The following is a 57,671-nucleotide window of genomic DNA, read 5'->3' as shown; positions in this document are numbered from 1 at the left end:
CCACTGCCCTATTTCGTGGCTCACCACCGGAATTCCGTCGTTTGGTACTTTATCCGACCAATCGAAACTGGTTTTGGGTGGTTCGGCATTAATAATGCTGTTGAGTTCTTCACCCCACCCCTGGATTCGTGGTTGCGGAATGTTGTGAAAATCATTCACTGGCAACTCGGGCCAGCCGGCCGCTCCGGTATAAACGCGGCGGTTGTCATTTTCTTTCCAATAGGTTACAAATTCTGTGAGGAACTCCCGGTAACCAGGACCGCCCGGTTCGTTTCCGTAGGCCAGCATCACAAACGACGGGTGGTTTCCGTAAGCTTTTACAATGCGTTTGCTTTCATCCCAAATGTACTGGTCGATGGGCAGGCCGCTGCCCAGTTGGGTGCTTTGGTTGGCCCACGACGAACATTCCACCTGCAGGTAAACGCCCATTTCGTCGGCAGCCACAAAAGCCGCTTTGGGTGGGCACCAGGAGTGGAATCTGACATGATTCAACCCGTGATTTTTAACAGCAGCATACACTTTTTTCCAGCTTTCCACATCGGTTGGCGGGTAACCGGTTTTCGGGAAAATGGCACATTCCAGTGTCCCGCGCAGAAAAACCGGCCTTCCGTTTATGGAAAAACGCGTTCCATCCACTTTAAAATCGCGGAATCCAAAATCGATAGTTTGCCGGTCGTGAATATTTTTCGTTATTATTTCTGCTGTCAGTTCATACACATTCGGGTTGAATTCGTCCCACAAGAGTGTCTCTTCACCCAAAGAAAAGTTCATACGAACAATGTTTTCGCCAGGTAAAAGTTTGAATTCGAAGGTTTCTTTATTTGCCTTTTTTGTTGAGTTTTTCAAGATAACTGATACCGGAATTTCAATTGTTTGCTGTTTGAAAACCGTATTTAAAACTGTGGCACGAATGGCTACCGATTTATTTTCAACATTGGGGAAAACTGCCAGGTTTTCAAAAAAAACTTCCCCTTTTGTCTGCAGGAAAATGTCGCCTGTTATTCCGTTCCAATTCGATTGGGTATGGTCTGAAATGCTGTGCGAGTTGTGTCCAACATCAATCTCTTTGGTACGATTGTCAACACAGATTGTAATGGTATTTTTACCCGGATTTAACATGCCCGAAATATTGTAAACATGTGGTGTGGCCAGACTGTTTTGCATTTCCAGGTACTTATTGTTTATCCAAATTGTTGACTCCCAGTGCACGCGTTCCAGGTTCAGAAATACTGGTTTTTCATTCCAGTCATTAGGCAAATCAATGGTTTTACGGTACCAGGCGGCGCCGGTATATTTTTTTTCGGGTTGAAGCCAGAAAGGAAACCGAATGTTTTCAGGGTTGTGGTAAGGGGCATAGTTGGGATCGTTGTACCACTCCGGATTTTGGATGCCACCCGTCCACTGGGTTTCCAGCGTAATGTCGTATCCTTTTCCGTTCTCCACCATTGAGCCGGGAAGTTGAACGGTTTCGGGCAGGTTTTTTTCGTACCACTTTTCAGCAATACCGCGGTTATCAGGATCCATCTGGAATTGCCATTCCCCCGAAAGGTCAATTTCGGCATATTGCTTTTGAGTGCAGGAATAAAAAGTTATAAGAAACAGAAAAGGCAGAATTTGAACGAATTGTTTCATCGGTTGTTGTTTTTTGTACTAAATTGGAACGAATTTACGAAATTTCTGAAGCCATGCTAAAATCTTTACTTCTCGTTTTTTCCTTTTTTATGGCTGCTCCCGGATTATTTCAATCGGAAAAAGATAATCAGGCAACAGATAATAATAAATCCATTTTGTATGAAAAAGTTTACCTCCACACCGACAGAGAGTTGTATTCTCCGGGTGACGATGTGTGGTTCAAATCTTACCTGGTAAGCGGAATCAGCCACCAGCTTATTCCCGGATATAAAAATATCTATGTTCAACTCGTTACTGAAGATGGTGTTGTTGCAGATCAAAAACTACTTTTATCGAATAACGGAATTTCAAATGGTGATTTTTTACTTCCGGAATCATTGCCCGACGGAACTTACGCCATTCGGGCCTACACAAAATACCTGCAGAATTTTGGCGAAGAGAGTTATTTTCATAAAAAGATAGTGGTTGTCGGACCTAAAAGTTCACTCGAACTGGAAGAAAATATGACTGAAAAAAAACCTTCCGAAATTGATGTGGCCTTTTTGCCGGAGGGTGGCAGTTTTGTATTGAATGCCATTAATCACATTGCGTTTAAAGCCATTGATGAAACCGGAAAGGGAATTGATGTAAATGGCAGGGTGGTGGATGAAACCGGAAATGAAGTGGTTTCATTTCAAACCAAATACAAGGGAATGGGAAAATTTATAATGATGCCTCAGGAAGGAAAGAGCTATTTTGCACTTTTGGATGGTTTCCCCGATTTTTATCATACTTTTGAACCAGCCAGACCCGATGGCATTGCTCTGAATTACAAGTCTGATGGAGCCTATCTTGTTTTTGCACTCACCCGGAATTTGAAAATTTACCACCCGCAGGAATTTTTGCTGGTGGCATCGCACAAGGGAACTGAACTTTTCAGTTCGCAGGTTATCATGAATGAATTTCAACAGGCTATGCGCCTTTACAAAGGATTGTTTCCACAGGGAATTTCCCAAATTACATTGTACAATCAAAATGCAGAGAAAATAGCAGAGAGGTTGGTTTTTATAAGGAATGCCTATGAAAAAAGGGTGGCGATTATTCCTGACAAAAAAGAATATAAGAACCGCGAGAAGGTGGAAATGAATTTGCTCGCGTTGTTGCCCGAAAACGACACCATTCTCTCCACGCTATCTGTTTCGGTGGTTAACGAAGATTATTTCAGCGCCACCGGGAACAACCAAACCATTGAAAGTTACCTGCTGCTCGACTCGGAGCTGAAAGGTTCCATTGAATCGCCGGCCTCATTTTTTGTGGATGAACCTGAAATTTCAGGCGACGACAAGCTCGACCTGGTGATGATGGTAAACGGCTGGCGAAGTTATTACTGGAACGAACTGGAACAATATGCCGGTGTGGAATTACCTGGCTGGGCAGACTACGGATTAACCCTCGAAGGAAATGTTACCCGGTTGTGGGGCGGTAAACCGGTGGATTTTGGGAAAGTGGCAATGGGACCTTTTTCACGCAATTTTCTTTTTGAGGAAACCACAACAAATGAACAGGGAAATTTCAGTTTCGATAAATTGTATTTGAAAGATTCCGCCCTAATTATGATTAATGCAGAAACCAAAAACAGGAGCAAACGAACAGAAATTAAGTTGGAGCAGCCTCTGGAATTTGATTCAGTGATTCATTCAGAACAAATAAAATCTGCTTGTCCCGATATTCAGATTCCGTTGAGGTTTTACCGCGATATTTATTACCGGCAAATTGCTGAACAAGAGTACATAAAAGATATGGGAAGCATTTTGCTCGATGAGGTGGAAATTGAAGGAAAACAGGGGCCTCAAAACATGGATCATTTCCGGCTTTACGGAGAACCTGATCATTCGTTTACCATTACAGCCGATGACTGGAATTACGCCGATATTACCGATTACCTGCAAACAAAAGCGCCGGGAGTGGTGGTTACCGGCGATGAAATACGCATCAGGGCAGGATACGGCAATCCGCTGCTGCTGGTTGACGGGCTGGAAGTTACATGGGAAAACATCAAATATATTCCGCTGGGCGATGTAGATAAAATTGAAATTTTGAAGAATTCGGCGTTGCTGGCTGTTTACGGATCGCAGGGTGGAAATGGTGTAATTTCTGTGCTCACAAAAATGGGGCGGCCTGATTTATATGCTGAATATGAGCGTTTTGTTCCGGGTCGGATTACCCCGCGTGTTAAAGGATTTCAGCAGCCCCGCAAGTTTTATTCACCCCAGTATTCCCTGAATAACATAAACGACCCAAAACCCGATTTCAGGCCTACTTTATACTGGAACCCTGATGTTGCGTTCGATGAAAGGGAGGCAAAAATTGAATTTTTCACTTCCGATAAACTTGCCCGGTACGTTGTGGTTGTGGAAGGAATCAGCAAGCGTGGGAAAATCATTTCCCGCTCAAATTTACTTTTGGTTACCGGAACCGGGACGCGCGGTTTGTAACCGCGCATTAGGTTTCCAGCCAAAATCATTTTCTTATTTCCAACCCCGGGTTCGTCGGTTTGAATCCAACGTTCCAGGACGCGCGGTTTGTAACCGCGCATTAATTTTGGGTATCTTAATTCCTGACAGTTGAACTCATCTTGTTTGTTGTATGCGCGGTTGAAAACCACGCGTCCTGATGAGTTCACGGTTCCTGCAAAGTGGTCCTTTGAACAAACCCTATCTCCCCAAAAATGCGCGGTTGAAAACCGCGCGTCCCAAAACGCTGCCATAAAATTATTATCTTGCAAACTAAACTTAGGCACCCATGAAAAAAGAGTTTTACAGACGGGCTTTGCCTCATTTTCAGCAACCCGGGCAAGCTTATTTTGTTACCTGGAGTTTAAAGGATACAGTTCCGAAGAAAGCATTGAAAGACTACAGTGAAAAACTTGAAAAACTGAGATTGCAAATTAAAAGTTATGAAGTAACAGGTGCAACGAATTCTCACAACGATATCCATCCACCAATAAATAAAAAAAGAGATTCAGTCCCGGACAGCCTTCGGGATAGACCGTCCGAACCACCTGAACTTTCAAAACTGAAGGAGCAATATTATTCCCTTCGGAAAAAATACATGAAGGCTTATGACGACCTTTTGCATGTCCAAAAAAAACCTTCGGTTGATTTAATCCAAAAAGAAAATCTGGAAAAAATGAAAGAAGCACTTCATTTTTGGGATGGCAAAAAAATTGAGAATTGTGCTTATGCCATTATGCCGAACCATGTGCATTGGGTGTTTGGTGTATTTGAAAAAGACGAGAATAACAACCCGGTTTGGTTGCAGGACATTTTGCATTCAGTAAAAAGATTTTCGGGAAACAGGATAAATAAATTGGAAAACCGCACTGGCCCGCTTTGGCAAAAAGAGAGTTTCGATACAACAATTCGCGACGAAAAACATTTGTACGCTGCGATTAAATATACACTGAATAATCCGGTTGCTGCAGGATTGGTAAAAGATTGGAAAGACTGGCCAGGCTGCTGGCTTCCCGACAAATGGATTGGCGATTTTTAATTGCCAATTGCCGGGACGCGCGGTTTGTAACCGCGCAATAAAGATCTGTCGGTTTGTTTGCAGAACCATAAAGAGTTAACAGACAATTTGGAAATGTGTAGTTAGAGAGAGCACGTCGCCGGAGGTTGGAGGTTGAAAACCACTTCATCTTAATAAATGCGCGGTTACAAATTGCACCTCCCTTTAAATGCGCGGTTACAAACCGCGCGTCCTGGAAACCCGTGCCACCCAAACCTCACCCGCTTTTAGTTTTACAGAAATTCCTTCGAGTAATTGTTTTCCTGTATATTTCCCTGAAAGTTGTTTTTGGCTGGAAACAAGCGCATACTCCTCCCCTTCCTCCACGGTGAACCATTCCGGAAACTGGTTAATGCGCGGGTAATCTATGGGCAGGTTGAGAATGGTTCTGTGGCGGGGCGCGTCAAAAATCAGCTTGCCTTCCCATTCGTTTTCAGTGGTTAAAACGAAATACGTTTCATCACCGGATTTTTCGGCACCTAAAATTACATCGCTGCGCCAGGGCTGAATGGTTGCGCCCTGCGTTTTCCAGAGGCTATACATAATGGCTGTTCGGGCAAAATTACCGTCGCCGTGCCAGCCTCCAACAATTCCGTCTTCCTGCTGCATTTCAAACATCACCTTCATTTCGCTGTCAATCCAGCTTTTCAGTTCAGGCACCGGTTCGCGGTTGTAAAGGTTAATGCCGCTTTCCAGCGCGTCGGCATACCCATCATGACTGGTTCCTTCCCAGGCATAATTGCGGTAGTTTTCGTTCAGTTTTTTAAAACCATTTAAAACCGCCTGCCGGTATTCCTCCTTTTGGTCAACCAACCAAACCGAATAGTAGGCATTGAAGGTGTATCCCCAGTTGTCCACTATTTTTTCATCCACAATTTCTCCGGTTTTTGCATTGATGGCATTGTAAAACAGGCCGTCTTCGTTGCGGCCAACTTCCAGAACACGGTCCAGCAATTTATACAATGCAGGTTTGTACTGTTCTTTTTTCTCCCGATTAACAAAATGAAGCGTTACATACAATTCGCTCAATCCGCCAATAATTTCACACCCGTGGTCGCGGATGCGCAGGTATTCAATCCGGCTCAAATCGCGGTCCCCCAGCAGGTAATAATCGCCAATTTCAACGGCCCAATCGAGGTATTTTTGATTACCGGTCATCCAATACACCCGCGAAAGTGTTTGCAGCATTTCGCCGTTAACTTCTTCCACGGAGGCCATTCGTTCCGGGTAAACGGATTCCAGACTTCCGATTTTTTTCATGTATTCCTGCAAATCGTCCAGCATTTCCATCATCCGGTCGTTCCAGGGCGATTGGCCAATGTATTCCATCAGCGGCACCAGCCCGTCTTTAATGTATTCTGAAGTACCAAAAATGATGTTTCCGGGCTGGGGTTCTTCTGTTAAAAAATCTTGCTTTGAAAATGACCAGGTGTCGGGAAGTGAATTCACCCGGGAGGTCAGTTCTTTTTCGGTTTTCAGCATATCAATCAATTCTCCTTCATATAAATTTTTATCGAGCAAATAAGCTGTTAAAACCATAAATGCATAATTGTCGGCAGCCGAATTGTGCGGTTCCCAAACATCGGTTTTACTGGTCAGATTGGTAGGAATTAGCCCTGTTTCACTGTCGGTTTTGGTGAGCCAGGCTTGTGTAAACCGCAGGCTTCGTTCAAAACCTTCGTTGGCCTGCCGGCCGTTTTCAAGGGCAACTGCAATGGTTTCCTGCGGAAATTCAGATTCGGGAGTACAAGCGCTGAAAAGTGCAAAAATCAGGATGTAAAAAGCTAAATGTTTCATCTCATTAAAATTGTTTATTCCATTTGTATTCGATGTAACTCTCGATGAATTTTAATTCTTCTTGTTTGTGAATTTGAAGAATAAAAATTCATGTTCGTTTCATAATTTGAAGTTGACAAGTTTCGGTTTAAAGATAATTACTGTATTTGAATTGTACTTAAATCCGAAACATTTTCAACAAATGCAAGTAATAAGTGTTAATTTGTCAGGGTTTTACAGCAGTTAAGATTTCATTTTCTTAAACAATTAAAATGAATGAAGGTAAATTTTCCGGGCATGCAGAGTATCGTACGGGGTTCATTTTTAAATAAATATTCTTTAAAAAGCCTGTTGCTTTTAATAATCAGTGTTTGGTTGCCGGTCACTGTTTCCGCATTCAATTTAGCTCAAAAGCCAGATTCAGGATTTTTGATTCACGAGGGAGTAACCTCCGCAAAAGTTTTCATTACAAAAAATAATACCTTAGATATTCATCAGGTTTCTGCTCCGGAATTCAGGCCTTCATTTACTGAAATTCCCCGCAGATACCTGACTTCGGGAAATGAAATATACTGGTTCTTAATCGATTTTGGCGATACAGATTTAGCTGTCTCAGATCTTTGGTTTGTTCGTTTTGGTTATTACGATGATATTACGCTCTATTTCCCGCAAAACGATACGCTGGCATTTCGTAAAGCAGGAGTCATGAATAAGGACAGGTCGGCAGGAGTAAAAGATATTACCTATATTCCGTTCAGGCCAGGAGAACTGATTGAAGACCGTTTTATTTTTGTAAAAGTCAGGCAAATTACCCGTAAAAACAGTTTGGTTGTTCCTACTTATCGCAACAGCGAAACCGTTGATTTTATTTCTGATTATGTCAGCCGCTTTTTTTTCAACACGCAAATGCCCTATTTCTTTTTCATTGGGGGAATGTTGCTGATGTTTTTCTATTTTATCGGGTTTTACTTTATGTATAACGACAGGCTTTATGTCTGGTATTCGCTTTATCTGTTTTCGCTTATTTTGTTTATTGGCACCCGCACGTACTATATCTGGCAGTTTCTGCAAAGCACATTTCCGGTTTTTGGTTATCTGTTTTACGAAACCATACAGGTTGGTATAAATATATCTTATTTGATATTTGCCCGCATTTTTATGAATGCCAAAATCGATTTTCCGAAACTTAACAAGGCAATTCATTATGCGCTTATTTTGCTGGTAACAGTTGTTTTGATTCAGATTACTGTTATAACTGTAAATCCTTTAAATAATTACGAAAGGCACATCATGAATTTCCAGCGCTATTTTATGATTGTTTTTAGTTTGGCAGCCTATGTTTATATTCTGAAAAAATACCGCAATAAACTTGTTTTATTCCTGGTGGGCGGGAGTTTTTTTTATTTAACCGGAGCTGTGCTTTCCATGGTTTTATGGAACATCAGATACATAATGATAGGAACTGCTGTTGAAGTGTTTATTTTTTCCATCGGGATGGGTTACCGGATAAAAATAGTAGAACAAACCAGGCAATCAATCGAAAATGAAATGAACAAGTTGAGATTGACTGCATTGCGGGCGCAAATGAATCCGCATTTTATTTTCAATTCACTCAATTCCATCCGGGCGTATATCATTTCCAGTGAAACCAAAAAAGCATCGGATTACCTGAATAAATTTGCCCGGCTTATCCGACTCATTTTACACTATTCTTCAAAAGATTTCATTTCGCTGAAAGAAGAACTGGAAGCACTTGCCCTGTATGTTGAACTGGAACAAATGCGTTTTCGTGAAGATTTTGGTTTCGCGCTGAAAGTTGCCTCTGATGTGGACAAAGATAACTGGCAGGTGCCTCCGCTTATCTTGCAACCCTATGTTGAAAATGCCATTGTACATGGCCTGGCGCCCAAAACCGGCGTGAAAGAACTTTTGGTTAAGGTTTCCAAAAGCAATTCAAATCTTTGTTTTGTTATTCGAGATAATGGAGTGGGGAGGAGTTATTCCAAAAACATCCGGTCTATTCAAAATCCGCAGCATAAATCGGTTGCCATGGAACTTACCCGTAAACGGATTGAATTAACTGCCGAAAAACAAACCGAAAATGAAAACATAAAAATTTTGGATTTAACGAAAGATGGGCATCCAACAGGTACTGAGGTAAAAATTAAGTTGCCTGTCCACACCGATGAAAAACCAAATTAATAGTTATTTTTAAAATCGAAACTTAAGTTAACTGAAATGCAAATGAAGCTGAAAGTAGCCATTATCGACGACGAAAAACATGCAATAGAAACGCTTTTGTTCGACTTAAAAGAATATCATTCCAACGATATAGAAATTGTATTTACAGCCACCAATCCGGTGGAAGGATTAAAAAAACTGCACACAGAAAAACCCGATCTTCTTTTTTTGGATGTCGATATGCCGGGTTTATCAGGCCTCGATTTGGTGGAGCTGATGCAAGACCTTCCAACGTGGGTGGTTTTTACCACGGCCCATCTTGAGTATGCCGTTAAAGCTGTGGAAACCCTGGCCAGCGGATACCTGCTGAAGCCGGTTCAATCAGATGATTTGAAACGTATTATTGAAAAAGTTAAAGCTGAAAAACAGAATAAAAAAACGAACCAAACGGTTTCAGGGAAAATACCGGTTCCCGATGCCGACGGTATTGAGCTGATTCCCTGGGATGAAATTATCTACTGCAAATCAGACAGCAACTACTGCGAGCTGAACCTGACCGGAGAACGCCGGATTGTAGCCAGCAAAACCCTTAAATATTTCGAATCAAATTTACCAGTAAGCCAGTTTTACCGCATACACAAATCATATCTGGTTAACCTTCATCACATAAAAAAATACCTGAAACACGATGGTGGCGAACTGGTCATGTCCAATGGCAAAGTTCTGCCGGTTTCGCGAAACAGCCGCGATGAAATACTGAAACGCATACTGTAATTTCTGCAAATCTGCTGTTTCAATTAGCTGAAAAGAACCAATACTCATCCAAATTCACCTTTCACACCCTGATTATTTCATTACACTCATTTATGGTTGTATGAAAATAAAAGCTTCAATACATTTAATAAGTTTTAAGATATTTAACTCTTGATGTATTTAATTTTTTTAGTAAATAATAATAATTACCTGAATGAAAAGATTCTCATTTTTAACGATTTTGGCTGTATTCGTCATAACTGCTCAGGCACAAAAATTCAGCGGTAAAGTAGTCAATCATGAAAAAGGCGAAATGGATGTGGTTCTCACCATGTTTGGTTTAGAAAAGCTGGTAAAAATTGGCACTCTTAGCGCCGACGGAACACTGGAAATCGATCTTTCTGATGATCCCACCGGGATTCTTACCAACGAAGAACGGGAGTTTTACATCGACAGGCTGGTGTATGGTTTCCAGTACGTTTGTGGCAACCCCGACGATTTTCCTGAAGGCGAACCCAAAATTGCCCGCGATGCCGGATTTATTGCCTTATGGGCCAACAATCAGTGGTCGGGTTCACTCTTCCCTGTTACCGATGAAAAACTAAAGTTGTGGATGGAAGACGACGGCTACAACGATGCTGTTGAAGCTTCGTTTTATAAAGTTTTGCTGGTAACCGAAGATGTGGAACTAAAGAAACAATGTAATAATTACGACTATTACAATGAAAAGGATGTGGAAGTGAATCTGGATTACGACATCAGGTTGAAAAAAGGTCTGAACCTGGTGGAATACCAGATACAGTCTGTATTTAAAACCAATCCCGATGTAAGGGCTTCATTCCCCGAAAAAGTGAAAATGACCAATCCGGTTGAAAATCCGCCCATCATCTGGATGGCAAGCTATTTCTGGTAATAAAAGATTCTAAAAAAAATTATTTAGATATGAAAGAATTAAAAATCACTTTACGAAAAATTGTAAAACCGGCATCTGTATTTTTTATATTTCTGCTGCTGGCCAGTGTTTTTAACGGGTGCAATAAAGATGAAACCCCGGAAGAAGAAACCGGTAATTACTTTATGAAAGCCAAAATTGACGGACAATGGATTGAAATGAAAGAACAAAAAACCCTGCAGGGGCTTGCCGGAAACAACGGAGTTCAGCATACGGCATATATCGAAGGTGAAAATGAAATCCAACAAGCCATAACAATTCAGTTTTTCGACCTTGAGCCAGTTGGGGCTGGTACTTATTCAGGCCTGGAGGTGGTGGAAGGTGGCAATTTCAAGGGTGTAAACATCGGGTACATCTTTGACCCTACTACCGTTTATGCTACGGCACTCGAAGGTCCGGTTTCTTCTGGTACTATTTCAGTACTCAATGAAAACGAAATTAAAGGAACGTTTTCAGGTATTATTCGAGAGCCGCTTACTGGTGAAACATTGACTGTTTCTGCTGGAGAATTTTATGTAAGAAAAATAAAATAAAACAACAAAATGGAAACAACTGAAAAAAGTGTAACAACAACCTCTGACGAAGGAAAAACCATCGCCATCATTGCATACATTACCCTCATTGGTTTTGTGGTGGCGCTTGTAATGAACAGCAGCAAAAAGCATCCCCTGGCCTCGTTCCACATACGGCAAATGCTGGGCCTTCTGCTCACCGGACTTGTGGTGGGAATGGTAGGAGTTATTCCCATATTGGGCTGGATTATTAACCTGGTAGCCGTATTCTTTTTTCTCTATATGTGGATAATGGGCCTCATCAGTGCCGTAAACGGCCGTGAAAAGGTACTGCCTTTCCTGGGCGAAAAATATGCGGAATGGTTCAAAAATCTATAAAAACAAGTTGCAATTTCTCTGGTAATGATTCTATTAAACCTGAAATGGTCATATAACCTGAAGTTTCCGAATTAGTAATCCAAAAAAATATTTATTATGAAAACAATATCTTTAAAAAAAACTGTAATTCTTCGACCCTACTCATTTGTTTTAACACTTGTTACTTTGCTGATAGTTCTTACAAGTTGCAGTAAATTAGATACTAACCCAAAAGGAAGTTTCATAAACTTTGCTTTAAGCGGTTCGCTTTTAAATGGAGATTTTGAAATAAAAAAAATGGACGGGATAAGTGATTACGATAAAGCTACCGGATATATTTTACCCGCCAGCGAAAGTGTTTCTGAAACAGCTCTTATTAATTACCAGGATCATGATCAGGGGTTATCCATAAATCTTGTTTTTCCTGCCGAAAAAAAACTTTTTGAAATGCAGTATAATGACAGTTATCACATTTCTGTAACCGATTTAAGCAGCAATACAATTTTAGTTTCAAAAACCGTATCGATGAATGTTTCAGAGTTTAAAAAAACCGGAACAGGCATATTGGCAAAAATGTCGGCCACCGGAAATTTTAACGGCATAATGGTTTTTGTTGATGCAGCCACCGGGCAGGAATATTCACATACCCTTTCCGGAAAGTTTGAATTTAACTAAACGCAATTATGAAAAGTTTAAAGGGAAAGTATATAAAATCAGATGCAAAAATAAACAGAGCCAATTTACAGAATTGGGTAAAATGGGTTGCCGCAATTTTCTTTTTATCCGGAATGATAATGACAACTTATGCCCAGGAAGCCATTCCTGCTGCCGGCGGCACTGCAACAGGGCAGGGCGGTTCGGCGAGTTTTACGGTGGGACAAGTGGTTTACACCGTTCTTTCCGGTGAAGGCAATCTGGTGATTCAGGGTGTGCAGCAACCTTACGAAATTTCGGTGGTAACATCTTCCGAAGACATTCCGCTCTCCGGAATTGATGTTCAAGCCTATCCTAATCCAACAACCGATTTTATAACGCTCAGGGTTGATTCTGCACTGAATCAGGATTTGCAGCCGCTTGCCTATGAATTGTTGAATATTGGCGGGCGGGTACTGGAAAAGAAAAATATTTCCGCAAACCATACAAACATTCAGATGAAACATCTTGCACCAGCCACCTACTTTTTAAAAGTTTATCATGTTGTAAAAGCCACATCTTTAAAGCAGTCCTCATCTGTTCAATCCAAAACATTCAAAATCATTAAAAAATAAACTGTTATGAAAAAGTTATATTCAATCCTGGCTTTATTGCTTTTAGCTATTACCGTTTGGGCGCAAAGTCCACAGAAAATGAGTTACCAGGCGGTGGTGCGCGATGAGGGCAATTCCCTTGTTATTAACCGGCCTGTTGGGGTAAAAATGAGTATTGTACAAGGTTCCGGTAATGGGAATACCGTTTATTCTGAACTGTTCAACCCAAATCCCGAAACCAATGCCAACGGGTTGCTGACTCTTGAAATTGGGGGCGGTATTCCGGTTTTGGGTACTTTTTCTGAAATCGACTGGTCAAAAGGGCCCTTTTTTATCCGTACTGAAATTGACCCGTCGGGGGGCAGCAATTACACGGTTAACGGTACCAGTCCGTTGCTGAGTGTGCCGTTTGCGTTGCATGCACATTCGGTGGAAAACGATAAGGTGGACGATGCCGACAACGACCCCAACAACGAAATTCAGCAACTGAGCCTTAACGGAACGTCACTTACCCTTTCCAGAGGGGGTGGCTCAGTAACACTGCCTTCATCGGGCGGGGGCGATAATTGGGGTACGCAATCCGTTGTATCTGACGCAACGCTTGATGGCACCGGTACAAATGCATCGCCGCTAAAACTGGCCGATAATGCTGTTACTGCTACAAAAATTGCCAACAGTGCAGTAACCGGAACAAAAATTGCGCAAGCAGGTGCTTCATCGGGGCAGGTGCTCAAATGGAATGGCACACAGTGGTCACCAGGAGAAGATGAAGCTGGCGAAGGAGGGCTTACTCTGCCGTTTACGGGAAGCGCAGAAAATTCTCCCATTGCTTTTTCTATTTCCGGAGCACTTACTGGAATTTTGGGTGAGTCACTTAATACATTCGACTCAGAATTAAATATCGGTATTCATGGTAAAGCAATAATGAATCAATGGAGCAGAGGTGTTTTTGGTGAAGGAAGTTATGCCGGTATATGGGGAGAATCAAATAATTATGGAGTATATGGCAGAGGAAGTACCGGTATATTTGGAGTTGCTAATAATTCCAATGGGTATTCCGGTTATTTTACCACCGGAAAATTTTATGTACAGGGAAAAGTTGGAATCGGAATCCTTACTCCCGTTACCTCCCTGCATGTGCGCCATGGGGTCCTTGCCACCAATGCACCGGAACCTGTTGAAGGTCTCCGGTTGCATAACAGCGGCGCGAACAACAATTCCTGGACATTATATACCGTAAATTCCAATGGAAATCTGCAGTTCTATGCAAATAATACCCTGCGCGGCACCTTTAGTGCAACCAGCGGCACCTACACCTCGTCGAGCAATCGCCGGCTCAAAACGGATATTACAACACTTGGCGAAGATATTTTGAAACGCGCGTTGCAACTGGAGCCGGTTAGCTACCGGTTTAAAAGTAATCCCCAGTCTGAACCAACCATTGGTTTTATTGCCGAAGATGTACAGCCACTGTTTCCTGAACTGGTGGAAATAACCGGAGAAAACGATGAAAACCTGGGTGTGAATTATGCCGCGTTTTCCGTGGTGGCCATAAAAGCCATTCAGCAACAACAAAAACAGATGGAAGAGTTGCAAAGCGAAAACGAACAGTTGAAAAAACGGCTGGATCGGCTGGAAAACCTGGTGGCTTCAACTGCACAGAAAGGAAACGATTAATTACAGGGAAGTAGCCGGAAGATAAAGGAAATTTTTTACGAAAAACAATCAAATCAAACAAAATCTACAAGGGTGGGGGAAAGAAAGCTGAATATTGCCATTATCGACGATGAACAACACGCCATCGAAACGCTGGTTTACGATTTACACGAGTCGTTTCATGAGAACATTCAGATTGTATTTACAGAAACCAATCCTTTTGAAGGAGCCCGGAAGGTGCGGTTGCTTAAACCGGATGTTTTGTTTCTCGATATGATGATGCCCGGAATGTCAGGACACCAATTGATTAACCTTATTAACGATTTGGAAACAAAGGTTGTATTTACTACGGCTTATCCGGAAATGATAAAACAAAGCAACCCGGCAGATGTACTGGCCTGTTTGCTCAAACCGGTTTCCACCTCCGATTTGGAAAAAATTTTTAGCAAGATATGGAATTCATTAAAAAATAAATAAGCTTCAGAAATTAATTGTAAGGTTTAAAATATTGAATTTTAAAATTTTATATTATGAATAGACTGATTTTTATACTTTCCTTTTTACCGTTGGCTTTTCCTTTTTCTCTGGCAGGAAATGATCAGCAGAAAACGAATTTTGCGCATGTTTCATTTTCTTTTTTTCAAAATGAGTCAACCCTGAATGCTGCGGATTTTGCAGGCAGACTGGATGAACTACTTACCCTCGAAATGGCAACAGAAATTAGTGGTTTCGATGCTTCAAAAGCAGAAAAAGAGCACGAAAACAAGACATCTGCGATTTTTGGCGGAGAAAAAAAGCCGCCCCGCGAGTGCAATTATTTGTGGAACAATGGCCGGACCCGCTCAGTAGCAATGGGTGGAAACACCCTAAATGCTCCTTACAAAGACAAGGTGGCTATTCATTCGCTGTCAAATACCACACTGGAAAGGTTTAAACGAAATTACGGTGCGCTTACCGATGAACAAAAACAGGGGGCCGCAAAAAAGCTGGAAGAGGAAGCTGGCAAAAACAATAATTCCTCAGCCAGCCAGAATATGACGCAAGTGGGAACCGGAATGGTGCAGAATCTTCAGGCTGAAGCAATATCCGGTGTGGGCGATGCCGCCACCTGGTACGAAAATTCCAGTGAATTGAAAGTGCTTTACAGAGGTTTAATCTTTTCTGTGGTGGTTGATATTTCGGACGATAAAGAGGTGAACCGCGAAAAAAGCATAGAACTGGCTAAAAGAATTATTCGGGATAAACTCACTCAAAACAGCAATTAAAACACGGAAAAATACCATTCACTCATTTACGATTGATTAAAATACTTAAATAGCTGATATTCGTTTAATAAAAAATGGAGAAAAATGAAAGAAAGCCAATTTAAAATTATTGCGACACTATTCCTGGGCATTTGGCTAACCGGGTTGCAGGCGCAAACCCTGCGCGTAAAACAAACGGAGGGTACTGAAACAGCCTACTCTCTGGCCGAAATTAGTAAATTGAGTTTTTCCGAAGGAAGCCTTCAGATTACGAATTACGAAAACAACAGCAGTTCCTACGAACTGAGCAATTTGCGTTACCTCACTGTTTCCGACATTCCGGTGGGAATAAATGAACAGGTAAAATTCAGGGAATTGAGCTTAAAAGTTTATCCGAATCCGTTAACCAATCTGCTCACTGTTCAACTGGATGACACCGGCAAAACCAAAAGCAGCATTGAAATTTTATCGGTTAACGGAAAGGTTTTGACAACTCATAATGTTACCGGAATGAAAACAGTGCGTCTGAACCTCAGCCAACTAAAAAAAGGTATATATATCTGCCGCTACAGGAACAGCGAAACAACAAAAACAGCAAAAATTGTTAAAAACTAAAAATTGAATAAAACATGAAGAGTTTACTGATTTCATTTGGCATTTTGCTGGCTGCTATAAGCCACACTTTTGCCCAGAACGACACCATGTATGTAATGAAAAACGGTGTGGTTATCAACAAACAATCGGTTAATCCGTCGGATATTGACAGTATTATTTTTTACGCTCCGCAGGTAACCGCGTTAACCGATGCCGATGGAAATGTTTACGGCACTGTTAATATAGGCACGCAGGTATGGATGAGTGAAAACCTGAAGACGACCAAGTTCAATGACGGTACCGACATACCATTGGTAACCGGTAATACAGAATGGGGAAGTTTAACTACGCCAGCATACTGCTGGTACGATAATGATGAAGAAACGTATAAAAACCTTTACGGTGGGTATTATACCTGGTTTGCAGTAAATACAGGTAAACTTTGTCCGGAAGGCTGGCATGTACCCACCAGGGATGAATGGGCCACTTTGATAGACTATTTGGGCGGTGCAAGTGTTGCGGGAGGAAAATTAAAGACAACGGGCACTGAATACTGGAACAGTCCGAATACCGATGCAACCAATGAATCCGGTTTTTCAGGTCTTCCGGGAAGTCAGCGGCCCAACATTTTCAGCACATTGGGCAACAATGGCCGCTGGTGGAGCAATTCAGAATCTACTACAAATTCATCACATGCTTATGTCCTTTACCATGATGAAGCTGTAATAAGAAGGAACAGCACAACCAAACGAAACGGTTTAAACGTTCGCTGTATAAAGGATTGATTTTATTTACAGTTTATTCATTTTTGAAATCAAACCACAAAATGATCGGATTCCCCTTATCACCGGCATGGCCACGAAAGTGGCCTTTGTTGCTTTTTGACCTTTTTTCACACAAATTCACTTATTGCGAACAACTTCATTGACCTTCTAACGGTCAAAAAAAATTTAAACATACATTAAATTAAAATTGAAAATCAGATTGTTTAATAAAAACTATTTCGTAATTTTCATTCATAAAAGAATTAAATGTATTTATTTCTTTTATGTAATATTATAATCAAATGTTTTTTTATTAACAAAAAAATTAGATGCCTTATGAAGCAGTTAAATTACACTTTGTTATCCTTGTTGCTCACCGGTACTCTGATGATTTTTCAATCGTGCCAGAAGGAAGAGCTGACTGAAATTCAGGAAGAAAATGCAACATGGGATGTGGAATTGAAAAAAGCGGATGCTACACGCACGTTTTACGGACCAACCGTAAAAGTTGGAAATGGCGTAGCCCGCGCCTATGTGAAAGAAAACCGGAATGGTGACCCGGTTGAAGTGGGCTTAAATTTATCAGTTAAAGCGCTGGAAAATTTACCAGACCACCATGCTGATTTTGTTCTGCCTTTTCATCCAAACAAAGGGAAAAGGTTTTACGACCATGTTTTTATTGGATGGGCACCCGAGGGTCATGAACCTCCTGGTGTTTACGATTTACCTCACTTCGATGTTCATTTCTACATTACATCTGTAGAAGATCGGGAGGCAATTGGTGGTCAGCCAGGTTATGATATGATGCCTGCACCGGAATATATTCCGCAGGATTACATTTTGCTGGAGGGAATTGTTCCGCAAATGGGTGCCCATTGGGCCGATGCCCTGGCTCCTGAATTGCCCTGGAACGGAGGCGCAACGTTTACTCATACTTTTATCTGGGGTTCCTATCACGGCGAATTCACTTTTATGGAACCCATGATAACACGGGATTTTCTATTGAGTTTAAGCGAACAGCCGTCAGTAACAGCCGAGGTAAAACATCCTGTAGCATGGCAGCGCGATGGCTGGTATCCTTCTCATTACCGGATGGAATGGACCAACCAACCGGGACAATACACTATAGCTCTGACCGGACTGGAATGGAAGGAAAGCCTGTAGTAAAAGGAAATCGCGACTGAGTTGAAAATAAAAAGTCTGTCGAAATTAATCTAAACTTCCGGCAGGCTTTTTATTCTCAAGATTTTTTTATTTTGCTTATATCCTCTTTTTTCGTGCATTATTCTCCGCTGAAATCGAACCACAGTTTTATCGGATACCCTTCATCTCCACTGTGGCCACGAAAGTGGCCTTTTCCGCTTTTTGGGCCCAACGCATCTGCCTGTTTAAATTTGGTGCCGATGGCCGGAATTTCATACAAAAATGACAGATCGCCTTCGGGGAATGGCGGATGAGTTCCGCCTGCTGTATGTTCCGGTTTTGCTGGCGAAAACAGATGAAAGAATAAGTTTGGTGTTTCAGAAATTACGGTAAAATCCGATTCGGTAGTTTCCAGAGTGGCCCAGTATAAATTACCGTGGTAACCTTTAAATTCGGGATAAACCAGGTTGTTAAAAGTTTCTCCGGTTACAGTGTTGTTGTACGCTTTCTCCCAAACGCCAAAATTGCTGCCTTTTATTCGGTTTTTCCAAACCCGGTAAGGCCCGCGGCCCATCCATTTTACGCCGGTACATTTCACTTCGGGGTAGTTGAATGAAATACCAATAAAATCAACATTGGCAATTCCCCTTCGCAGCGGACTTGCTTCCAGTTTCAATAAACTGTTTTTGTGTAAAGTCCAGGTCATTTTTTCAGGAAAATTGTCGGTTGAAATTTCAAAGACGAAATTTCCTTCTGCATCTTTATGCCAGTATGTACTGTTGATTTTCGATTCCGCTCCTTCCGGCACCGGACCGCCGTTTAACGACACTACTCCTTTTTTATTTTTTATTGTAAGAAGCGTTCCGTCAGCTTTTGAAAAAGAAATTTCAAGGCCATTTACCGATGCAGTTACTGCATTTGTGTTTTCCAGAACAGTGATTTCATTTTCCTCACCGGCAAGTATTCCTTTTATTTTTTCTGCCTTTTCCCATGTTTGTATCACCGGCCAGCTCCAGGTATATAGTTCGTTGCCGTGTGGGTCGGTTGCAGTAAAAAGAAAGATGTCGGCATCATTGAGCGATTCGCCCAAATCAATTTCCACCAACGATGTTTCACCGGGCTGTGCATCCGGTCCCGGAAAGGTTCCGCTTCCGGTAATTTCTTCGTCTTCCGGGTTGAGTTTAGTTTTAATCGCCTGCCAGCCGAAAGAACAATCTGCCAGACTTGTATAAATAAATTTGTTTTCCAGGAACAGTTTGCCGTTCCACTTGGGGTTAACGGTTACCGGTTTTACCTGCACCGGCGACCAAATTTCTTTCACGGTGTAAAAGCTGCCCTCCTTTTCACGATGCGGTCCCAAAATGCCGTCGGGTGCGTGGTTCCCGTCCGCATCGTAAACTGTGCCGGGTTTGTCGGTCCGAAGAACGGCTTCATCTGTAAAAACCCACAAAAAAGCTCCGGCATGCAAGGGTGAGGATTGGTGACTTCGCCAGAACTCTTCCAGGCCTGCACCATTTCCTCCATCGTATAAACCATGTAAAAACTCGGTGGGCATAAACGAGTCGTTTCCAAAAACAAAACGGCCAGTGGCATAATCGAACGCCGGATAGTGGTGTGTGTCGGCGCCGTTGCGCAACAGCCACGGGTAAATAACAGGCCTTTTCTGAATGTCATATACATGAAAATTCTTTTCATTGTAGAAATCCCAGCCTCCCTCGTTGCCATGATTCCAAATAACCACACTTGGGTGATTATGGTCTTTCAAAACGGTTTCCTTCACAAGTTTTGGCCCCACAATGGTATCGTATTCATCCTGCCAGCCGGTTACTTCATTCATAACAAAAAGCCCCAGCGAATCGCACAGTTCCAGGAAACGTTTATCAGGCACATAATGGGAGCTTCGAACCGCATTCATGTTCATTTCTTTCATAAGTTGAATGTCGGTAAGATGGTTTTCTTCACTAAGTGCACGGCCGGTTTCAGGCCAGAACGAGTGACGGTTCACCCCCTTAAAAACCACCTTCTCGCCGTTCACATAAAATCCATCGTGTTTGCGAAGCTCCACTGTCCGAAAACCAATTCGTTCGGTAACCTCGTGCAACAATTCATCATCTTTTTTCAGGCTGATCTTCATGTTGTACAGATTTGGCCACTCGGGATTCCATGGTTGTATGTTTTCAAATTCTCCGGATATCATTTTTTCGGTTGTCCCTTTGGGAATTTCATCCTGAACAATTCCGGCCATTTTATTTCCTCTTAAATCGAAAAGTTCAACAGATACGGAATAGTCCGATTTGGATTCATTCAGCACTACGAACATTTCGAATGACCCGTCGGCTTTGGCATTGATGGCTGAGCGTGAAAGATGAATTTCAGGAAAAACTTCCAGAAATACCGGTCGGAAAATGCCCCCGAAAATCCAGAAATCAGCCTGGCGTTCGGCTTTGTTTACCGATTCGTTGGAAGAATGTTTGGCTACATCCACCTCCAGCAAATTAGTTCGGCCATATCTCAGCAGTTTACTGATGTCATATTTAAACCTGTAAAATCCACCCTGATGTTTTTCGCCGGCCAGCTTTCCGTTGATTTTAACTTCGGTGTCAGTCATCGAACCGTCGAAAACAATGTTTACAGTTTTGCCCCTCCATTCGCGCGGAACCTCAAATTCGTACCTGTATAAACCGTGTTCTTTTCCCAGCTTTTTGTCTTCATTGCGCCAATCGTGGCCGTAGTTGTAGGTTCCAAAACCCTGCAATTCCCAGTTCGAAGGTACAGGAATGGTTGTCCACTCATCGCTGTTTCGGCCGTCGGTACAGTAAAATTCCCAGTCCACTGTGTTTTCAGCATCTGTTCCGGAAAGGTAAATGATCTGGGTGGGTTGGGAGAAGGCGCTGGTATTTAACAGGAAAAAGAGCGATAATAACAGTTGAAGAATTCGTTTCATTTTTAAGACTTTATATTTAAGATTGAAAAATTATTTCTGATGTTTTGGTCAAAAATAAAATTTTTAAAATAACCTTTTTTTGAGAAATTGATTTTAAATCTGTTGCTTTTTATAAATCCGGAATCAAAATCCGGATTTGCCAAAAAAATCAATATTGCCCGGTAAAATAATTTTTTATCCCGCCGGGACTTCCGCTGGTCTTACAATAATCTTTTTACTTTCTACTCAATTTTGCTTCCCCACCAATTATTTCCTGGGTCAAAGTCTTTGGAAAGAAACTCCAGCCGTTGCTTTTCAAGTTGGGGCAGACGTACCGTCCGAACCCGTTCCAGATGTTCTTTTTCCAGATTTTCGCTGTATTCCGGATCTTTTTCAGGAAAACGGGCGCCAACCTCATTCAAATAAGCAAAAAGTTGTTTGCTAAGTTGTTTGGCCAATTCAGAATTTTCAGCCGAAACATCGGTGGTTTCTTCCACATCGGTTTTCAGGTTGTACAGTTCTTCGCGACCATCTTCGTAATAATGAATGAGTTTCCAGTCGCCCAACCGGATGATGGACGATGGTTCGCCGCCCTGATTGCCGTAATGCGGGTAATGCCAGATGAGCGGACGTTCGGGAAAAGTTCCTCCGTTGAGAACCGGTACTAAACTCATTCCGTCATTGTGTTCATTCGGCTTCAGTTCGGCACCAGCCAGTTCCAGCAGGGTGGGGTAGAAGTCACTTCCTGTAACCGGTACTTCCGATTTTTTCCCGGCAATTTCCAGCCAGGGAACTTTGATGAAATAAGGTTCGCGAATGCCACCTTCAAACTGGTAACCTTTTCCTGCCCGTAATGGTTTGTTCGATGTGGCAAATGCATCGCCGGCAGCCACTCCGCCATTGTCCGAAGTAAAAATAACAATGGTATTTTCTGCCAGCCCCAGTTCGTCAAGAGCTTTCAAAACCACGCCCACGGCATCGTCCATGGTTTCTAACAGTCCGGCATAAACCGGATTGTCCTGTACCTGCCGGATGGGAAGAAAGTGGCCCATTTCAAATCCGGTTTCAGCAATGCCCATCTCCTCGGCTTTCGCTCTGTATTTGGCCCATTTTGCCTGCGTGGTTTGCAGGGGTGCATGAACGGCATAAAACGAAAGGAAAGCGAAAAAGGAAGTGTCTTTGTGTTCTTTTAAAAAATCGGCTGTTTCGTGTGCCAGCCGCATGGTGAGGCTTTCGCCGTCGGGACCGCTTTCGAGCCTCGGATTTTCCCATGGGGCATAAAAACCGCCCATGGGGCTTCCCTTGTCCCAGCCGCCTTTGTTGATATCGAAACCATGATCTTCAGGCCAGGAACCTTCACTACCCAAATGCCATTTTCCGGCGAAAAAAGTTTTGTAGCCGGCTTCTTTTAATGCTTCCGGCAGGGTTGTGTATTCATGCGGCAGGTTGTGCACATATTCGGGAGGAAGCAATTTATTGAACCTTCCGGCTTTTCGCCACTCTTCTCCCGTGCGGGCGCCAATCCAGTCGGTAATGCCGTGGCGGGCTGTAAATTTGCCACTCATAATACTTGCCCGTGAAGGACTGCAAACCTGGCAATTGGCATAGCCATCAGTAAAAATCATTCCCTCGTTGGCAATCCGATCAATGTGGGGCGTTTCATAGAATTCACTTCCCATCACGCTCATGTCGTGATAGCCAAAATCGTCAGCAAGAATGAACACGATGTTGGGCTTTGTGGGTTTCGAATCTTGTTTTTGACCATTTTGGCAGGAAGCCAGTAGGCAAGCAAAGGCCACCAGAATTAAAGTTGTTTTATTCATGACATTACTATTTTATCTGCGTAATCTGCGGGAGATAAATTTTGCCCACTGATTGCCGCGGATGGATTTTATTGGAGATATGTCCCCGATTCAAACGTAAATATTTCTGATTCAGTTCTGGCATTGTTCATTAGTTCCAGCATTTCTTTCACCAGTTCCGGATTTTCGTCCGCCACGTTGTTTTTTTCACCAATATCGGTTGAAAGATTATACAATTCTGTCGTTGTTTTTTCAGGATTAAATACATTGTACTGCAACAGTTTCCAGTCGCCTTTGCGCAGCGCCTTCCGTCCTCCGAGCTCATGAAATTCCCAGTACAAGTATTCATGTTTTTCTTGATTATCTTTTTTTCCCGAAAGGGTAGGAAGGAAGGAAATGCCATCCGTATTTTCAGGAACTGTAGCACCAGAAATTTCGGCCAAAGTTGGGAAAACATCCCAGAAAGCCGAAGGGTGGTCTGTTTCAGTTCCGGGAGCGATTTGACCTTCCCAGACGGCAATCATCGGCACACGGATACCGCCTTCGTATAAATCGCGTTTGTAACCTTTTAGCGGACCGTTGCTGTTAAAATAATCGGGGTCGGCACCGCCTTCCTTATGCGGCCCGTTGTCGGAAGTAAAAACAATTAGCGTATTTTCATAAACTCCCAGTTCCTTAAGTTTAGCCACAATTTCGCCAACCTGCATATCGAGGTAATCAATCATGGCTGCAAAAGCAGCATGCGATTCCGGTTGCGAACCGTAAGGACCATTTCTGAAATTTTCACCATCATCCACGCCTTCATAGTTTTTTTCAGGAAGAAATTTGCCCCGGTATTTTTCCATGTATTCCTCCGGTGCATACAATTCGGCATGAGGAATGATGGAAGGATAATACATAAAAAATGGTTTGTCATGATTATCTTCAAGAAACTTTAAAGCATATTCCTGAATGACTTCAGGGCCGTATTCTCCAGTTTGTTTACCTTCGTTTCCTTCCAGCATAATTTTTTCCTGGTTGTGCCACATGTGGTAAGGATAATAATGATGCCCGATACGCTGGCAATTGTACCCAAAAAATTCATCGAATCCCTGGTTGTTTGGATCGCCTTCGGAACCGGGATAACCAAGGCCCCATTTTCCAAAAGCGCCGGTTACATAACCTGCATCCTGCAGCGCTTCAGCCAATGTAAATGCTTTTGCTTCCAGCGGATGTTGTCCTTCGGGTTGAATCTCTTTATTGCCGCGGATAAATGTGTGTCCGGTGTGCTGGCCGGTCATTAACGACGAACGGGATGGCGCACAAACCGTTGAACCGGAATAGTGCTGGGTGAATTTCAATCCACTTTCAGCCAGTTTGTCGATGTTGGGCGTGGAAAAGAGTTCCTGGCCATAGCAGCTTAGATCGCCGTAGCCCAAATCGTCGGCCAGAATGTAAACGATGTTGGGTTTTGTTTCTACTTGCTGTTTTTCTTTTGGGCTGCTACACGCCCCAATAGCGAAAATGAATATCAGTTGAATGATGAATAGTTTTGTATTTTTCATTTTTTAGTAATTATATAGTTTGTTACAACGCTTTGCGCATCTGCGCCTTTGTGTGCTAAAATTATCAATGCTTCCCAAACGGAAAATCCTCCGACGATGTTCTTGCCGATTCTAAAAGTTGCAGCAATTTCGAGGTGATTTCAGGATTTTCTTCTGCAACATTGTTTTCTTCTCCCGGGTCACTTTCCAGATTATACAATTCTGTTGTGGTTTTTTCAGGCGTAAACACATCGTACCTCACCAGTTTCCATTCACCCTGACGTAGTGCAAGCCTGCCGTTTTTTTCATGGAACTCCCAGTACAAGTAATCATGTTTTTTTTGATTTCCTTCACCCAGCAAACTTGGCAGAAACGAAATTCCATCTATATTTTCCGGAGTTGGCGCATCAATTAAATCGGTAAACGTTGGCAACACATCCCAAAAAGCCGAAATATGATCTGACTTACTTCCGGGTTCAATTTTTCCAGGCCAGCGCACCAACATCGGAACGCGGATTCCACCTTCGTACAAATCGCGTTTGTAGCCTTTAAACGGTCCATTGCTATCGAAATAATCGGGGTCGGCACCGCCTTCCAGATGTGGGCCGTTATCAGAAGAAAATATAACAATGGTATTTTCGTCAAGCCCCAGCTCTTTTAGCTTCAACAAAATTCCTCCCACCTGATCATCCAAAAGATTAATCATGGCTGCAAAGGCCGCGTGCGATTCGGGTTGCGAGCCGTAGCCGCCGGTTTTGTATCTCGGTGCTCCTTCATCTGCGCCTTTGTATTCTTTTTCGGGAAGAAATTTTCCACGGTATTTTTCCAAATATTCTTCAGGCGCAAACAATTCGGCATGAGGAATTACCGACGGATAATACATAAAAAACGGTCTGTCCTTATTATTCTCTAAAAATTTCAGAGCCTGCTCGTGAATTGGGATTGGCGCATACGTTCCCTCGCCGTTTCCGGCATTATCGTCCAGCCAAACCGTATCCTGGTTGTGATTTAAAAACCGGGGATAATAATTGTGCGCCAGTGTTTGGTCGTTGTAGCCAAAAAACACATCAAATCCCTGGTTGTTCGGGTCGCCTTCCGAGCCCGGATACCCAAGGCCCCATTTGCCAAAGGCGCCGGTTGCGTAGCCGTTTTCCTGTAAAATTTCAGCCACGGTAAATGCACCGGCAGCCATGGGCCAGTTCCCTTTATCGCCATCGCGTTTATTACCGCGGATGGGCGTATGGCCGGTATGCTGCCCGGTAAGCAAAACCGAACGTGACGGCGAACAAACCGTTGAGCCGGCGTAATGTTGCGTAAAAGTAATCCCCTCTTTTGCCAACCGATCGATATTTGGCGTTTGGAAATGCGATTGCCCCTGACAACTTAAATCGCCGTAACCCAGGTCGTCGGCCAGAATGTAAACAATGTTTGGTTTTTGGGATAAATTTTCTTTTTTAGGTTGATTCTGACAAGACCATAAAACGATGAAAATGCCGGCAGCTAGAAGGATGATTGATTTTTTCATGAGAAGAAACACTTTTATAAATTTCAAATTAATGACGATAAAAACCTTAAAAATACAAATTGAATTATAATTCTTTACTTTGAATAGCAATAGTTTCAGATTTCAGTCCTTTCCCATTCACCTTCAACTCAATTTCGCCGGCTTCTTCGAGTGACTGAACCGTTATCACCAGTTTACTGCTAAACGCTTTCATCGTGGGAAGGTGGAACATTTCCAATGAAGTAGGGTCGCCGTTGCAAACTACTTTAAATTTCCCTGCGCCAAAAACGTCAAAATTGAGCTGATTGTCTGCATTCGGACAAAGATTTCCATCTTTATCAACAACTGAAACGGTAATATAACTCAGGTCTTTTCCATCGGATGCAATTACGCTGCGGTCGGCTTCCAGTTTCAGGCGATGTGGTTTTCCGGCGGTGTGCATTTCTTTTTCAGCCACCGGATTTCCATTGTCGTCAAACGCCACCACTTTAACTGTTCCCGGTTCGTATTTCACATCCATCCACATCAGCCGGTAGCGGTGTTGCAGGGTTTTGTCCTTTGTTTTGGTTTGAATGCCCTGGCTCTTGCCGTTCACAAACAGTTCGGCACTGTTGTAATTGGTATAAACAAAAACCGGTGTGGTTTTACCTTCACGGCCTTCCCAGTTCCAGTGGGGCAGAATGTGAAGCGTTTCATCTTTGGTATTCCAGCGACTGCGGTAGAGGTAATACCGGTCTTTGGGAAGTCCGGCTAAATCGCAAATGCCAAAATAGGAACTACGCGAAGGCCATGCTTCGTTGTACGGAGTGGGTTCGCCCAGGTAATCGAAACCGGTCCATACAAATTCGCCAATTACCCAGTCGTAATCGTCCTGCCACACAAAATCTTCATCCGGCACGTTCGACCAGCGGCAGGCCTCCAGGTCGTATGACGAACTTTGAAAATCATCATACGTTTTGTGTTTGTATTCTTCCACCGGGAATTTGTAAATGCCGCGTGAACTTACTGTTGAGGCTGTTTCTGAACCGAGAATAAATCCTTGCGGGAAAACCTCGTAAGCTTCGTTGTAAAGTGGCAGACGGTAGTTCAGACCCGGAATATCGAAAATTGCCCCGAACCCGTTTTTCATGGTATTGGCTACCTGGTCCATTCCCACGGTAACGGGGCGGGTTGGGTCTTCGCGGTGGAAAATGTCCTGCAGCCATTTGGCGCGCTTTACGCCTTCATTTCCCCACTGGTCAGGGACTTCATTTCCGGCACTCCACATTACAATGGAGGGATGATTCCGGGTGGCGCGAACCAGGTTCACCACATCTTTTTCGGCCCAGTCGTTAAACCAGCGGTTGTAACCGTTTTCCACTTTTGGCCGGGCCCACTCATCAAAACTTTCGGCCAGCATCAGGATTCCCATTTCATCGCAAAGTTCCACCTGTTCGATGGAGGGCATGTTGTGGGCCGAGCGAATGGAATTAATTCCCATGTCTTTTAGAATGGTGAGCTGCCGTTTAAGCGCTGCCCGGTTTATGGCGGCTCCCAGTGGTCCCAAATCGTGGTGCAGGCAAACCCCTTTGAATTTGGTGACTTCGCCGTTCAGCACCAGTCCTTTTCCACGTTCATATTCAATAGTCCGGATGCCAAAGCGAATGGTTTGTTCGTCTTTCAGCTCATTGTTTTGGTACAATTTCAGGGTGGCAAAATAAAGGTTGGGCTCCTCCAAATCCCAAATTTTAGGATGGGGAACACCGATGTTTTGTTCCATCCGGTTGCCGAATATTTTATCTGTTGATTCAGTGGCAACTACTTTTCCATCTGCATCTTTTATTTCGGTTACCAGCTTTACAAGTTGTCCGTTCACTTCTGTTTTAATGTTCACCTGTGCCATTTCTTCCGAAACAAAAGGAGTGGTAATGAATGTTCCCCAGTGATTAAAATTCACTTCATCTTTTACAATCAACTGAACTTTGCGATAAATACCGGCGCCCGGATACCAGCGCGATGAGTAGGCCAGGTTTTCCAGCCGGACTGCCAGTAAGTTTTCTTCGCCTTTTTTTAAATATTCAGTTATATCGAAATAAAAATAAGCATATCCGTACGGATGATTTCCCACTTTTTCGCCGTTAACCCAAACGTGGGCATCGCTCATGGCGCCGTCAAAAGTGAGCAGCACTTTTTTGCCTTTTTCGAATTCAGGAACTTCAAATGTTTTCCGGTACCAGCCCACTCCGATGTGCGGCAATGCCCCGGTGCGGCCGGTCCGCAGTCGGGCTTCCTCTTCCATGTCCTGCTCCACAAGCACTTTTTGCGCATCAATTTCTTTATCGAACGGCCCTTTAATCGCCCAATCGTGAGGCACTGAAACTGTTTCCCAGTTGGAGGTATTTAACTCTGGTTTTTCAGCACCTTTAACATCTTTGTTGATGAATTGCCAGTCGTCTTCGAGAAGGATAACTGTGCGTGGTGAAATGTTTTGAGAAAAACTTGTGGTTACAATTAAAAGCGCAATAATTGTCAGGAAAATTTTTTTCATGGTAATCGGTTTATGAATAATTTCGGTAATCAAAGAGAAATCTTTTCTCTGTACCTGCTAACACATACAAAAATAGCCGGAATTTTAAACTGCCTGTTCTCAATGTGTGCTTTTTTGGAATTTTATTTTGTTCTTTTATCTTGTGTAACATCTTTTTTTCATTATTTAACTTTTGAAAGTTTACGATAAGAATAGGCGTTGTTGTTGCCAGGCCCGGAAAAAATCAGAAATCAGAACAAACCCTCAGTTTTTTAGATAGAAACATATAAGCAATTTGAGAAATTACTTTCAGCTTTTTGCCTGATTATTATTTAACAAAACTAAATATTTTTGAATTGCATAAGCCGTTAAATATAAAATGCAAAATGGAAGAAAGGACTTTTTTTTATAAACTTTTGCTTGATGGCCATTTCGATTTTTGCCATGAAGATTGTGTTTTGAAAGATTTCAGTAAAATGTCACTGTCAGAATTGATAGAAAAGTCGCAATCAATGAGTCAGGTGGAACTTAAAACAATAATTCGCAAACATGAAGAATGTTTGAAAAACTATTGGCACAAATATGCAAGCTAAGGCTGTTTTTGAATTCTGTTTTGCAATTTCCATTGTAAATTCAATTACCAGTTATCGGTTCTGAAAGGCGCTGCCGGAAGTCCTTCTTTATTAGATTTGCCTCTTCCGGATTGTCGGCCCAGGCATAAAGCAAAGCAGCCGGATTTTTTACATCAGGGTTCCAAACAATTACTTTGTTTCCTTTTATTTTTGCTTTTGCCCAGACAAATTTTTTGACTTTTCCTGCAACGGCAAAGTGTTTGAGTTTCTGTGAGCCTTGTTTCAAAAGGCCGCTACCCACATTTGAGAAAGTTACTATTGCCTTTTTATTTCGGGTCCAGCCCATTCCCAGATTTTAACATCAGTATTTCGTTGCAAAACCATACCGTCGCTAACAAGTTTGGGAAGTTAAACCTGGCCAAAACCAACACCTGAGAGAACAAGGAGAATTCCGGTAAAAACGGAGTTGTATTTTTGAATCATTAAAAAATTTTTCAAAAATTATCGAATTGTTCCAGGTTCAGTTTCAAATCATATTTTTGGTTGGAATAATACATTTCGTCCCAGTTGGTTTCCTCTTTCGATGTGGCACTCATTCTTCCCAAAATAGCCGACAGGGTTGATGTTGCTCCGGAATGGGCTTCATTTATCAGGTTGCCGGATTCAATGCTTTGAATAAATGCCTTCACTTTGTTGGGGGTGGAATCGTACAACGCCGAAGTGAAAGCTCCGGCAGCCCGCTGCTGTTCGGTAGGTTCACCTTTTACCACACCCGAATCCCACGGATTGTCACCTTCGATGTAAACGCCACGGCTGTAATGCGCTTCAGCAATTCCTTTGGTGCCGATGAACCTGGCGCAAACATCATTAAATTTTGGCCCGAACTGCGTTGAGTGGAGGCTCACATTTCTTTCGTTTGGATAGCCGTAAATCACCTGATAATTGGTAAAGGTATCGCCAAAATCGGGTTCGCCTTTGCGGTTGCCCATTCCAAATGCATTGCCGGGTTTTTCATTCAGTACCCAGTTGCACACATCAATCATGTGAATGCCCTGGTCGAGCAGAATTCCACCGGAAAGCTCGCGAAAATGAAAATGATTTCGAATCATAAACTCTTCGGGGGAATTTCCCGGCGGCTGCTTTTTTCCGCTTCCGGAAGAGATGTAATAGAGTTGAACATTGACTACCTCGCCAATGTCGCCGCGGCGGATGCGTTCGGCCATTTCGATGTAAGGCGTGGCATGACGAATCTGAAATCCGATAGCTACACTGACTTTCCCATCGGCTTTTTGTCCTGCCCTGATAACCTGTTTGCAACCGGCCACGTCGGGAGCCACCGGTTTTTCGCAGTAAACATGCTTGCCGGCATCAACTGCAGCTTCCAGAAAATCGGGGTGCGTGTAGGCCGGCGAAGAAACCAGAACGGCATCCACTCCGGGGTCATTTAATAGTTCGAGGTAAGCTCGCGAGCCTCTGAATATTTTGGTCGGGTTAATTTTTACTCCGTTGTTTTTCAGGTTCAGTTCATTAAACTTTGGTTGGGCATTTTCCAATTGGTAGCCAAACAAGTCGGCCATGGCAAAAATACGGGCATTGGTGTGGTTCACCATGTCAGAAATGACTGCTGTTCCCCGGTTTCCGCAGCCGATAATTCCCATTCGAATGGCAGAATTGGCCGATGTTCCGAAAACCGTTGCAGGTTTTAAAATGGTAAATGCGGAGAGGGCTGCAGTGCCGGTGATAAACTTTCTTCGGTTGATGGTTTCCATAGTTATTGATTTAAGGTTGAAATATACGAACTAATTTTGAAATGGTGCAGGAGCGTAAAAACTTATAAAACTCAAATAAAATTCAGTAATTTTTGCATAGATAATCGAAAAGTTTTCGATTATCTGTGTAAATATTGCTATCCAGGTTGATTCAATTCAACTAAATAAAAAAGCCGGGCAACAGCCCGGCATCAATGCAAATTAGGGTATATGCTGTGTTAAAACAACCTTTTGAATCCAACCACATTTTTCACTTCGGCCAGGGTTTTTGAGGCCGACTCGCGTGCTTTTTCAGCACCTGTTTTTGCAACCTGTGCAAGATACGAATCATTTTCCAAAATGTCAATAATCCGGTCGCGGATAGGTGAGGTGTAAGCTATAATATCCTCAGCCAGTTGCTTTTTCATGTCGCCGTAACGAATCTCGCAATTGTTGTAAAGTTCGTTAAAATGGCCTACGGTTGAAGGCTCCGAAACAATTTCCATAAGCGTAAACAGGTTTTGGATAGGTTCGGTTTTTTCCTGGTTCATTTCGGTTGGGCCAGAGTCGGTGACTGCGCGCATCACTTTTTTCCGAATGGATTTCGGGTCTTCGAACAGATTGATGGCGTTTCCTTCCGATTTACCCATTTTGCCACTGCCGTCCAAACCGGGAACTTTTATCATGTCTTTCCCGTCGAATGTGTAAGGCTGCGGAATGGGAAACACTTTCTTTTTGTACATGCGGTTAAAGCGTTTGGCAAATTTCCGGGCCATCTCCAGGTTTTGCTCCTGGTCTTTTCCCACGGGCACAAAATTGGCCTTGTGAATAATGATATCGGCAGCCATCAGCACGGGATAGGTTAGCAGGCCGGCATTTACATTTTCGGGTTGCTGGCGCGCTTTGTCTTTAAACGAAGTGGTGCGCTCCAGTTCTCCCAAATAAGCATTCATATTCAGAATGGTATATAATTCAGTCACTTCCGGGACATCGCTCTGAATGTAAATGGTGGCTTTTTCAGGGTCAATTCCGCAGGCCAGATATTCGGCAAGCACCTGTTTAACCCCGTTCTGAAGGTTTTCGGGTGTGGGGTGTGTGGTTAATGAATGGAGGTCGGCAATAAAAAAGAAGCAGTTAAAATCTTCCTGCATGCGTACAAAATTACGCACTGCCCCAAAATAATTTCCGAGGTGCAGATAGCCTGTTGGCCTTATCCCGCTGAGAACTGTCGGTTTTTTTGTCATTTTTTTTAATCTGAATTTTTCAGGTCACAAAAGTAAAAAAATTGTGGATGAATTCAGTAAAGTAAAATTTAGATACTTTTGCCCCCGATAACAGAAATTTGCATCATGCCAAAAATACGGGTTACCAAACGGTTTCATTTCGAAATGGCGCACACACTTTACGAATACGACGGGCTGTGCCGCAACATCCACGGGCATTCCTACAACCTGGAAGTAACGCTGGCCGGCCAGCCGCGCAATGAACCCGGCCACCCCAAAGACGGCATGGTGATGGATTTTGCTGATTTGAAACATCTCGTCAAATCAAAAATTGTTAATCAGTTCGATCATTCGCTTATGGTAAATAAACTGGTTCCTAAAGAGCAAATTGAACTATTGCGGAAAACATCTGAACGGATTATTTTAGTCGGTTTCCAACCCACCACCGAAAATATTGCCACCCACATTGCCGGCATCCTTCAGCAACACCTGCCCTCCGGGGTGGAGTTGTTCAGCATTCGCCTTTACGAAACTGTGACTTCGTTTGCCGAGTGGTTTGCCAGCGATAACGAAAGCTAATTATTTCCCTTCCTTTAAAATTGCTTTTTTTCTCATTGTGAGTTGTTTAAAAAGTTGTAAATTGTTTCAGGCTGTACAACAAATTAAAAGGCCATGGAAAAATTTCTGATTCTTTCTGCAACCGGCCCCTGGTACGAGTTTTTTTATAATCTGGCACTTTTTGTTGCCCTTGGCGTTTTAATTTTTGAAGGCTGGAAAAGAAAGTTTCCCATGTTAAAATGGGTTCTTTTACTAATAATTTCACGAATTTTATTTATTGCAGGCACCAAAATCGTAACCATTCCGGGTTACGACTGGATGCTACTGTTTACCCAGTTCCGTCTGCCCGAAGCTCCGGGAAAATCATTGCTGGGCGGACTGCTGTTTGGCGGAGCTGGGTTACTGGCCGGATGTTACTTTTTAAAGTTTAAACGAAACATTACAGATGCTTTTGCTATTGTTTTGCCACTTGGGATTGCTATTCAGCGCATGGGTTGTTTTTTAACCGGCTGCTGCTTCGGAAAAACCTGCTCGCTTCCGTGGGCTGTTCAGTACCCGGTAAATACTCTGCCCCATTACCACCAGTTTAACGACCAGCTTATTTCTTATCCCGATGCACTTTCCCTCCCGGTTCATCCGGTTCAGTTATATGAAATGGGCGGCATGCTGGCCGCCTTGTTTTTGCTTTTTTATTTCAGAAAAAAACTGAAAAGAGACGGAAGTTTGTTTTTGTTTTCACTCATATTGATTTTTACTGTGCGCTTTGTGACCGAATTTTTCAGGGATGCACATGCCCATGCTATTGGTGGGGAAATGACAGGATTGCTCAATACAACTCAAATTTTTTTAATCCCTGTAATTCTGTTGGTATTTTTTATTCTAAGGTTTCGCGAAAAGCACATTTCAACAGGTTTTCAAACCATTTCCGGAAAGGACATTCCCTTAACACCGGCATTTTTGCTTTTTTTTCTGTTGGCTCTGGTCTTTTTTACACTGAAAAACTGGTTTACATTTCCCGAAAGAGTTGCCCTGATTTTAACATTTTTAGTAGCCTTTGGGATTTTCGGTTTTCAATTTATTGGTCAGTTTTACAGAGCGCCTTACAAGTGGGCTTACCTGGCAGGGTTTGTATTGCCGTTTTTTCTGATGGCTCAAACTTTGCCCTATTCTTCATCCGATTCGGTGTATGTGAAAAAATACAAGTCGCTGAAATTTGGAATAGCCACCGGAAAATTTGAAAACAGCCACAACATTGGCACCGGTGATGGGTGCGACCGGGTAAGCCAAACGGAATATTTTAAACAGAAATATACAGTGGCAGCGGCTGCCCTGGAGTTTACCGAGGAACAACCGATTGCCCGAACCGAATTTACATACGGAGCCAAACTAATGCTGGGCTCCCATAATGAAACCCGCATCTCTGATAACAAGGAAAAAAATTCCTTTTTGGTGGGTGTAACTCCTTATGCCTCGTGGGAAAGCAACTGGCTGGGATTTGGCGGTGGACTTCATTTTGGTAACTTAAGTTTTATTACGGAAAATTTACAGAAGGATGGAAGTGGCCGTCCTGAATCCGGGAGTACCTTCGTTCCTGTTTATCCGCAGCTTTACATGCGTGCCGGACTCCGGAGATGGATTTTTGCCGAATACCGGCTGGCAGACCATTTCCCGTCTGCACTTCCGGGTTTCAGGCAGCAACTGGCTTTGGGTACCGGACTGGGTTTGGATAACGGAACCAACCTGCGACTGGGTTTTAATACCGATGCTATTTATTTTCTGTCCGGTCGTTTTCCCATTGAAAATAAAATAGTACTGGAACCTATGGTATTATGGGGAAAATTTCCCATCTACAACTATCCGGATACGGAAAAATATTCCTACCAGTTTTCGTTTGGCTTAAGTTATCGTTTTGGACATTCCGAAGGGTACAGAAGTCCGAGGTGAAAAATCATCATGAATTTACGGAAAATAAAACACCTCATTCCATTATCCTGAAGGTGTATTGTCGCATTTTTTTCTACTTTTGAAGGCAGACGTTTCAAACCTCTTGTTGCATACACCGGCGCAGGACACTAAGTTTTTGATTTACTAATTCCGGAAATATGAAACGAGCATGTAAGATATTTACGCCCAAGAGAATAATTAAAATACATGCGAGTTCCATACTATACCTTAGAAAACAAACAATTTTAATAGTATGAAAAAAATTGCTGCAATAGCCGTTTTGGTTGTTTTGTTCGCGTGCAGCGACAAAAACCTGAACCAACCCGATCCCGTTGAATTTTATTTTGACTTTGCACAGGGTACCGATGGCTGGACCGGCGACTTTGCCGATTACCCGGTTGGAGAGGAGCACTTTTATGATCTGGTATTTGAGCACGATACGCTTCCCGAACCGCTCGACCAAAACCAGTTTGCTCTTAAACTTTCGGGAAATAACCACAGCGACGATCTTTTTATGTTTGCCAAACGAAAAGTTTCGGGGTTGGAGCCCAACACGGTATATTACATCAACTTTACGCTGGAATTTGCCACAAACGTTCCGGATGGAACAATGGGCGCGGGCGGCAGCCCGGGCGAGTCGGTTTATATTAAAGCAGGTGCCACCACCACCGAACCCAAAAAAGAAAAGGATGGAGATAACTTTTACCGCATGAACATCGACAAAAACAACCAAAGCCAGAATGGCGAAGATATGGTGGTTATCGGCGATTTTTCAAACGATACCGATCTGGAAGAGTACACCTTGAAATCCGTAAGCAACGAATCTCCCTTTGGCGCTGCAACCGATGAAAACGGTAACCTGTGGTTAATTATAGGTACCGACTCCGGTTTCGAGGCCACCACAACCATTTACTACAATTCTGTAAAAGTGGAGTGCTTTTAAAAACGTCTGAATCCGCTGGCACTGAAAGGATGGCATCCCTTTTCTTCAAAGTAAGGGATGCCATCCTTTTTAGTTTTTCAGGGTAGGTTAAATCCAGGCTAATCAACCATGGTGGGCAGTATTGATCTGCCATGCGGAAAAATTTATAACATAAGATTAAATATTTCGTATGAACCAACATAAAAATGATTGAATCATGAAAAAATATATTTCCCTGTTGTTATTCCTTATCGCCACCTCGCTAACAGCGCAGGAACCCATTATAGTTAAATTGGAAAACCGGCCATCGTCGCTGGGAATTCAGCCTGCCTTTGAAGTTATGGTTCCGCAGGCAACACAAAATGAGGCCATTGATTTGTGGAAAAAAACCATTAATCCGCCGGCGCTGTTTAAAAAAACTTCGAAAATGAAAAAAGTGAAGGATGAATGGCTGGTAAACAATGTACTGGTGGATGAAATTGCTCCCTTTCCGCTGGATGTTATTACACAGGTTTCAACGTTTCCGGGGCATATTTATGTTCGAATATTTTTTCAAAACGAAAACGGATTTCTGGGAGCCGATTCCACACAGCAAACTGATGCTGCTATCCAATTTGTTCGCGATTACGGAGTTGAACTCTACCGATTGGCTGTGGAAAAAGAGCTCAGGGCCGAAGAACGCCGGCTGAAATCTTTTGAGCGCGACCTCAACCAACTCATCAGGAAAAATAAATCATACGACAGGAAAAAAGAAGATGTGGAACATGAAAGGGAAACACTTCAGGAGGAAGCCCGCTATCAGCAGGAAATACTGAAAAGTGAACGGGTGGTTTTATCGGAAAATCCTGAAGCTGCGCGTGAAACCGCCAAAGAGGAACTTAAAGACACCGAAAAGGATATTAAAAAAGCCCGCCGCGCCGCCTCGCGTTTCGACCGGAAAACGCGCAAAAATGTGCAGAACCAGAAAGACAAAGTTCGCGAAATTGAAAAACAGCGCATAAAAGTGGAGGAACTACAAAACAAACTCGATAACATCCGATGATTAAAAGGAACTGAAAGGATGGTATCACTCAGGTGAAAAAAGTGATGTCATCCTTTTTTTATTTGAAGACTTAAATTTCTGTCAATTGTAACTGCCGGCTGCAACTGCAAACTTAAACTAACATGCAACTCAAAATTGCGACTGCAAACTTCAATTGTTTTTCAAGGTCGAATTTCCACCACCGCACCGTTTTCAGGATTCCAGATATCGAGTTTGTCGGGAATATCAAACGGATTTTCGTTCGGAACAGAAGCAACTTCCTCTGCATTATCTGTTTTTATTGTTCTTACTTCAGCTTTTTTGCTGTCCATAAAAATCCATTTAAACTGGTTAAAAACCCCACTGTCCCGCGTCCAGCTTTTCGTATCGTCATTTGCCCGAAGTGGCGCTCCCCAGCACCCTTCGCCCACATAAACGGTTCCTCTCCGGTTATCCCGTACAAAACCCTCATCACTTTTGCGTCCTGTTGATGGTTTCACCGGCCAGGTGGTTTTAACTGTATGCGCATCGCACTCTACCACCAGTTTTATCTGTTCGTCGTAAAATAATTTTGCCCAGTGCATGTATTGCATGTCCCCTTCCCTTTTGGTTGAAACATGTGGCCGCATGGGTTTATGGTACTGGGCTATTTTCCATCTTGCATTTTTGTTTTGGGCCAAATCCTTATTAAGCCAGGCGGTTTGATCCCCAGCTATGGAAATCTCGGTATTCAGCACATACGCACGCACCAGGTTGTCGCCAATGGTAATGGCGTAGTAAATTTTTTCCGATGGGGTATCGAACAGGTGATAAACCATTTCGTTGTTGGGTTCATGATTACCCCTGGCCGCAATTACAGGATACATCCTGCCGTTGTCGCTGATGGTTAACTGCCAGTCTTCCAGCCAGGCCTGCCATTGTTCCGTGGTGCCGCTAACGGTCATGTCGCCGCCAAAAAGTACGGCATGAGGTTTCAGCTTACTCACCAAAAGGTTGGCATTGCGGCGCGGTACGGGATTGTTCCGTGAATCCCCGCCTGCGATAAACGACAACCGCGAATCCGGTTCCATGGGCGCGGTTTTAAACCAAAACCGTTTGCTTACCCCCTCGCTGTCTTTTATCACAAAATAGTAGGCCGTATTGGGGGTAAGATCGGTCAGTCGCACAAAATTATTTTCCATTTCTGCATAGTGCACCGTCCGGTCGGGTTTCACATTCAATTTGTAATCTTCCCAGGAAACTCCGTAATCAACATCTCCGTAATATACTACCGGATTTTCGCCTGAAATCTGTTCCCAGCCAATAACTATTGATGTGGCGGGATTATCCCTTAATGTAAGGCGGTATTTACCGGTTTTTGAAAACGACGGTGCCGAAATTCCAACAAGAAAAATGAAAAGGAAACCGCGCATAAAATATTTCTTAATGGTAAATGAATTAAACATAGCTTCTGTAATTTATGTTGTAAAAAATCTGACGTCGATTATATTTACAGTCAAACTGTTCCGTTATGAATTTTAAACATTCAAATATCCAATTGGTTCACTTTACGTTGCGCCTGGCAACTTTCCTGCTGTTTGCCGGCCGGGCATGGCAGCACCTGTTTTGGGATGCACCATTCAGGGCACTGTTGTGGGACCAGAATACCATGGAAAGCATAGTGTTGTTTTTTCGGGGCGGAATCTGGCAGGAGTACGTGACCAGCGCCGCTACCGACCGGTTTATTCAAACAGTAATTACCGGTTTTGGAATTTTTTATGCTTTGATGGCCCTGGTAACCTTGTTCATTCGGAGCCGGTATGTTAAACGATTTTTGTGGTTGTACATTCTCTCCTCTGTTTCGCTGGTTTTTCTCGCTGTATTATACACCATGGAAAAGTTTTATCACGTGGGCCAGTTTTTTGAATATACCATCCAGTTTCTGCTGCCGTTATTTTTCTGGTACACAATAGCACAAGGGGTTAACCTGTTCAGGCTGCTGTTGGTTATGAAAATAGCCATAGCACTCACTTTTTCCGCGCACGGTTTATATGCCACCGGGATTTATCCGCAACCCGGAGTGTTTGTGGATATGTTTATTTCCATGCTCCATGTTTCCGAACCGGTGGCCATAAAAATGTTGTTCTTCGCCGGAATCCTCGACTTTGTGGTATCGGTTGCCCTGTTTGTTCCCCGGCTGGCCAGATATGCATTGCTGTATGCCGCACTTTGGGGCGGGTTAACTGCCGTTGCACGAACCTGGGCAAATTTTTATTTCGATTTTCCCCTCAACAGTTTACATCAGAATTTATATGAAACCCTCTTTCGGCTGCCCCACATGCTGGTTCCGCTGGCAGCGATTATTATTTTATTTCAACTAAAGGAATTCCGGATGTTGCATTCCACGCAGTAGCTCTGTCATTTCGGGTTTTCAGCAATTTTTTTGGGCATAATGAGTCGATGACAATAAAGTTCCAAAATCCAAATCACAAATCGCAAAACCGCCTGCCAGCTCGACTAATACATTCTGGCGGGAATGACTTAGTCGGGCAGGTAAATTCCAATTTTCAAAACAAATAAATTCTGAAATTGACTTTGTTTCGATAATTGGTTTTTTAGTTTTTGGAGATTATTTGATAATTGATTTTTGGTAATTGGTATTTTGCTTAAAAAAATATGTCATTTGCAATCCCGGTATTCCGGGAGAGAAATCTGTTAAGGGTTAATTGCCATTGAAAACTGCCTGCCCGACTGACATCATTCAGGAGGGCTCACTGCTCCCTCGCCCTCACCGGGTAATCAGGCCTTTCAGGTTTCACCGGCGGGTTTTTCTCCAACTGCTCCAGTGCTACCTCAATGGCTTTCTCCAGTTGCGGGTCTCTGCCTTTAATAACTTCTGCCGGCCAAATTTCCACTTCAATTTCAGGCGGAACACCCACATTTTCAACAATAAACCCGTCTTTGGTCCAAATGGCCAGGTTTGGCGCCATTACCATGCCGCCGTCCATCAATTCCAGAAAGCCCAGCGTGCCTGCCAAACCTCCCCAAGTTGTTTTGCCCGCAAGGATTCCAACATTAAACTTGCGAAATATCCAGGGCAGCATATCGCCGCCGGAACCTGCCGTTTCATCAATAATCATCACTTTGGGACCCTGTATGGAGGCGCTGGGAGTTTTCAAATCCTTGCCATACCGCATGTTCCAGTACGACTGGTAAGGGCGGGTGAGCAAATCGATATAGTAGTCGGCAATCAGTCCGCCGCCGTTAAAACGCTCATCCACAATGATGACCTCTTTATCGGCCTGCGGGAAAAAGTACCGTTTAAAATATTCGTGCCCCTGTGTGGTGGTATTGGGCACATACACATAAGCACCCCTGCCCCTTGCCCTCTGCTCTTTCCTCAAAGCAGAAACATCCCTTCGGGTGAAACTGTTACCTTTGAATGGACCAATTTTTATACAAATGCAATTAAGGAAGGAATATTTTGAATGTATCGATGAAGCTTTTCCGGAAGAGGAAGAGCGCCGCCAATGGGAAAAAATACAGCCCGTTTTCGATGAATTTGAAAAATATTTACGCTCCAAAAATTACAACGATCACCATATTCAGCGGCACCTTGAATACAGTTCGTTTTTTGTAATGAACTACTTTTTTGTTTACGAAGATTTATTGTCGGTGTTGGAAATCGATGACACCACCATCCGGAAATTTCTTGGGAACTGGTACATCAGAAAAAACCTTACTGCAAATTTGAAGGAGATGAAAGAAATTCTTTCGGCGCTTTTCGATTTTTTTGAATTTATATACAACAAAGAATTCATGGATATGGAGCAATTCGAAAGTATAAAACAGGTTTGCAAAGACAAAGGTTGGTTTGAATACAGACTGAAAACATACAAAACAGCGGACGGGAAAGATTTTAAAGTATGGATTGACGAATACAATTACGACTGGTAAACCGGCGGCTGGCTGACAGCTTCTGTATAAACACTTTATATTCCAGAAAAGGAAATCATAAATCGGTTAGAGTACGGAAGGAAAGGATGGCATCCCTTTTCTCATTATGGCTGTAAACGGTTTGTTTTTTACCAGACTTTTCCAATACCAGGGATGCTATCCTTTTTTCTTACTTTCCTCTTCGCCAACTGCCAACTGCGACTGCTCACTTCTTCCTTCTTCCCCGGAAAAACAATTCGTGCAGTGTTTCAACTTTTATGTTGGAAGCATTTTCTTCAACTGTGTTGGGAAATAAATTGGGAAATATTATTCCGGTAGTAATAAATGCTGCACCTGAATGCAGTATAATTGCTCCAATTCCTTCTCCCGACCAGGCAAGAATCAGCCATCCTCCAAATACTGCATAGGCACCGAAAACGAATAATGTCCCTGATACCAAAATATTCAACACCAATGGATGCCGTTTTATTTTTTCAATGTTTTCAGTTCTTTTACCGCATTTGAAGCAGCATCGGCAAGCATAGTAATGTCGCTGCTGTAAACCGCAAAACGAAAATCCCTGTTTATCCACCGGGTAAGCATTTCCTGTTCGAACATTAAAATTCCGGCTACTTTGTTATGTTTTTTGCAGGCTGCTGCAACTTTTTCAATGGCTTCCACTTCGGACGGATGGTTGATTTGCCCCGGAATACCAAGGCTGATCGATAAATCGAACGGGCCAACAAATATGCAGTCCACTCCTTCAACTGTAGCAATTTCACTGATGTTTTCGATTGAAGTGGTGGTTTCCGCCTGCACGGCAATAAAAGTATTTTCGTTGGCCTGTTTCAGGTAGTCGGGAGCATTCACTTTTGCATACAAATTATGCGGACGGCGCAAAGCGGCGCCCCGGTTTCCCATGGGCGGATATTTGGCATGTTGAATAACTTCACGTGCTTCGGCGGCGGTATTTACCATAGGAACAAGTAATCCGGCAGCACCTGCATCGAGGGGTTTCAGAATACTTTCCCGTTTGATTTCCGGAATCCTAACAATTACAGAAATGTTCGCTCCCCGGGCCGCGGCAATCATGTGCGAAATGGTTTCGTAATTGTACGTTCCATGCTCGTTGTCGATAATGAAAAACTCAAAACCGCATTGCGCCAGCATATAAGCAATATTGGGATTACGGATTTCCGAAATGATGGTTCCCAGCACCAGTTCTCCATTCAGGAGCTTTTTTTTGATTTTATACATGGTACACTTTATATAATTTTTACCTTATTACCTTATTGCTCTCCAATACAAACCTCTAATTAAATATTAAAATGGTCATCGCCCGTCATGCTGAATTTATTTCAGCATCTGGCTGTCATAATTTTTATTCCCAATTAATCCACAACAAGACACGGCCGTTTTGGATGAAACTTCCATCCCGGTTTCAGGAATTGCATGGCAATGGAATCGTCTCTTTTTTGCGATCCCACTTTATTATAGCGTTGATTTGCTTCTTCCACTTTTTTCATATCCAGTTCAATTCCCAACCCGGGGAGTTCCGGAATTTCCATCATCCCGTTTGTAATTTCGAAGGGTTTTTTCGTCAGTCGCTGACCCACCTGCCAAATCCAGTGCGTATCTATCGGAGTTACTTTTCCTTTGGCTGCCGCAGCGGTGTGCGCCATCATGGCCAGCGAAATATCGAAATGGTTATTGCTGTGAGAGCCCCACGTTAAACCCCAGAGTTCGCACAATGCGGAAACGCGCACTGCACCCTGCATCGTCCAGAAATGGCAGTCGGCCAGCGGAATATCCAGCGCCTGCAACTGAATGGCCTGGACAAATTCTGTAAAGTTGGTGGCAATCATATTGGTTGCGGTCGGAATGCCGGTTACCTTGCGGAATTCAGCCATAATTTCCCTTCCTGAAAAACCGTTTTCCGCACCACAGGGATCTTCGGCGTAGGTGAGTATTGATTTTAAAGGGGTCAGCCATTCAACGGCTTGTTTTAAACTCCACGCGCCATTTGGGTCAATGGTCAACCCCGCGCCGGGCAATTCTTCCGACAAGGCAACCATACAATCGCACTCTTCCGGTCCGTCGAGCACACCGCCTTTTAATTTGAACGTGGAAAATCCAAATTGTTCTTTTGTCGCTTTGGCCTGTTCAACAATTCCTTTTGCATCCAATGCTTCCTTCCGGCGAATTTGCTCCCAGTACGTACCTTCTTTTGACGGCGGCGGATAATTAAGCGTTGTTTTTTTCGCATCGCCAACAAAAAAAAGATATCCCAGCACTTCCACCTTTTTTCTTTGAATTCCATCGCCAAGCAATGTTGCAACCGGAACACCCAAAACTTTCCCGGTCAGATCCAGGAATGCTGATTCAACAGTCGTCAAAACGTGAATCATCACCCGCTGATCGAAGGTCTGGTTTCCCCGGCCACCATCATCCAACCCGGCAAATCTGGCCCGGATTGTATTCATTACTACATTGAGATCTCCCAATTTACTACCGATAATAAGTTCTTTGGAATCTTCCAGCGTTTTCCGAATGGCTTCTCCGCCGGGTGTTTCTCCAACTCCGGTATTTCCGGCATTGTCTTTTAAAACCACAATATTCCGGATAAAAACGGGGCCGTGACCGCCGCTTAAATTGAGCAGAAAACTGTCGTACCCGGCAACCGGGATAACTTTCATTTCTGTAACAATTGGTAAACTCATTTAAAAACGGATTAAAGTTTATCTTTTTAAAAAGACGGTTTACCGCGAAACTTCGGTATTGGCAATTTTTTCGTAGAATTTTACAATGCTCGAGTGGTCTTCCACATCGCAACCATCCTGTTTAATGGCCTGCATAATTTCCATTACCTGCGAAGCCAGCGGCAGCGGAACTCCAACTTTTCGGGAAGTTTCCAGTACATTACTCATGTCTTTCATATGAAGTTCAATCCGGAATCCCGGGGCAAAATTCCTGTCCATCATCATGGGTGCTTTTGCATCCATAACGGTGCTTCCGGCTAACCCGCCGCGGATTGCCTTATATACCAAATCGGGACTCACTCCCGCTTTCTGCGCCAAAACCATCGCTTCTGAAACCGCGGCAATATTTAAGGCAACCACTATCTGGTTGCAAAGTTTGGCCATGTTGCCCGCGCCAATTTCGCCAACATAAACCACCGAGCTGGCCATCGCCATCATAATGTCGTAGTTGGCATCAAACACTTCCTTTTTCCCTCCAACCATTACCGCAATGGTTCCTTCAATTGCTTTGGGTTCGCCACCGCTCACCGGAGCATCCAGCATTTCAACGCCATTTTTCGAGAGCGCTTCAGCAATTTCCCTGCTGGCCAGCGGTGCAATCGAGCTCATATCGATTAACACCGAACCTTTCGTTGCGCCTTCAATCAACCCGTTTTTCCCCAGGGCAACTTCCTTCACTTCAGGCGAATTGGGAAGCATCGTAATTATCGTCTTTGTTTTTGAGGCGAGTTCAGCCGGTGTTTCTGCTGATTCAGCGCCGAGCGCCTTCAACTCACCAGCGCTTTTGTTTTTGTTCAGAACGATTAATTCGTGACCTGCTTTCAGTAAATTTTTTGCCATGGGTTTCCCCATAATTCCTAATCCGATAAATCCTATTTTCATTTTTTTACTATTTAATTTGAATTTATAATTTCCTTTTTCAGGTAACCGGCCCGGGATTAAATAAAACCAAATCGTTGTGTAACCCCAGTTTATCGCAGGCGACAGTTTTTTTACCGCTGGCCACCTCTAAAATCAGATGAAAAAGTTCCCAGCCCATTTCTTCGGTTGTTTTTTCTCCGGTGGCAATTTGTCCGGCATCCAAATCAATGATATCGAACCAGCGGGTGCTCAATTTCGAGTTGGAGCCTACTTTTATAACCGGTACCATTGACAATCCGTACGGCGTTCCCCTTCCGGTCATAAATACGTGCATGTTCATTCCGGCAGCCAGTTGCAGGGTTCCGCAAATAAAATCGCTGGCCGGAGTGGCGGCAAAAATCAATCCTTTCCGGCGAATTTTTTCCCCGGGCCCCAAAACATCAACAATTGGACTGGTGCCCGATTTTGCCACTGAACCCAGCGCTTTTTCCACAATATTACTTAATCCGCCGGTTTTATTCCCGGGAGCCGGATTCGCACTTCTGTAAGCCTGCCCCTGCACCAGATAATCGTCATACCATTTCATTTCGTTAATCAGGGCATTTCCTACTTCTGCATTTATGGCTCTTGGAACCAGCAAATGAACTGCATCCCGTACTTCAGTCACCTCCGAAAACAGCACACTTCCACCGGCACGCACAATTAAATCTGCGGCAAAACCGGCTGCGGGATTCGATGTTATTCCCGAAAACGCATCACTTCCGCCACATTGCATTCCAACCACCAACTCCGATGCTGGGCAAATTTCCCGTTTGCGCCGGTTAAGTTTTTTCAATTGCTTTTCGGCCATCTGCATAATTCCTTCCACCATGGCATTAAACCCGGAAAACGCATCATCCTGCATGACCATGATATTTGAATTTTTAGGAGTGGCGGGAGAATCCGTTGCAGTTCCGTTGGCAAGTAAAAGACTTTCGGGACGCAGTTTTTCACAACCCAGCCCGATAATTAATACCTCTCCTCCAAAATTCGGATTGGTTGAAATATTCTGAATGGTCCTAATTGGAATAACTGCAGCAGGAACATTTATGGCAATCCCGCATCCGTAGGTGTGGTTTAACGTAACTACATCATCCACATTTGGATATTTCGAAAGGATTTCCTGCTTTATTTTTTTTACAACAAATTGCGTAAACCCGGCCACACACTGAACACTTGTAGTTATTCCCAATACGTTTTTTGTTCCCACACTGCCATCCTGATTCCGGTAACCCAAAAAAGTATAACCTTCCAGTTGTTCAGGTTTTTGAGGTATAAAAGCGGGCATCGGAATCGAATTCAAATCAGGGGCTTCGGGTTGTACTATTTTTGTTTCATTTACCCATTCGCCTTTTTGTATTTCGCAATTCGCAAAACCAATGATTTGCCCGTAACGGATAATTTTTTTCCCTTCACCTATATTTTGCAAAGCCACTTTATGTCCCATGGGGATGTTATCACGAAGCTGAATTCCGTTTTTAATGGTATCGCCTTTATTTACTCCACCTGAATGGACAATTATTCCAACGTTATCGGTTTCAGTGGTTTGAATTACGATATGTGTATCCGATTCGTTCATTTAAACCAAAGGTAAAACTTTCGACAAAATCATAACCGCAATCAACCCGGTAAATCCCATCACCAGTAACAGCATCGAAAAATAACGAATCGTTTCTTTTTCTTCCATTCCGCTCATTTTTGTGATAATCCAGTACCCGCTGTCGTTCATCCAGGCAAATATTTTAGAACCGCAGCCAATGGCCATGGCCAGGTAAACCGGATGAAACTGCAACCCGGAGCCGGCCAACCCGCTCATAATTCCTATGGCTGTTACCATGGCAACGGTTGCACTTCCCTGTGCCGTTCGCACGGCGGCTGTAATAAAAAATGCCATGGGCAAAAGTGCCATGTGGTAATTTGCGGCCAATCCTTCAATCCTGATTCCAATTCCGGTTTGCTGCATCATTTGTCCGAAAGCCCCTCCCGATGCGGTTATCAGAATAATAATTCCGGCGCTGGTTAACGATTCGAATACAAATTTTTTAAATTTTGGTACCTCTTTTATTTTAGACCAGAGTAAATACAGGGCAATGAATGAAGAAATGGCAAGCGCAATATTTGCATCGCCCACAGTTGCGAAAACTTCTGCAATGCCTTGCTGAAATGAATTCAGGTTGGCGTTTGTTCGGCTCACCAGCATTTTTGAAATTGTATTACCGGTGATTAAAACAATGGGCAATAAAATGGGGAAAACCGAAATCCATAACCGCGGTAAATCCTTGTTTTCCTGGTCAGAAAACTTCTTTAAATCTTCCATGCTGATATCGGGCGTATCGCGCATGGGTAAATCCCATTTCCGGGTTACCCAAACCGAGTAGGCATATCCGCCGGCAACGGTAATTATCCCGATAACCAGTCCGCCGATTATCATGGTGCCAATATCAATCCCCATTTCTTCGGCAACAAATAAAGGCCCGGGAGTTGGCGGAACCAGGGAATGTGCCATAACCCCACCGGCAATAACCGCCATTAAATAAAGGCCGAACTTTTTGGGATTTCGCACTCCCATCGATTTTACAATGGGAATCATCAGGTAAAACACCGTGTCGAAAAAAACCGGAATAGCCAATGTAAAACTTCCGGATAACAGCGCCAGCGAAGTATTCTTTTTCCCAAACAGTTGCAGCAACCCGCGGACAATACGCTCGGCGGCGCCGCTTTTCATCAGCGAGGTTCCAATTATGGAAGCGAACGCGATGAGGATACCAATTTTTCCGCTTGTGTTTCCAAAAGCCGTTGCCAGCCGGGTTCCAATTCCCATTGCTGACATGGATTGCGCTTCCTGTTCCGAAACCCCGCTGTGAACGGCATAGTTGTAAATGAGTTCGGGAGAGGTAAGCAGACCGGTTACCATGGCGGCAATGAGCAGCGAAATAACAGCATGAAGTTTTAACACGATAATGCAAAATAAAACCACTACTGTTCCTGCTAAAATTATAAGAATTGGATCCATAATCTTTTAATCAACCTTACGCTTTACAGGTTAAATGTAAAAGAAATTTTTCAGGCAGCAATTTATTCAAAAGTAAAATCAACCAGCATGATTTCCGATTTTCCGGCGGTTTTAACCGGTGGCCCCCACAAGCGCAACCCGCTGGTCACAAAAAAATGCGTATTTTCTATTTTCCTGTATCCCCAACTCAGGTCGTACATCCGGCCAATAATAAAATTCAACGGAAAAAGTTGTCCGTTATGTGTATGTCCCGAAAATTGCGCGTCAACCGGTGTTTGGCTCACTTCCTGCAATTGTGTGGGGCGGTGATCCAACAGAATCAGGGGCAAATCAGCCGGGTTGGTTCCCAAAACTTCGCGCACCGTTTTACGGCTTCTGAAATGCTCATCGTATCTTCCTGCCAGGTAAAACGAATCGTTTAATTTGATAATTGAATCGTTAAGCAGGGTTATTCCTGCTTTTTCGAAAAAAATCCCATCATCCTGCCTTGCATAAAATTCATGATTTCCGAGCACTCCAAATGCCCCGTATTTTGTTTGAATACTTTTTAGTGCCGATTCAATTTCCACTGAAGTTGCAGTTTCGCCCCGGCCTTCAACAATATCGCCACCATACAGCATAATATCGGGTTGCAGCGCATTTACCTTTCGTACAAATTGATTCACAAAACTCTGCCTGGTTTTTTCCTGGATATGAAAATCGGCAACAAAAGCCACCCGCAGTTTTTCAATATCCGAGCTCTTTTTCGGAATAACGATGTTATATTTTGAAACCCGGATGGTATTTACATTGATAACGCCGCCAATTACTGTTGCCATTGATATAAACAGTATGGAAGAAAATGCAATCAGTCGAAATGAAAAACTTTTTCGAAGTTCTGCCGAAACTTTTTTGAAAATCAGGTTTAGCAATAAAAATAAATCGAAAACAAGTACCGATAAAAAAAGGTACAGAAAAAAGGGCAAAATATAGCCTGCAACGGTTGATAAAAATTGCGAAATAAAATCGGTATTATGCCTTAAAAAGTTCTGAGATACTGGATAAATAATGGCCAGCAGCAAATAAACCGCGATATACCAACGTCGGTAACTTTTGGAAATAAACAGGTTTTTTATGCGAAAAAAAACATAAATGTTTGGAATAATAAAAGCAAGGGTAATATATAAATGAAACATGATTTGCGTTCTGTAAATTTATTGCGGCTCAATATATAAATTTCCGGCGGTTTTTGTTTTACAGGTTGCAGGTTCCAAGTTCCAGGTTGCAGGTTTCGGGTTCCGGGTTTCGGGTTTACTTCGTGTGCAAAGGGCAGTTGGGTAATGGTGGGGCGTGACGGCTAATAATATGTAATCCTACGTTTATTTATACATCTATGGATTTATGATTCAATTGTGTAACTACGTTTAATTGATTTTTATCTGATGAAACAAAAGTCCAATCCAGTTCGGCAATAATTCTCCAACCAGCTACATGTAGCGCATCAAGTGTTCTTAATCCGGAAGTTTTTCCAAACTTTTTTATTAATTCAAATGCTTCTTTCATTATGTCAGAACCTATTGGAATTAAGTTAAAATACGTCATTTGTTTTTCAATGGCATTTTGAATTTTTTCAAGGTTTTCTTCATGAATTTGATTGTTCCTGTATTTTCTGTAAACTGCACTTTGTAGTTCAATTAATGCCAAATCGAGTGCATAAATATGATTTGCAGGATCTGTTACAAGTTCTTTTACGGTCTCAGAACCTGTTTCATCGCTAAAAAGCTTTACCAGGGCTGATGTGTCGAAAAATAAATTCATACTATTAAAATTGTCTGTTTTTAAAGGTATAGTATGCGCCATAAGGCATCACTTTGTGAGAACTCGCGTATCGAGAACTATCGGGTTTAATCATTCTGCTGGGTGTTCCGCCAACTGGCGGATTACATGCTCGTTTCATAATCTGTCTTCACGTCCCAGGTTAATATCATTTGAAGTCAGTTGATGGTTCTTCATCAATTTGATAACCTGTTGGTAAGGGTGTTTTTTTGAGGATATTGTTTTTTTTTCAATGGCCGGATTTTTTCTTCTTAAAGAATCAATTACTAACTCGACCACTCTCAGTTCGTAGTTATCGAGTTTATCAACTTTAGCTTTTATATTTTCTTTAAGTATCATGTTGCCTTACATTTAGTTATAAAGATTAACAAAGGTAATTCAATTTACTGAATTTTAAAACAGGTTTTTGAGAGTATTCGGGGTGGTTGAAATGGCAAATTGAAAAATGGTTCCGGGTTCCATGTTTCAAGTTTCGGGGGGATGCCATCCTTTTATCTTCCTTTCCTCACTGCCCACTGCGACTGCGACTGCTCCCTTCCTCACTGCCAAAAACTATTCGGGAAGTGTTTCCACTTTTATATTGGAAGCATTTTCTGCAACGGTATTGGGGTATAAATTGGGAAATATTATTCCGGTAGTAATAAATGCTGCACCCGAATGTAGTATAATTGCTCCAATTCCTTCTCCCGACCAGGCAAGAATCAACCATCCTCCAAATACTGCATAAGCGCCGAAAACGAATAATGTTCCTGATACCAAAATATTCAACACCAATGGGTGCCGTTTTATTTTTTCAATAGTTGAAATCGGAATAAAAATATTGTTAATCATAACCTGATTATCATCAGCAATAAAAAGATCCCCTTTCATTTTTTCACCCTGAACCGTTTTAATTTTCACCCTTTCGTTTTATTTGAAAACGGTAACTTTTCCGGTTTCAACATTTGAAATGCTAAGAACTTTTTCCTGCGAAAACGCACTGAAAACAACAAGAAAACAAACAGCTCATATTAATGCCTTCCTAATTGAATGTATTAAACGATGAATTTACAAGAGAAGTGTGGTTTTAGTGCGTTTACCTGCATTTGGCGGGGTACCTGTTGCCAATGCCCTGCGAATTTGTAATTTTGCCAAACCAATTTATCTTTCGAAAAAATAACAGGGGATGAAAAATAAAATTTACATTAAACAGTGGATGGAACTAAAACCGTATAAAAATCCAACAGTTACCGATAGTTATTACCTGAAGCTCTCCAACGAAATAAAAAACAGTTTCATTTATGATGAAACCATCCTGCTCTCCCGATTCCTAAATCCGGAAGAGTTGGATTTGCTGGCCTGTTTTCTGGCTTCGTGGTTCGAAGATGTAATTTCCGGAATTGGTGTTTGGAAATCATTTCTCGATATGCATAAACAACACTACGGAAAAGTGCTCCCTTTTTTTGATACTGAAAATTACATTGAGGATGAAATCAACGAAGAGGATGTGGCTTTTCTTGTCTGGTATTTTCTGAATTCCGTGCAGGAGGAAAATTTTGTGAGCCCGTTCAACGAATTTATAAGCGATACAGCCTCTGCAGTTATGGAGGTTCTGGAAGAAAAGTATGAATACGCACCCGAAAACAACTACCTGAAAACGTTTTACCGTCTGGATAAAAATGAAAACGATTTTTACTTAGCCCGAAATTTAATCGACACCCTGCTTTTTAAAACCTGGTTGTTTTTTCCCGACACCCTGCGTGAACTCAGGTTAAAAGGTGCAGAGATAGTAGAAAATGCGGGAAACGACGAAAACCTGATGTCTTACCTGAACGATAACCGCGACAGTTATCTGCATACCGCTCACACCCGTTTAATGAGCATAAAGGGGAAAGATTGGGCGGCAAAAATTGTGGGCGACAGCCATCCGCTGAGCAGCGCATTTAGCAACATGTCGCAGCGGGTGCAGGGGTATTTTTTATACAAGGGACAAAACAACGAGGTAATTTTTCTCGAGCACATTGCTTCCGGTAAAAAGTTTGAAATGACAAAAAAATCATTCGACCATTCCGCGAAGTTAGTCAAACCCAACACCATAGTATTTATCGGATTGGTAAACTGGATGGACGAATGGTGGTTTTCCGGGGTTTATGTCCAGAACGAATACAATGCCGAACTGGTGAGCGACGAAAAACAGTCGTTACAAAGCCGGGCACAGGTTAATTTTCTCGACCATGAAAGGTACGATGCCAAAAAAGATCTGCAAAAACATATGGAGGCGTTCATAAAATTCAATAACGGTTCTCAGATTGCCTTTATGCCTACAGGTGAAATTGAACCCTTCACCCAGGCGTTTTTGGATTTTTTCAATAACTCGCTGGCAAAAACCAGCAGGGAAAAGGAAGAGGCTTTTGAACGGATGCGCAAACAGGTTTTTCAGGAGAATTCGTTTGCCGAAGTCAATCTGGAAGAGAAGGCCGAAACCGCGCTTGTATTTTTTAATCCCAACTCCGGAGCTGAAATCGGGTTTGGTCTCAACAATGCTTTTCCGTTGCCTCACAACCCCTATTTCGACGAAAACAACAGCAACGAAGATGTGCTGCATCTTCTGGTTTCGGATGAGCTGTCGAAAGAACTGGTGATGTACTGTGTGGAAAACTGCAGGGAAAAACTGCCCTTTTTTAACCAGTTTCCCGGAAAACTTTACCTGGAAGACATCGACTTTTTGCTGCGTTTCTGGAAACGTGGCGGCTACCACTCCAAACCCCAGATTACCTATACCGGAGAGGAGTAATGTTATTCTCCGGCGGATAGCATCCCTTTTTCCATTCGCAGCAAATTTTTTGCAATGCCAGGGATGTCATCCTATTTTTCCCGATGTAAATTACAACTAAAAGTTACTGCGACTGCTCCCTTCCTCACTGCCAAAAACTATTCGGGAAGTGTTTCCACTTTTATATTGGAAGCATTTTCTGCAACGGTATTGGGGTATAAATTGGGAAATATTATTCCGGTAGTAATAAATGCTGCACCCGAATGTAGTATAATTGCTCCAATTCCTTCTCCCGACCAGGCAAGAATCAACCATCCTCCAAATACTGCATAAGCGCCGAAAACGAATAATGTTCCTGATACCAAAATATTCATCACCAATGGGTGCCGTTTTATTTTTTCAATAGTTGAAATTGGAATCAAAATATTGTTAATCAAAACCTGATTATCATCAGCAATAAAAAGATCCCCTTTCATTTTTTCACCCTGAACCGTTTTAATTTTCACCCTTTCGTTTTGTTTGATAACGGTAACTTTCCCGGTTTCAGCATTTGAGATACTAAGAACTTTTTCCTGCGAAAACGCACTGGCAGCAACAAAAAAACAAACAACTAAAAACGATAATGCCTTCATAATTGGATGAATTTAATTACTCCCGCAAGGAGTTTGCTGCAATTGAGTGCAGCAAGAATGTAACATTCCATCCAGGAAATTGTTCCTGAATTCGAACCTTTTCCTTTACCCGAAGGCAACCCGAAACCCAAAATCCTGAACTTTTACTAACCTGCAACCTGCAACTTTTCCTAACTTTGAACCTTAAACTTTAAACTCGAAACTGCCGTGGCCGACGTGCACAACAAAGCGACCCGCTCCTTCAACATGAGCCGAATTAAGGGCAAAAACACAAAGCCCGAATTGAAAATCAGCGAAGCTAAATGCTGGTGGGGAGCGGATGCCAGCGGCATCACATGTTTATAGAAGATATTATGTGTTGAAAATTCGACTCCAGCCGGAGTCGCACCTTCCTGTTCCACAAAATATTTCTATAAACATTCAAATTCCCGATAAACCGGGACAAGCTCTCCGGATTTGTTTTTGCCATTTTAAGCTTTTAATTTTATAGGTTTCCATTCGGTATTGATTTTATGGACGTACACAATAAAAATACTAGGAGCTACAACATGAGCCGCATAAAAGGCAAAAACACAAAGCCCGAAATGCTGGTGCGGAAATTCCTTTTTGCACATGGCTTTCGGTACCGGCTTAATGTAAAAACCCTGCCCGGGAAACCCGACATTGTTTTACCCAAATACAAAACCGTTATTTTTATTAACGGCTGTTTCTGGCACGGACACAAAGGCTGCAAATATTTTGTGGTTCCCAAAACCCAAACCGAATGGTGGCTGAACAAAATTAAAGACACCCAAAAGCGCGACCGCGAAGCCGAAATTCAGTTGAATGTGCAGGGATGGAAGGTGATTACACTTTGGGAATGCCAGTTGAAACCGAGTCAAATTGAACAGACGTTAAACGAATTAATACATATTATTCAACATAAATTCCAAGTGTGACTCAAAGTCGGTTGACTAATGAGTCACGTCCTCCTACTTTTATGCTTCATGAATCCACAGGAAATTTTTGGCAAAAGGATTAAATTTTACCGGACACAAAAAGGCTTTTCTCAGGAAGAACTTGCCTTTAAAGCTGGACTTGACAGAACCTATATTGCCAGTGTCGAAAATGGGAAAAGAAATGTTTCCATTCGAACTATTGGTAAATTTTTAAAAGCGCTTGACCTTTCCTTTTCTGAATTTTTCCGGGATTTCGAAGTATAAACCGGAATATGAAATAAAATATGTCTATCCCCGTAATAGATTTGTTTGCAGGTCCAGGAGGTTTGGGAGAAGGATTTTCCTCCGTTACTGATGATGATGGAATTCGTTTTTTTGATATAAAGTTGTCTATCGAGAAAGATTTTTATGCCCACCAAACACTTGAACTCCGGAGTTTTCTAAGGCAGTTCCCTGTTAACCAGTTTCCAGAAGAATATTATCGAATGGTAAAGGAAAATGATTATCATAAAAGGGATCAGTTGAAAAAGGAAATGTTCGATTTGTATGAAAAGGAATACAAAGCTGCAAGAGATGAGGCCTGGCAATGCGAACTGGGTCACGAAGATTTTCCGCCGGAAGTTGTAGATACAAGAATTGAAACTGCATTAAAAGGAAACAAAAACTGGGTATTAATTGGTGGTCCGCCATGTCAGGCATATTCTGTTGTGGGCAGATCGAGAAACAAGGGAATTTCAGAAGATGATTCACGTGTTTTTTTATACCGTGAATATTTAAGGATAATTGCCAGACATCATCCAAAAGTTTTTGTGATGGAAAATGTAAAAGGTTTGTTGTCGGCAAAGTTAAACGGAAATAAAATTTTTGACTGGATAAAAAAAGATCTGAAGAATCCCGGAAGACTTTTTCCCGGACTTGATTCACCGAATTACAGGATTTATTCATTTGTGAAAAACCCTTCTTATCTTGATGATGATGGTAATCCGGTTTATGATAAGGATCAGGATTATTTGATTAGATCAGAATTGTATGAAATTCCACAGAAAAGACACAGAGTAATACTATTGGGAGTAAGGGAAGATACTGATTTCAAAGTAAGTCAGATTCCCTTAGGCAAAGAAATTACGCTGAACTCAGTATTAGATGGTCTGCCCAAAATTCGAAGCGTACTGGGCCGTGAGATTAAAGAAGAAATACTAATAAATGGCAGGAAAAAAAGGATTTATAATAAATTACCTGATAACAACAATAACTGGAAAAAATACATCGAGCAATTTAAAAATGATTTGAAGAGATGGCCTCAATTTGATGAAATAAAAAATATAACACATAAAAAAATTGAAATAGATTCATCAGGGAATAATTATATTCCCAGCAAAAATACAATTGAAATAAATCATCCATTATTTGGCTGGTTTTATGATCCCAGATTAGAAGGTGTAATTCAGCATGAATCAAGGTCACATCTTTTGGATGATTTAAGACGTTATTATTTTTATAGTATATATAGCAAGATATATAGTACGTTTCCAAGATTAAAAGATTTGAGTTTTTTCGATGAAAAATTATTACCCAGACATAAAAATGTTAATGAAGGATTATTCGAGGACAGATTCAGAGTTCAATTACCAAACAGACCTGCAACTACTATTACCAGCCATATATCAAAAGACGGACACTATTTTATTCATTATGAACCTGAGCAATGCAGGAGTTTTACGGTAAGGGAAGCAGCACGTGTCCAAACCTTCCCCGATAATTATTTTTTTTGTGGTGCAAGAACTCAACAATTTCATCAGGTTGGAAATGCTGTGCCCCCATTTTTGGCATACAAATTAGGATATATAGTAAAAAATGTAGTAAAAAATATATAGAAATATTTTGTAGTTTATTTTTATGTAAATATATTTGCTGAAAATAATTCAAAAATGTAAATATTATGACAGCAAAAACGAAACGTGAAAGGTTTGAAGATGTGGCTGGAAGTCGCGTGCAAATGATCCTGGATAAACTTGAAAGTTTGTCAAAATGTGCTAATAAAAGGAACTATGAGTTCGATAAAGATGATGTGGATAAAATGTTTAAGGCAATTAACGACGAAGTAAAAAGGGTTAAAACATTATTTGAAACTGAACTTGATACTGGAAATAAAGACAAGAAAATTTTTAAATTTTAGGCTTATGAATAATCCTAACTGGATTTTTGCATCTACAGGTGGAGGTTTTGAAGAAGGTATTAATAATACTTTGACAGAGCACTTTGAAGGAAACTATAATTATTATTTGGCACGGGAAATAATTCAAAATTCAATTGATGCTAGAGACAGAAAAAATGAGCCTGTCAAAGTATGTTTTTCTAGTCAAAGATTTAGTCGGAATGAATTTCCGGGACACGAAAGGTTTACCGAAATACTTGATTTATGCCTAAAATCTCATTCGAATAATCCCAAAACTGTGCAATTCTTCCAAAATGCCATGAATCTTTTTAAAAAAGATGACTTATGGGTTTTGAAAGTATCTGATTACAATAGTACTGGTCTATATGGTGGTGATAAAGAAAGAGATAAACCATGGTACAGTTTGGTCAAATCAAGAGGTGTAAGTGGAAAATTTTCTGGTGAAGGTGGGTCTTTTGGTCTAGGTAAAGGTGCTGCATTTGCGGCTTCTGAATTTAGAACTGTATTTTATTGTACAACAAGTAAAAAAGATGCTAAAAGTCGATTTATTGGGGTCTCAATACTTGTGAATTTTGATGAAGATGGTGATACAAAACAATCAATTGGCACATTTGGACTTAAAAATCAACAAACAATTTATGATCCAAAATTGATGGGGGATTTTTGGAGAAAAGAAAAAGGTTTGGATATTTATATAATGGGCTATAGAATTGAAAAAAACTGGAAAGATGATTTAGCCAAATCAGTATTAAGAAATTTCTGGTACGCAATAGCAAATGAAGATTTACAAGTATCTATTGATAATTTAACCATTGATTTTAATAACCTTGAATCGTTATTGAGTAAATATTTTATGGGGGAACCATTTAAGGATTATATTGAACCCAAAGGCAATCCTTTATACTTTTATAAATCAGTTTTAAGTAATACTTCCAAAAAATTTGAAAAAAATTTGAAGCATATTGGGAAATCAGTTTTTTATTACTTGCCTTTAGAAGACAGCTTAAATTATGTAGCAATGTTGCGAAAATCACATATGGTAATTTATTCAAAAGCATTTTATCAATCTACACCTTACGCTGGTGTTTTTGTATGTGATGATCAATCCGGAAATGAGATGTTGAAAAAAATGGAGCCTCCGGCACATGATAAATGGGACCCTGCAAGATTTAAACCAGAAGGTAGAAAAATTATGGATGAAATCGAAATGTGGATTCGAACTTGCTTAAAATCAGTTAAAAAAGAAAAGAATGAAGAAATTTCAGATATGCCAGAGCTTGCAAAATTATTGCCCTTATCTGATGACATTGAAACTACTACTTATAGTGATATATACTCTGAATCCAATTCTAATGAAGAAACATCAAAATTGATCTCAGACAATCAGAATTTTAAACTAAAGTCAAAAATTGATCCTTATAAAGTTTCGGTTTTAAATAAGGAGGAAACAGGTCTTGGAGGTACTGGTATTGTTGTTCGAACAGGAACAAAAAAAAGAAATAAAAACAACCAGAAAGCACCAGGTTCTGGAACAGGTAAAAATAGAGCTTTGGCAAGTCAAACAATAAATGCAAGAGTTATTGGCTTATCAGGAAATTTTACAAATCAAAAATATCTAATCCTAATAAAGAGCAATAAAAACGGAAAATGTAATCTTAAATTTAAAGGAGTTGGTGAGAATGGTAATGAGAAAATTCATATTACAAGTGTAATTGATTCAAGAGGGTTTAATTATAAAGTAAGCAATAATTGTGTTTATGGATTTTATCTAGATAAGGATCAAAAAGTTAGTTTGGAATTATCTCTTAAAGAAAAATTGAAATGTTCACTAATAATAGAAGCCAATGAAATTCAATAACAGAATGTATCCTCATCCAGTATTAGGAATTCTGGATGATATAAATGGTGAATTTAGTTGTAGCTTAACAGTTGAGTCAAATGATAAGAATATAATTTTAAAGCCAATAATACATATACAAAATACGACATTAGAAAATTATTTAAAGGAGGATAAAGTCTATGCTTGTGTTCACCTTTATTGCCGTGGCACATTATTTCGGGATAATTTTTTAAGGGTGGCGATCCGGTATTACGCAGATTTACAATAATTTGATCAAAAATTGCTCCTGCTTGTTAATATATAAACAACTAAAAATTAACAGTTA

The 57,671-nt window shown here is 42.0% G+C and carries 51 protein-coding genes (1 of these 51 running past the window's edge); 28 read left to right on the top strand and 23 right to left on the bottom strand.

Going from position 1 to position 57,671, the window contains the following annotated elements; all coding sequences use genetic code 11:
• Nucleotides 1-1,632: the 5' portion of a sugar-binding domain-containing protein gene (locus ACESMA_RS10165; protein WP_372948697.1), read on the bottom strand. The gene continues 1,203 nt to the left of window position 1, outside the view; only the first 1,632 of its 2,835 coding nucleotides appear in the window; it begins with the start codon at nt 1,630-1,632; its stop codon lies off the left edge, out of view.
• A gap of 23 nt (nt 1,633-1,655) precedes the next feature.
• Between ACESMA_RS10165 and ACESMA_RS10160 the strand changes: the two genes are divergently transcribed.
• Both ACESMA_RS10160 and ACESMA_RS10155 read left to right on the top strand, forming a co-directional pair.
• Nucleotides 1,656-4,106 (top strand): MG2 domain-containing protein, encoded by a 2,451-nt coding sequence (locus tag ACESMA_RS10160; protein WP_372948696.1) that lies wholly within the window; start codon nt 1,656-1,658, stop codon nt 4,104-4,106.
• 307 nt (nt 4,107-4,413) lie between these two features.
• On the top strand, nt 4,414-5,163 hold the full coding sequence (locus tag ACESMA_RS10155) for a transposase (protein WP_372948695.1): 750 nt from the start codon (nt 4,414-4,416) through the stop codon (nt 5,161-5,163).
• Nucleotides 5,164-5,358: 195 nt separating this feature from the next.
• On the opposite strand, the gene ACESMA_RS10150 is transcribed toward ACESMA_RS10155, so the two are convergent.
• A complete protein-coding gene (locus ACESMA_RS10150) occupies nt 5,359-6,978 on the bottom strand; it encodes a hypothetical protein (RefSeq protein WP_372948694.1) in 1,620 nt (539 codons plus the stop codon).
• Nucleotides 6,979-7,233: 255 nt separating this feature from the next.
• Between ACESMA_RS10150 and ACESMA_RS10145 the strand changes: the two genes are divergently transcribed.
• From ACESMA_RS10145 to ACESMA_RS10085, 13 genes are all read left to right on the top strand, one after another.
• Nucleotides 7,234-9,159 (top strand): histidine kinase, encoded by a 1,926-nt coding sequence (locus tag ACESMA_RS10145; RefSeq protein ID WP_372948693.1) that lies wholly within the window; start codon nt 7,234-7,236, stop codon nt 9,157-9,159.
• Between the two features lie 42 nt (nt 9,160-9,201).
• Nucleotides 9,202-9,912, top strand: a complete 711-nt coding sequence (locus ACESMA_RS10140; RefSeq protein WP_372948692.1) for a LytR/AlgR family response regulator transcription factor — start codon at nt 9,202-9,204, stop codon at nt 9,910-9,912.
• A gap of 193 nt (nt 9,913-10,105) precedes the next feature.
• Nucleotides 10,106-10,804, top strand: a complete 699-nt coding sequence (locus ACESMA_RS10135; RefSeq protein ID WP_372948691.1) for a hypothetical protein — start codon at nt 10,106-10,108, stop codon at nt 10,802-10,804.
• Nucleotides 10,805-10,833: 29 nt separating this feature from the next.
• Entirely contained in the window at nt 10,834-11,376 is a 543-nt protein-coding gene (locus ACESMA_RS10130; protein WP_372948690.1) for a hypothetical protein, read from the top strand.
• A gap of 9 nt (nt 11,377-11,385) precedes the next feature.
• Nucleotides 11,386-11,733, top strand: a complete 348-nt coding sequence (locus tag ACESMA_RS10125; protein ID WP_372948689.1) for a DUF4870 domain-containing protein — start codon at nt 11,386-11,388, stop codon at nt 11,731-11,733.
• Nucleotides 11,734-11,829: 96 nt separating this feature from the next.
• On the top strand, nt 11,830-12,387 hold the full coding sequence (locus tag ACESMA_RS10120) for a hypothetical protein (RefSeq protein WP_372948688.1): 558 nt from the start codon (nt 11,830-11,832) through the stop codon (nt 12,385-12,387).
• Nucleotides 12,388-12,395: 8 nt separating this feature from the next.
• Nucleotides 12,396-12,980, top strand: a complete 585-nt coding sequence (locus tag ACESMA_RS10115) for a T9SS type A sorting domain-containing protein (RefSeq protein WP_372948687.1) — start codon at nt 12,396-12,398, stop codon at nt 12,978-12,980.
• A gap of 6 nt (nt 12,981-12,986) precedes the next feature.
• Complete coding sequence (locus ACESMA_RS10110; protein ID WP_372948686.1) at nt 12,987-14,636, top strand: tail fiber domain-containing protein; 1,650 nt, start codon at nt 12,987-12,989, stop codon at nt 14,634-14,636.
• Nucleotides 14,637-14,708: 72 nt separating this feature from the next.
• Nucleotides 14,709-15,092, top strand: coding sequence for a LytR/AlgR family response regulator transcription factor (locus tag ACESMA_RS10105; RefSeq protein WP_372948685.1), 384 nt, complete (start codon nt 14,709-14,711; stop codon nt 15,090-15,092).
• A 53-nt stretch (nt 15,093-15,145) separates the two neighbouring features.
• Complete coding sequence (locus ACESMA_RS10100; RefSeq protein ID WP_372948684.1) at nt 15,146-15,880, top strand: hypothetical protein; 735 nt, start codon at nt 15,146-15,148, stop codon at nt 15,878-15,880.
• A gap of 84 nt (nt 15,881-15,964) precedes the next feature.
• Nucleotides 15,965-16,474: a T9SS type A sorting domain-containing protein gene (locus ACESMA_RS10095; protein ID WP_372948683.1), complete on the top strand. Its 510-nt coding sequence runs from the start codon at nt 15,965-15,967 to the stop codon at nt 16,472-16,474.
• A gap of 14 nt (nt 16,475-16,488) precedes the next feature.
• A complete protein-coding gene (locus tag ACESMA_RS10090; protein WP_372948682.1) occupies nt 16,489-17,238 on the top strand; it encodes a fibrobacter succinogenes major paralogous domain-containing protein in 750 nt (249 codons plus the stop codon).
• A gap of 315 nt (nt 17,239-17,553) precedes the next feature.
• Nucleotides 17,554-18,381, top strand: coding sequence for a DUF5602 domain-containing protein (locus ACESMA_RS10085; protein ID WP_372948681.1), 828 nt, complete (start codon nt 17,554-17,556; stop codon nt 18,379-18,381).
• Between the two features lie 118 nt (nt 18,382-18,499).
• Here ACESMA_RS10085 and ACESMA_RS10080 read toward each other — a convergent pair whose 3' ends face one another.
• The 8 genes from ACESMA_RS10080 to trpS form a co-directional block, all read right to left on the bottom strand.
• Nucleotides 18,500-21,304 (bottom strand): glycoside hydrolase family 2 protein, encoded by a 2,805-nt coding sequence (locus tag ACESMA_RS10080; protein ID WP_372948680.1) that lies wholly within the window; start codon nt 21,302-21,304, stop codon nt 18,500-18,502.
• Nucleotides 21,305-21,525: 221 nt separating this feature from the next.
• The gene (locus ACESMA_RS10075; RefSeq protein WP_372948679.1) at nt 21,526-23,106 is read right to left on the bottom strand and encodes a sulfatase; all 1,581 of its coding nucleotides are present in this window, start codon (nt 23,104-23,106) and stop codon (nt 21,526-21,528) included.
• A gap of 68 nt (nt 23,107-23,174) precedes the next feature.
• The gene (locus ACESMA_RS10070) at nt 23,175-24,629 is read right to left on the bottom strand and encodes an arylsulfatase (protein ID WP_372948678.1); all 1,455 of its coding nucleotides are present in this window, start codon (nt 24,627-24,629) and stop codon (nt 23,175-23,177) included.
• Nucleotides 24,630-24,693: 64 nt separating this feature from the next.
• Nucleotides 24,694-26,133 (bottom strand): arylsulfatase, encoded by a 1,440-nt coding sequence (locus tag ACESMA_RS10065; protein ID WP_372948677.1) that lies wholly within the window; start codon nt 26,131-26,133, stop codon nt 24,694-24,696.
• 64 nt (nt 26,134-26,197) lie between these two features.
• A complete protein-coding gene (gene galB / locus ACESMA_RS10060; RefSeq protein WP_372948676.1) occupies nt 26,198-28,639 on the bottom strand; it encodes a beta-galactosidase GalB in 2,442 nt (813 codons plus the stop codon).
• Nucleotides 28,640-29,251: 612 nt separating this feature from the next.
• Entirely contained in the window at nt 29,252-29,536 is a 285-nt protein-coding gene (locus tag ACESMA_RS10055) for a hypothetical protein (protein WP_372948675.1), read from the bottom strand.
• A 148-nt stretch (nt 29,537-29,684) separates the two neighbouring features.
• Nucleotides 29,685-30,959: a Gfo/Idh/MocA family protein gene (locus tag ACESMA_RS10050; protein WP_372948674.1), complete on the bottom strand. Its 1,275-nt coding sequence runs from the start codon at nt 30,957-30,959 to the stop codon at nt 29,685-29,687.
• A 218-nt stretch (nt 30,960-31,177) separates the two neighbouring features.
• Complete coding sequence (trpS, locus tag ACESMA_RS10045; protein WP_372948673.1) at nt 31,178-32,182, bottom strand: tryptophan--tRNA ligase; 1,005 nt, start codon at nt 32,180-32,182, stop codon at nt 31,178-31,180.
• Between the two features lie 105 nt (nt 32,183-32,287).
• On the opposite strand from trpS, the gene queD reads away from it, so the two are divergent.
• From queD to ACESMA_RS10025, 4 genes are all read left to right on the top strand, one after another.
• Nucleotides 32,288-32,740 carry a 6-carboxytetrahydropterin synthase QueD gene (gene queD / locus ACESMA_RS10040; RefSeq protein WP_372948672.1) on the top strand — a complete coding sequence of 151 codons (453 nt, stop codon included), beginning with the start codon at nt 32,288-32,290 and terminating at the stop codon, nt 32,738-32,740.
• 93 nt (nt 32,741-32,833) lie between these two features.
• The gene (locus ACESMA_RS10035; RefSeq protein WP_372948671.1) at nt 32,834-34,663 is read left to right on the top strand and encodes a prolipoprotein diacylglyceryl transferase; all 1,830 of its coding nucleotides are present in this window, start codon (nt 32,834-32,836) and stop codon (nt 34,661-34,663) included.
• A 253-nt stretch (nt 34,664-34,916) separates the two neighbouring features.
• Complete coding sequence (locus ACESMA_RS10030) at nt 34,917-35,606, top strand: hypothetical protein (RefSeq protein WP_372948670.1); 690 nt, start codon at nt 34,917-34,919, stop codon at nt 35,604-35,606.
• A gap of 196 nt (nt 35,607-35,802) precedes the next feature.
• A complete protein-coding gene (locus ACESMA_RS10025; RefSeq protein WP_372948669.1) occupies nt 35,803-36,627 on the top strand; it encodes a hypothetical protein in 825 nt (274 codons plus the stop codon).
• 161 nt (nt 36,628-36,788) lie between these two features.
• Here ACESMA_RS10025 and ACESMA_RS10020 read toward each other — a convergent pair whose 3' ends face one another.
• Complete coding sequence (locus ACESMA_RS10020) at nt 36,789-38,051, bottom strand: fibronectin type III domain-containing protein (RefSeq protein WP_372948668.1); 1,263 nt, start codon at nt 38,049-38,051, stop codon at nt 36,789-36,791.
• Between the two features lie 65 nt (nt 38,052-38,116).
• Here ACESMA_RS10020 and ACESMA_RS10015 point away from each other — a divergent pair, with 65 nt between their 5' ends.
• Nucleotides 38,117-38,998, top strand: coding sequence for a hypothetical protein (locus tag ACESMA_RS10015; protein ID WP_372948667.1), 882 nt, complete (start codon nt 38,117-38,119; stop codon nt 38,996-38,998).
• Between the two features lie 358 nt (nt 38,999-39,356).
• Here ACESMA_RS10015 and ACESMA_RS10010 read toward each other — a convergent pair whose 3' ends face one another.
• Nucleotides 39,357-39,989, bottom strand: coding sequence for a S41 family peptidase (locus ACESMA_RS10010; protein WP_372948666.1), 633 nt, complete (start codon nt 39,987-39,989; stop codon nt 39,357-39,359).
• A 58-nt stretch (nt 39,990-40,047) separates the two neighbouring features.
• Here ACESMA_RS10010 and ACESMA_RS10005 point away from each other — a divergent pair, with 58 nt between their 5' ends.
• Nucleotides 40,048-40,542, top strand: a complete 495-nt coding sequence (locus tag ACESMA_RS10005; RefSeq protein WP_372948665.1) for a hypothetical protein — start codon at nt 40,048-40,050, stop codon at nt 40,540-40,542.
• A 205-nt stretch (nt 40,543-40,747) separates the two neighbouring features.
• On the opposite strand, the gene ACESMA_RS10000 is transcribed toward ACESMA_RS10005, so the two are convergent.
• The 10 genes from ACESMA_RS10000 to ACESMA_RS09955 all read right to left on the bottom strand — a co-directional run bounded on the left by ACESMA_RS10000 (nt 40,748) and on the right by ACESMA_RS09955 (nt 49,878).
• Complete coding sequence (locus ACESMA_RS10000) at nt 40,748-40,993, bottom strand: hypothetical protein (protein ID WP_372948664.1); 246 nt, start codon at nt 40,991-40,993, stop codon at nt 40,748-40,750.
• 14 nt (nt 40,994-41,007) lie between these two features.
• On the bottom strand, nt 41,008-41,778 hold the full coding sequence (locus ACESMA_RS09995; RefSeq protein WP_372948663.1) for an HpcH/HpaI aldolase family protein: 771 nt from the start codon (nt 41,776-41,778) through the stop codon (nt 41,008-41,010).
• A 134-nt stretch (nt 41,779-41,912) separates the two neighbouring features.
• Nucleotides 41,913-43,241, bottom strand: coding sequence for an enolase C-terminal domain-like protein (locus ACESMA_RS09990; RefSeq protein ID WP_372948662.1), 1,329 nt, complete (start codon nt 43,239-43,241; stop codon nt 41,913-41,915).
• A gap of 39 nt (nt 43,242-43,280) precedes the next feature.
• Nucleotides 43,281-44,162 (bottom strand): 2-hydroxy-3-oxopropionate reductase, encoded by an 882-nt coding sequence (gene garR / locus ACESMA_RS09985; protein WP_372948661.1) that lies wholly within the window; start codon nt 44,160-44,162, stop codon nt 43,281-43,283.
• A gap of 37 nt (nt 44,163-44,199) precedes the next feature.
• Nucleotides 44,200-45,759, bottom strand: coding sequence for a galactarate dehydratase (gene garD, locus ACESMA_RS09980; protein ID WP_372948660.1), 1,560 nt, complete (start codon nt 45,757-45,759; stop codon nt 44,200-44,202).
• Nucleotides 45,760-47,193, bottom strand: a complete 1,434-nt coding sequence (locus ACESMA_RS09975; RefSeq protein WP_372948659.1) for a GntP family permease — start codon at nt 47,191-47,193, stop codon at nt 45,760-45,762.
• Nucleotides 47,194-47,255: 62 nt separating this feature from the next.
• Nucleotides 47,256-48,011 (bottom strand): metallophosphoesterase, encoded by a 756-nt coding sequence (locus ACESMA_RS09970; protein ID WP_372948658.1) that lies wholly within the window; start codon nt 48,009-48,011, stop codon nt 47,256-47,258.
• A 544-nt stretch (nt 48,012-48,555) separates the two neighbouring features.
• Nucleotides 48,556-49,032, bottom strand: a complete 477-nt coding sequence (locus tag ACESMA_RS09965; protein WP_372948657.1) for a type II toxin-antitoxin system VapC family toxin — start codon at nt 49,030-49,032, stop codon at nt 48,556-48,558.
• A 93-nt stretch (nt 49,033-49,125) separates the two neighbouring features.
• Entirely contained in the window at nt 49,126-49,347 is a 222-nt protein-coding gene (locus ACESMA_RS09960) for a hypothetical protein (RefSeq protein WP_372948656.1), read from the bottom strand.
• 213 nt (nt 49,348-49,560) lie between these two features.
• Complete coding sequence (locus tag ACESMA_RS09955) at nt 49,561-49,878, bottom strand: hypothetical protein (protein ID WP_372948655.1); 318 nt, start codon at nt 49,876-49,878, stop codon at nt 49,561-49,563.
• Between the two features lie 295 nt (nt 49,879-50,173).
• On the opposite strand from ACESMA_RS09955, the gene ACESMA_RS09950 reads away from it, so the two are divergent.
• Nucleotides 50,174-51,781, top strand: coding sequence for a DUF3843 family protein (locus ACESMA_RS09950; RefSeq protein WP_372948654.1), 1,608 nt, complete (start codon nt 50,174-50,176; stop codon nt 51,779-51,781).
• Between the two features lie 137 nt (nt 51,782-51,918).
• On the opposite strand, the gene ACESMA_RS09945 is transcribed toward ACESMA_RS09950, so the two are convergent.
• Nucleotides 51,919-52,392 carry a hypothetical protein gene (locus ACESMA_RS09945; protein ID WP_372948653.1) on the bottom strand — a complete coding sequence of 158 codons (474 nt, stop codon included), beginning with the start codon at nt 52,390-52,392 and terminating at the stop codon, nt 51,919-51,921.
• Between the two features lie 207 nt (nt 52,393-52,599).
• On the opposite strand from ACESMA_RS09945, the gene ACESMA_RS09940 reads away from it, so the two are divergent.
• The 6 genes from ACESMA_RS09940 (at nt 52,600) to ACESMA_RS09915 (ending at nt 57,364) form a co-directional block, all read left to right on the top strand.
• Entirely contained in the window at nt 52,600-52,737 is a 138-nt protein-coding gene (locus ACESMA_RS09940; RefSeq protein ID WP_372948652.1) for a hypothetical protein, read from the top strand.
• A gap of 167 nt (nt 52,738-52,904) precedes the next feature.
• Nucleotides 52,905-53,330, top strand: a complete 426-nt coding sequence (locus ACESMA_RS09935; RefSeq protein ID WP_372948651.1) for a very short patch repair endonuclease — start codon at nt 52,905-52,907, stop codon at nt 53,328-53,330.
• Nucleotides 53,331-53,378: 48 nt separating this feature from the next.
• Nucleotides 53,379-53,594: a helix-turn-helix domain-containing protein gene (locus tag ACESMA_RS09930; protein ID WP_372948650.1), complete on the top strand. Its 216-nt coding sequence runs from the start codon at nt 53,379-53,381 to the stop codon at nt 53,592-53,594.
• Nucleotides 53,595-53,614: 20 nt separating this feature from the next.
• The gene (locus ACESMA_RS09925; RefSeq protein WP_372948649.1) at nt 53,615-55,204 is read left to right on the top strand and encodes a DNA cytosine methyltransferase; all 1,590 of its coding nucleotides are present in this window, start codon (nt 53,615-53,617) and stop codon (nt 55,202-55,204) included.
• A gap of 65 nt (nt 55,205-55,269) precedes the next feature.
• Nucleotides 55,270-55,506, top strand: coding sequence for a hypothetical protein (locus ACESMA_RS09920; RefSeq protein WP_372948648.1), 237 nt, complete (start codon nt 55,270-55,272; stop codon nt 55,504-55,506).
• Nucleotides 55,507-55,510: 4 nt separating this feature from the next.
• Entirely contained in the window at nt 55,511-57,364 is a 1,854-nt protein-coding gene (locus ACESMA_RS09915; RefSeq protein WP_372948647.1) for a hypothetical protein, read from the top strand.
• Nucleotides 57,365-57,671 lie beyond the last annotated feature (307 nt).

The sequence above is a fragment of the Mariniphaga sp. genome, from assembly GCF_041687215.1.
GTDB lineage: Bacteria > Bacteroidota > Bacteroidia > Bacteroidales > Prolixibacteraceae > Mariniphaga.
Note: the sequence above shows the minus strand (reverse complement) of the source record. Positions and strands in the feature narration are given on the sequence as shown.

Excerpts from the sequence above, each read along its gene's own strand:
- ACESMA_RS10065 (WP_372948677.1), bottom strand. The coding sequence starts at position 26,133 with ATGAAAAAATCAATCATCCTTCTAGCTGCCGGCATTTTCATCGTTTTA.
- ACESMA_RS09930 (WP_372948650.1), top strand. The coding sequence starts at position 53,379 with ATGAATCCACAGGAAATTTTTGGCAAAAGGATTAAATTTTACCGGACA.
- ACESMA_RS10025 (WP_372948669.1), top strand. The coding sequence starts at position 35,803 with ATGAAAAAATATATTTCCCTGTTGTTATTCCTTATCGCCACCTCGCTA.
- ACESMA_RS10050 (WP_372948674.1), bottom strand. The coding sequence starts at position 30,959 with ATGGAAACCATCAACCGAAGAAAGTTTATCACCGGCACTGCAGCCCTC.
- ACESMA_RS10075 (WP_372948679.1), bottom strand. The coding sequence starts at position 23,106 with ATGAATAAAACAACTTTAATTCTGGTGGCCTTTGCTTGCCTACTGGCT.
- ACESMA_RS09945 (WP_372948653.1), bottom strand. The coding sequence starts at position 52,392 with ATGAAGGCATTATCGTTTTTAGTTGTTTGTTTTTTTGTTGCTGCCAGT.
- garR (WP_372948661.1), bottom strand. The coding sequence starts at position 44,162 with ATGAAAATAGGATTTATCGGATTAGGAATTATGGGGAAACCCATGGCA.
- ACESMA_RS10145 (WP_372948693.1), top strand. The coding sequence starts at position 7,234 with ATGAAGGTAAATTTTCCGGGCATGCAGAGTATCGTACGGGGTTCATTT.
- ACESMA_RS10090 (WP_372948682.1), top strand. The coding sequence starts at position 16,489 with ATGAAGAGTTTACTGATTTCATTTGGCATTTTGCTGGCTGCTATAAGC.
- ACESMA_RS09935 (WP_372948651.1), top strand. The coding sequence starts at position 52,905 with ATGGACGTACACAATAAAAATACTAGGAGCTACAACATGAGCCGCATA.
- ACESMA_RS10130 (WP_372948690.1), top strand. The coding sequence starts at position 10,834 with ATGAAAGAATTAAAAATCACTTTACGAAAAATTGTAAAACCGGCATCT.
- ACESMA_RS10155 (WP_372948695.1), top strand. The coding sequence starts at position 4,414 with ATGAAAAAAGAGTTTTACAGACGGGCTTTGCCTCATTTTCAGCAACCC.
- ACESMA_RS10140 (WP_372948692.1), top strand. The coding sequence starts at position 9,202 with ATGAAGCTGAAAGTAGCCATTATCGACGACGAAAAACATGCAATAGAA.
- ACESMA_RS09995 (WP_372948663.1), bottom strand. The coding sequence starts at position 41,778 with ATGTATAAAATCAAAAAAAAGCTCCTGAATGGAGAACTGGTGCTGGGA.
- ACESMA_RS10100 (WP_372948684.1), top strand. The coding sequence starts at position 15,146 with ATGAATAGACTGATTTTTATACTTTCCTTTTTACCGTTGGCTTTTCCT.
- ACESMA_RS09955 (WP_372948655.1), bottom strand. The coding sequence starts at position 49,878 with ATGAAAGGGGATCTTTTTATTGCTGATGATAATCAGGTTATGATTAAC.
- ACESMA_RS10015 (WP_372948667.1), top strand. The coding sequence starts at position 38,117 with ATGAATTTTAAACATTCAAATATCCAATTGGTTCACTTTACGTTGCGC.
- ACESMA_RS10005 (WP_372948665.1), top strand. The coding sequence starts at position 40,048 with ATGCAATTAAGGAAGGAATATTTTGAATGTATCGATGAAGCTTTTCCG.
- ACESMA_RS10080 (WP_372948680.1), bottom strand. The coding sequence starts at position 21,304 with ATGAAACGAATTCTTCAACTGTTATTATCGCTCTTTTTCCTGTTAAAT.
- ACESMA_RS09990 (WP_372948662.1), bottom strand. The coding sequence starts at position 43,241 with ATGAGTTTACCAATTGTTACAGAAATGAAAGTTATCCCGGTTGCCGGG.
- ACESMA_RS09970 (WP_372948658.1), bottom strand. The coding sequence starts at position 48,011 with ATGGCAACAGTAATTGGCGGCGTTATCAATGTAAATACCATCCGGGTT.
- ACESMA_RS10030 (WP_372948670.1), top strand. The coding sequence starts at position 34,917 with ATGAAAAAAATTGCTGCAATAGCCGTTTTGGTTGTTTTGTTCGCGTGC.
- galB (WP_372948676.1), bottom strand. The coding sequence starts at position 28,639 with ATGAAAAAAATTTTCCTGACAATTATTGCGCTTTTAATTGTAACCACA.
- ACESMA_RS10020 (WP_372948668.1), bottom strand. The coding sequence starts at position 38,051 with ATGTTTAATTCATTTACCATTAAGAAATATTTTATGCGCGGTTTCCTT.
- ACESMA_RS10125 (WP_372948689.1), top strand. The coding sequence starts at position 11,386 with ATGGAAACAACTGAAAAAAGTGTAACAACAACCTCTGACGAAGGAAAA.
- ACESMA_RS10115 (WP_372948687.1), top strand. The coding sequence starts at position 12,396 with ATGAAAAGTTTAAAGGGAAAGTATATAAAATCAGATGCAAAAATAAAC.
- ACESMA_RS10135 (WP_372948691.1), top strand. The coding sequence starts at position 10,106 with ATGAAAAGATTCTCATTTTTAACGATTTTGGCTGTATTCGTCATAACT.
- ACESMA_RS09960 (WP_372948656.1), bottom strand. The coding sequence starts at position 49,347 with ATGATACTTAAAGAAAATATAAAAGCTAAAGTTGATAAACTCGATAAC.
- ACESMA_RS10095 (WP_372948683.1), top strand. The coding sequence starts at position 15,965 with ATGAAAGAAAGCCAATTTAAAATTATTGCGACACTATTCCTGGGCATT.
- ACESMA_RS10110 (WP_372948686.1), top strand. The coding sequence starts at position 12,987 with ATGAAAAAGTTATATTCAATCCTGGCTTTATTGCTTTTAGCTATTACC.
- ACESMA_RS10055 (WP_372948675.1), bottom strand. The coding sequence starts at position 29,536 with ATGGGCTGGACCCGAAATAAAAAGGCAATAGTAACTTTCTCAAATGTG.
- garD (WP_372948660.1), bottom strand. The coding sequence starts at position 45,759 with ATGAACGAATCGGATACACATATCGTAATTCAAACCACTGAAACCGAT.
- ACESMA_RS10150 (WP_372948694.1), bottom strand. The coding sequence starts at position 6,978 with ATGAAACATTTAGCTTTTTACATCCTGATTTTTGCACTTTTCAGCGCT.
- ACESMA_RS09915 (WP_372948647.1), top strand. The coding sequence starts at position 55,511 with ATGAATAATCCTAACTGGATTTTTGCATCTACAGGTGGAGGTTTTGAA.
- ACESMA_RS10035 (WP_372948671.1), top strand. The coding sequence starts at position 32,834 with ATGGAAAAATTTCTGATTCTTTCTGCAACCGGCCCCTGGTACGAGTTT.
- ACESMA_RS09950 (WP_372948654.1), top strand. The coding sequence starts at position 50,174 with ATGAAAAATAAAATTTACATTAAACAGTGGATGGAACTAAAACCGTAT.
- ACESMA_RS10070 (WP_372948678.1), bottom strand. The coding sequence starts at position 24,629 with ATGAAAAATACAAAACTATTCATCATTCAACTGATATTCATTTTCGCT.
- queD (WP_372948672.1), top strand. The coding sequence starts at position 32,288 with ATGCCAAAAATACGGGTTACCAAACGGTTTCATTTCGAAATGGCGCAC.
- ACESMA_RS10120 (WP_372948688.1), top strand. The coding sequence starts at position 11,830 with ATGAAAACAATATCTTTAAAAAAAACTGTAATTCTTCGACCCTACTCA.
- ACESMA_RS09920 (WP_372948648.1), top strand. The coding sequence starts at position 55,270 with ATGACAGCAAAAACGAAACGTGAAAGGTTTGAAGATGTGGCTGGAAGT.
- trpS (WP_372948673.1), bottom strand. The coding sequence starts at position 32,182 with ATGACAAAAAAACCGACAGTTCTCAGCGGGATAAGGCCAACAGGCTAT.
- ACESMA_RS09925 (WP_372948649.1), top strand. The coding sequence starts at position 53,615 with ATGTCTATCCCCGTAATAGATTTGTTTGCAGGTCCAGGAGGTTTGGGA.
- ACESMA_RS10085 (WP_372948681.1), top strand. The coding sequence starts at position 17,554 with ATGAAGCAGTTAAATTACACTTTGTTATCCTTGTTGCTCACCGGTACT.
- ACESMA_RS09965 (WP_372948657.1), bottom strand. The coding sequence starts at position 49,032 with ATGGCGCATACTATACCTTTAAAAACAGACAATTTTAATAGTATGAAT.
- ACESMA_RS09975 (WP_372948659.1), bottom strand. The coding sequence starts at position 47,193 with ATGGATCCAATTCTTATAATTTTAGCAGGAACAGTAGTGGTTTTATTT.